Annotated in this window: 53 protein-coding genes (1 of these 53 running past the window's edge); 31 read left to right on the plus strand and 22 right to left on the minus strand. The window is 73.6% G+C overall.

Annotation, left to right across the window (positions count from 1 at the left end; all coding sequences use genetic code 11):
- Window positions 1-89: 89 nt before the first annotated feature.
- Complete coding sequence (locus AC4MBH_RS16240) at window positions 90-1322, plus strand: acetyl-CoA hydrolase/transferase family protein (protein ID WP_491795992.1); 1233 nt, start codon at window positions 90-92, stop codon at window positions 1320-1322.
- Window positions 1323-1324: 2 nt separating this feature from the next.
- Here the strand turns inward: AC4MBH_RS16240 and AC4MBH_RS16245 are convergent, their stop codons facing one another.
- Entirely contained in the window at window positions 1325-2308 is a 984-nt protein-coding gene (locus AC4MBH_RS16245; protein ID WP_491795993.1) for a hypothetical protein, read from the minus strand.
- Window positions 2309-2615: 307 nt separating this feature from the next.
- Window positions 2616-4319: a GAF domain-containing sensor histidine kinase gene (locus AC4MBH_RS16250; RefSeq protein ID WP_491795995.1), complete on the minus strand. Its 1704-nt coding sequence runs from the start codon at window positions 4317-4319 to the stop codon at window positions 2616-2618.
- 171 nt (window positions 4320-4490) lie between these two features.
- On the opposite strand from AC4MBH_RS16250, the gene AC4MBH_RS16255 reads away from it, so the two are divergent.
- Window positions 4491-4880, plus strand: a complete 390-nt coding sequence (locus AC4MBH_RS16255) for a pyridoxamine 5'-phosphate oxidase family protein (RefSeq protein ID WP_491795997.1) — start codon at window positions 4491-4493, stop codon at window positions 4878-4880.
- A 226-nt stretch (window positions 4881-5106) separates the two neighbouring features.
- On the opposite strand, the gene AC4MBH_RS16260 is transcribed toward AC4MBH_RS16255, so the two are convergent.
- Complete coding sequence (locus AC4MBH_RS16260) at window positions 5107-5763, minus strand: response regulator (protein ID WP_491795999.1); 657 nt, start codon at window positions 5761-5763, stop codon at window positions 5107-5109.
- A gap of 126 nt (window positions 5764-5889) precedes the next feature.
- Between AC4MBH_RS16260 and AC4MBH_RS16265 the strand changes: the two genes are divergently transcribed.
- A complete protein-coding gene (locus tag AC4MBH_RS16265) occupies window positions 5890-6762 on the plus strand; it encodes a hypothetical protein (protein ID WP_491796001.1) in 873 nt (290 codons plus the stop codon).
- A 52-nt stretch (window positions 6763-6814) separates the two neighbouring features.
- Entirely contained in the window at window positions 6815-9265 is a 2451-nt protein-coding gene (locus tag AC4MBH_RS16270) for a phosphoketolase family protein (protein WP_491796003.1), read from the plus strand.
- 11 nt (window positions 9266-9276) lie between these two features.
- Here the strand turns inward: AC4MBH_RS16270 and AC4MBH_RS16275 are convergent, their stop codons facing one another.
- Entirely contained in the window at window positions 9277-10401 is a 1125-nt protein-coding gene (locus AC4MBH_RS16275) for an acetate/propionate family kinase (protein WP_491796005.1), read from the minus strand.
- A gap of 80 nt (window positions 10402-10481) precedes the next feature.
- Between AC4MBH_RS16275 and AC4MBH_RS16280 the strand changes: the two genes are divergently transcribed.
- A complete protein-coding gene (locus tag AC4MBH_RS16280) occupies window positions 10482-11138 on the plus strand; it encodes an Atu4866 domain-containing protein (RefSeq protein ID WP_491796007.1) in 657 nt (218 codons plus the stop codon).
- A gap of 34 nt (window positions 11139-11172) precedes the next feature.
- Window positions 11173-12177, plus strand: coding sequence for a glycosyltransferase family 2 protein (locus AC4MBH_RS16285; protein ID WP_491796009.1), 1005 nt, complete (start codon window positions 11173-11175; stop codon window positions 12175-12177).
- Window positions 12178-12235: 58 nt separating this feature from the next.
- Here the strand turns inward: AC4MBH_RS16285 and AC4MBH_RS16290 are convergent, their stop codons facing one another.
- On the minus strand, window positions 12236-13663 hold the full coding sequence (locus AC4MBH_RS16290) for a DHA2 family efflux MFS transporter permease subunit (RefSeq protein ID WP_491796011.1): 1428 nt from the start codon (window positions 13661-13663) through the stop codon (window positions 12236-12238).
- Window positions 13664-13760: 97 nt separating this feature from the next.
- Here AC4MBH_RS16290 and AC4MBH_RS16295 point away from each other — a divergent pair, with 97 nt between their 5' ends.
- From AC4MBH_RS16295 to AC4MBH_RS16340, 10 genes are all read left to right on the plus strand, one after another.
- A complete protein-coding gene (locus AC4MBH_RS16295; protein ID WP_491796012.1) occupies window positions 13761-14447 on the plus strand; it encodes a TetR/AcrR family transcriptional regulator in 687 nt (228 codons plus the stop codon).
- A 339-nt stretch (window positions 14448-14786) separates the two neighbouring features.
- Complete coding sequence (locus AC4MBH_RS16300) at window positions 14787-16088, plus strand: ABC transporter substrate-binding protein (RefSeq protein WP_491796013.1); 1302 nt, start codon at window positions 14787-14789, stop codon at window positions 16086-16088.
- Window positions 16085-17134, plus strand: coding sequence for a carbohydrate ABC transporter permease (locus AC4MBH_RS16305; protein WP_491796015.1), 1050 nt, complete (start codon window positions 16085-16087; stop codon window positions 17132-17134). Before AC4MBH_RS16300 ends, AC4MBH_RS16305 begins: the two co-directional genes overlap by 4 nt.
- Complete coding sequence (locus AC4MBH_RS16310; protein WP_491796017.1) at window positions 17131-17955, plus strand: carbohydrate ABC transporter permease; 825 nt, start codon at window positions 17131-17133, stop codon at window positions 17953-17955. The genes AC4MBH_RS16305 and AC4MBH_RS16310 overlap by 4 nt, the downstream gene beginning before the upstream one ends.
- Window positions 17952-19421, plus strand: coding sequence for a glycoside hydrolase family 1 protein (locus AC4MBH_RS16315; protein WP_491796018.1), 1470 nt, complete (start codon window positions 17952-17954; stop codon window positions 19419-19421). The genes AC4MBH_RS16310 and AC4MBH_RS16315 overlap by 4 nt, the downstream gene beginning before the upstream one ends.
- Window positions 19418-20461 carry a LacI family DNA-binding transcriptional regulator gene (locus tag AC4MBH_RS16320; protein WP_491796020.1) on the plus strand — a complete coding sequence of 348 codons (1044 nt, stop codon included), beginning with the start codon at window positions 19418-19420 and terminating at the stop codon, window positions 20459-20461. The genes AC4MBH_RS16315 and AC4MBH_RS16320 overlap by 4 nt, the downstream gene beginning before the upstream one ends.
- A gap of 59 nt (window positions 20462-20520) precedes the next feature.
- On the plus strand, window positions 20521-21603 hold the full coding sequence (locus AC4MBH_RS16325; protein WP_491796022.1) for an ABC transporter ATP-binding protein: 1083 nt from the start codon (window positions 20521-20523) through the stop codon (window positions 21601-21603).
- The gene (locus AC4MBH_RS16330; RefSeq protein WP_491796024.1) at window positions 21600-22640 is read left to right on the plus strand and encodes a Gfo/Idh/MocA family protein; all 1041 of its coding nucleotides are present in this window, start codon (window positions 21600-21602) and stop codon (window positions 22638-22640) included. The genes AC4MBH_RS16325 and AC4MBH_RS16330 overlap by 4 nt, the downstream gene beginning before the upstream one ends.
- Window positions 22641-22676: 36 nt before the next feature.
- Window positions 22677-23579, plus strand: coding sequence for a GNAT family N-acetyltransferase (locus tag AC4MBH_RS16335; RefSeq protein WP_491796026.1), 903 nt, complete (start codon window positions 22677-22679; stop codon window positions 23577-23579).
- A gap of 103 nt (window positions 23580-23682) precedes the next feature.
- On the plus strand, window positions 23683-25800 hold the full coding sequence (locus tag AC4MBH_RS16340) for a hypothetical protein (protein ID WP_491796028.1): 2118 nt from the start codon (window positions 23683-23685) through the stop codon (window positions 25798-25800).
- Window positions 25801-25856: 56 nt separating this feature from the next.
- Here AC4MBH_RS16340 and AC4MBH_RS16345 read toward each other — a convergent pair whose 3' ends face one another.
- The 8 genes from AC4MBH_RS16345 to AC4MBH_RS16380 all read right to left on the minus strand — a co-directional run bounded on the left by AC4MBH_RS16345 (window position 25857) and on the right by AC4MBH_RS16380 (window position 36012).
- Window positions 25857-28079 carry a xanthine dehydrogenase family protein molybdopterin-binding subunit gene (locus tag AC4MBH_RS16345; protein WP_491796029.1) on the minus strand — a complete coding sequence of 741 codons (2223 nt, stop codon included), beginning with the start codon at window positions 28077-28079 and terminating at the stop codon, window positions 25857-25859.
- A gap of 52 nt (window positions 28080-28131) precedes the next feature.
- On the minus strand, window positions 28132-29115 hold the full coding sequence (locus tag AC4MBH_RS16350; protein WP_491796030.1) for an FAD binding domain-containing protein: 984 nt from the start codon (window positions 29113-29115) through the stop codon (window positions 28132-28134).
- Window positions 29115-29732: a (2Fe-2S)-binding protein gene (locus AC4MBH_RS16355; protein WP_491796032.1), complete on the minus strand. Its 618-nt coding sequence runs from the start codon at window positions 29730-29732 to the stop codon at window positions 29115-29117. Before AC4MBH_RS16355 ends, AC4MBH_RS16350 begins: the two co-directional genes overlap by 1 nt.
- A gap of 217 nt (window positions 29733-29949) precedes the next feature.
- On the minus strand, window positions 29950-31152 hold the full coding sequence (locus AC4MBH_RS16360) for a hypothetical protein (RefSeq protein WP_491796034.1): 1203 nt from the start codon (window positions 31150-31152) through the stop codon (window positions 29950-29952).
- A complete protein-coding gene (locus tag AC4MBH_RS16365; RefSeq protein ID WP_491796035.1) occupies window positions 31149-31820 on the minus strand; it encodes a SanA/YdcF family protein in 672 nt (223 codons plus the stop codon). The genes AC4MBH_RS16360 and AC4MBH_RS16365 overlap by 4 nt, the downstream gene beginning before the upstream one ends.
- Window positions 31821-31833: 13 nt before the next feature.
- Window positions 31834-34017 carry an MMPL family transporter gene (locus tag AC4MBH_RS16370; RefSeq protein ID WP_491796037.1) on the minus strand — a complete coding sequence of 728 codons (2184 nt, stop codon included), beginning with the start codon at window positions 34015-34017 and terminating at the stop codon, window positions 31834-31836.
- Window positions 34018-34154: 137 nt separating this feature from the next.
- Entirely contained in the window at window positions 34155-35003 is an 849-nt protein-coding gene (locus AC4MBH_RS16375) for a helix-turn-helix transcriptional regulator (RefSeq protein ID WP_491796039.1), read from the minus strand.
- A gap of 19 nt (window positions 35004-35022) precedes the next feature.
- Window positions 35023-36012, minus strand: coding sequence for an SDR family oxidoreductase (locus AC4MBH_RS16380; RefSeq protein ID WP_491796041.1), 990 nt, complete (start codon window positions 36010-36012; stop codon window positions 35023-35025).
- A gap of 194 nt (window positions 36013-36206) precedes the next feature.
- Between AC4MBH_RS16380 and AC4MBH_RS16385 the strand changes: the two genes are divergently transcribed.
- The 3 genes from AC4MBH_RS16385 (at window position 36207) to AC4MBH_RS16395 (ending at window position 38284) form a co-directional block, all read left to right on the plus strand.
- A complete protein-coding gene (locus AC4MBH_RS16385) occupies window positions 36207-36926 on the plus strand; it encodes an alpha/beta fold hydrolase (protein WP_491796043.1) in 720 nt (239 codons plus the stop codon).
- A 50-nt stretch (window positions 36927-36976) separates the two neighbouring features.
- Window positions 36977-37459 carry a nucleoside deaminase gene (locus AC4MBH_RS16390; protein ID WP_491796045.1) on the plus strand — a complete coding sequence of 161 codons (483 nt, stop codon included), beginning with the start codon at window positions 36977-36979 and terminating at the stop codon, window positions 37457-37459.
- Window positions 37460-37600: 141 nt separating this feature from the next.
- Window positions 37601-38284 (plus strand): SDR family NAD(P)-dependent oxidoreductase, encoded by a 684-nt coding sequence (locus AC4MBH_RS16395; RefSeq protein WP_491796046.1) that lies wholly within the window; start codon window positions 37601-37603, stop codon window positions 38282-38284.
- Between the two features lie 44 nt (window positions 38285-38328).
- Here AC4MBH_RS16395 and AC4MBH_RS16400 read toward each other — a convergent pair whose 3' ends face one another.
- From AC4MBH_RS16400 to AC4MBH_RS16410, 3 genes are all read right to left on the minus strand, one after another.
- Window positions 38329-38622, minus strand: coding sequence for a hypothetical protein (locus AC4MBH_RS16400; RefSeq protein WP_491796047.1), 294 nt, complete (start codon window positions 38620-38622; stop codon window positions 38329-38331).
- Between the two features lie 73 nt (window positions 38623-38695).
- On the minus strand, window positions 38696-39478 hold the full coding sequence (locus tag AC4MBH_RS16405; RefSeq protein WP_491796048.1) for an oxidoreductase: 783 nt from the start codon (window positions 39476-39478) through the stop codon (window positions 38696-38698).
- A gap of 73 nt (window positions 39479-39551) precedes the next feature.
- Complete coding sequence (locus AC4MBH_RS16410; RefSeq protein WP_491796049.1) at window positions 39552-40109, minus strand: TetR/AcrR family transcriptional regulator; 558 nt, start codon at window positions 40107-40109, stop codon at window positions 39552-39554.
- Between the two features lie 83 nt (window positions 40110-40192).
- Here AC4MBH_RS16410 and AC4MBH_RS16415 point away from each other — a divergent pair, with 83 nt between their 5' ends.
- Entirely contained in the window at window positions 40193-40912 is a 720-nt protein-coding gene (locus AC4MBH_RS16415; protein ID WP_491796050.1) for an SDR family oxidoreductase, read from the plus strand.
- A gap of 32 nt (window positions 40913-40944) precedes the next feature.
- Here the strand turns inward: AC4MBH_RS16415 and AC4MBH_RS16420 are convergent, their stop codons facing one another.
- From AC4MBH_RS16420 to AC4MBH_RS16430, 3 genes are read right to left on the minus strand one after another with little or no spacing between them, the layout of a single operon-like run.
- Window positions 40945-42066, minus strand: coding sequence for a serine hydrolase domain-containing protein (locus AC4MBH_RS16420; RefSeq protein WP_491796052.1), 1122 nt, complete (start codon window positions 42064-42066; stop codon window positions 40945-40947).
- Window positions 42051-42449 carry a hypothetical protein gene (locus AC4MBH_RS16425; protein ID WP_491796054.1) on the minus strand — a complete coding sequence of 133 codons (399 nt, stop codon included), beginning with the start codon at window positions 42447-42449 and terminating at the stop codon, window positions 42051-42053. The genes AC4MBH_RS16420 and AC4MBH_RS16425 overlap by 16 nt, the downstream gene beginning before the upstream one ends.
- A complete protein-coding gene (locus tag AC4MBH_RS16430; protein ID WP_491796056.1) occupies window positions 42446-42769 on the minus strand; it encodes a PadR family transcriptional regulator in 324 nt (107 codons plus the stop codon). Before AC4MBH_RS16430 ends, AC4MBH_RS16425 begins: the two co-directional genes overlap by 4 nt.
- 64 nt (window positions 42770-42833) lie before the next feature.
- On the opposite strand from AC4MBH_RS16430, the gene AC4MBH_RS16435 reads away from it, so the two are divergent.
- Together AC4MBH_RS16435 and AC4MBH_RS16440 are read left to right on the plus strand one after the other, a co-directional pair.
- Window positions 42834-43529, plus strand: coding sequence for a Crp/Fnr family transcriptional regulator (locus AC4MBH_RS16435; protein ID WP_491796058.1), 696 nt, complete (start codon window positions 42834-42836; stop codon window positions 43527-43529).
- A gap of 128 nt (window positions 43530-43657) precedes the next feature.
- Complete coding sequence (locus AC4MBH_RS16440; RefSeq protein WP_491796060.1) at window positions 43658-44014, plus strand: hypothetical protein; 357 nt, start codon at window positions 43658-43660, stop codon at window positions 44012-44014.
- 97 nt (window positions 44015-44111) lie between these two features.
- Here AC4MBH_RS16440 and AC4MBH_RS16445 read toward each other — a convergent pair whose 3' ends face one another.
- Together AC4MBH_RS16445 and AC4MBH_RS16450 are read right to left on the minus strand one after the other, a co-directional pair.
- Window positions 44112-44822, minus strand: a complete 711-nt coding sequence (locus AC4MBH_RS16445) for a response regulator transcription factor (RefSeq protein WP_491796062.1) — start codon at window positions 44820-44822, stop codon at window positions 44112-44114.
- Window positions 44819-46105, minus strand: coding sequence for a sensor histidine kinase (locus AC4MBH_RS16450; protein ID WP_491796064.1), 1287 nt, complete (start codon window positions 46103-46105; stop codon window positions 44819-44821). Before AC4MBH_RS16450 ends, AC4MBH_RS16445 begins: the two co-directional genes overlap by 4 nt.
- Before the next feature lie 134 nt (window positions 46106-46239).
- Between AC4MBH_RS16450 and AC4MBH_RS16455 the strand changes: the two genes are divergently transcribed.
- The 8 genes from AC4MBH_RS16455 (at window position 46240) to AC4MBH_RS16490 (ending at window position 54675) form a co-directional block, all read left to right on the plus strand.
- Window positions 46240-46710, plus strand: a complete 471-nt coding sequence (locus tag AC4MBH_RS16455) for a hypothetical protein (protein WP_491796066.1) — start codon at window positions 46240-46242, stop codon at window positions 46708-46710.
- Window positions 46711-47391: 681 nt separating this feature from the next.
- Window positions 47392-48231, plus strand: coding sequence for an alpha/beta fold hydrolase (locus tag AC4MBH_RS16460; RefSeq protein WP_491796068.1), 840 nt, complete (start codon window positions 47392-47394; stop codon window positions 48229-48231).
- Between the two features lie 186 nt (window positions 48232-48417).
- Window positions 48418-49401: a hypothetical protein gene (locus tag AC4MBH_RS16465; protein WP_491796069.1), complete on the plus strand. Its 984-nt coding sequence runs from the start codon at window positions 48418-48420 to the stop codon at window positions 49399-49401.
- Between the two features lie 20 nt (window positions 49402-49421).
- Window positions 49422-49745, plus strand: a complete 324-nt coding sequence (gene trxA / locus AC4MBH_RS16470) for a thioredoxin (protein ID WP_491796071.1) — start codon at window positions 49422-49424, stop codon at window positions 49743-49745.
- Window positions 49746-49879: 134 nt separating this feature from the next.
- Window positions 49880-51172 carry a TolB-like translocation protein gene (locus AC4MBH_RS16475; protein ID WP_491796073.1) on the plus strand — a complete coding sequence of 431 codons (1293 nt, stop codon included), beginning with the start codon at window positions 49880-49882 and terminating at the stop codon, window positions 51170-51172.
- 70 nt (window positions 51173-51242) lie between these two features.
- Complete coding sequence (locus AC4MBH_RS16480) at window positions 51243-52196, plus strand: glycosyltransferase family 2 protein (protein ID WP_491796075.1); 954 nt, start codon at window positions 51243-51245, stop codon at window positions 52194-52196.
- Window positions 52193-52570: a hypothetical protein gene (locus AC4MBH_RS16485; protein WP_491796077.1), complete on the plus strand. Its 378-nt coding sequence runs from the start codon at window positions 52193-52195 to the stop codon at window positions 52568-52570. Before AC4MBH_RS16480 ends, AC4MBH_RS16485 begins: the two co-directional genes overlap by 4 nt.
- Window positions 52567-54675 (plus strand): glycosyltransferase family protein, encoded by a 2109-nt coding sequence (locus tag AC4MBH_RS16490; RefSeq protein ID WP_491796078.1) that lies wholly within the window; start codon window positions 52567-52569, stop codon window positions 54673-54675. Before AC4MBH_RS16485 ends, AC4MBH_RS16490 begins: the two co-directional genes overlap by 4 nt.
- On the opposite strand, the gene AC4MBH_RS16495 is transcribed toward AC4MBH_RS16490, so the two are convergent.
- A complete protein-coding gene (locus AC4MBH_RS16495) occupies window positions 54668-55234 on the minus strand; it encodes a CGNR zinc finger domain-containing protein (RefSeq protein WP_491796080.1) in 567 nt (188 codons plus the stop codon). The genes AC4MBH_RS16490 and AC4MBH_RS16495 overlap by 8 nt on opposite strands.
- 323 nt (window positions 55235-55557) lie before the next feature.
- Between AC4MBH_RS16495 and AC4MBH_RS16500 the strand changes: the two genes are divergently transcribed.
- Window positions 55558-56780 carry the start of an ATP-binding protein gene (locus AC4MBH_RS16500; protein WP_491796082.1) on the plus strand. The gene runs 2209 nt beyond the window's last position, so 1223 of the gene's 3432 nt are visible here — the first part of the coding sequence; its start codon is at window positions 55558-55560; the stop codon falls past the right edge of the window.

Genomic DNA, 56780 nt, shown 5'->3' on the forward strand with positions numbered 1-56780 from the left:
TCGGGCGGGATGAATTGGACCGATCCAAGGTCCGTGGGCCACGTCACACGGCCGGCCCGGGGCGTCCGAGGGGCACTCGCGGGTCTGCTGTGATGGACGCCGTGGACCTCTCCGACGCCCTGCGGCGCCTCCCTCCCGACCCCCGCCTGGTCGTCAGCGGCAACCACGCCACCCCCTGGCACACGCTCGGGCTGGTCGACGCCGCGCTCGACTCCTACCGGCTGTGGGCGCTCAACGGCCAGCCTGGGCTGCCCGATCGCGAGGGCGTGACGCTGGAGACCTCGTTCGTCGGTCCGGGCATGCGGCGCCGGCCGCGGCTGAGCTACGTCCCGTCGCGGCTCTCGCTGGTGCCGCTGCTGCTGGGCACGGCGCAGGTGCCCGACGCGGTGCTGCTGCACACCACCCGCCCGCGGGGCGGCCGGCTCTCGCTCGGCACCGAGGTCAACGTGCTGCCCGCCGCCGTCGAGGCCGTACGCCGCCGGGGCGGCGTCGTGATCGCCCAGGTCAACGACCGGATGCCGTGGACCTTCGGCGACGCCGAGCTCGACCTCGACCAGGTCGACGTCCTCGTCGAGGCCGACGAGGTCCTGGCGCCGCCCGCGCACGTGCCCGTCGACGACGCCGCCGCGCAGATCGGCGCCTCGGTGGCCGAGCGGGTGCCCGACGGTGCGACGCTGCAGGCCGGCATCGGCGCCGTCCCCGACGCGACCCTGCACGGACTGGTGGGACGCCGCGACCTGCGGGTGTGGACCGAGATGTTCTCCGACTCGGTGCTGGCCCTGGAGCGGGCCGGCGCGCTGGACCCCACGACGCCGATCACGGCGTCGTTCCTCTTCGGCTCCGAGGAGCTCCTGGAGTGGGTCGACGGCAACGAGCGGATCCGGATGGTCCGCACCGAGGTGGCCAACGACCCGGGCCGGATCGCGCGCAACCCGGCGATGGTCAGCGTCAACACCGCCCTGCAGGTCGACCTGTTCGGCCAGGCCAACGCGTCGCGGATCGGCGCCCGCATCCACTCCGGCTTCGGTGGCCAGACCGACTTCATCGTCGGGGCCCTCCACAGCTCGGGCGGGCAGGCGTTCATCGCGCTGCGCTCGTGGCACCCGCGTGCCGACGTGTCGACGATCGTGCCGCTGGTCGAGGAGCCGGTGACGTCGTTCCAGATGAGCACCGTCGTCACCGAGCAGGGCGTCGCCGACATGTTCGGCCGCGACCAGTCGGCCCAGGCCCGCGGCCTGATCGACAACGCGGCCCACCCCGACGTCCGCGACGAGCTGCGCGAGGAGGCCGTCGAGCTCGGCCTCCTGCCGTCACCCGGGTGAGGTCAGGCCGCGGCCAGTGACCGGGTACGCCGCCGCGGGAGGGCCGGGAGCCAGGCGACGTCGGCGGCCGTGCGGGCGTTGGAGCCGTAGACGAGCAGCGCGAGGAACACGCCGTACACCGGCAGGTGACCGACCATCTCGGTCTGGCCGAACAACAGCAGCGTCGCGTTGAACGGCACCATCGCCACCAGCACCGCGACCTGCGGGAACGCCCCGCTGATCACGAGCAGGCCGAACAGCAGCTCGGTCGCACCCGCGATCGCGACGAACGTCTCGGGCGCCAGGTCGATGCCGACGAGACCGAAGACGTCGAGCGCGGGGTAGGCCTCGAGGGTCTCGATGGCCATGGCCGGGTTGGTCAGCTTCTCGGTGAACGCCAGCACGATCAGGGCCGTGCCCACGCCCAGGCGCAGGAGGAGCAGCGCGCGGCGGAGGTCCTGGGCGCTCGCGCGGACGGCGCCGTACGCGTCCTGGCCCGGGGGCAGCACGACGAGGAACGCCGCGACGGCGGCCAGGTTGGCGCACTCGCCCAGGGCCGTCGGGCCGGCGACGAAGGACAGCGCCGGGCCGAGGGCGAGCACCAGCGCGGCGGCGGCACGCAGGCGGTACCCGGTGATCAGCCAGACGCCGAGGGCGGCCTCGACCAGCAGCAGCGCGTTGCCGCCGAAGCCCTCCAGGTGGTCGTTGGACGGGACGAGGAACGCGCCGGTCGCGGCGAGCGCCAGCAGCGCCACGCCGAGGTGGATGCCGAGCAGCCGGGGGATCCAGGGGGCCAGGCGACCCAACGGCGCCAGGACCGGCAGCTCCGGTCGGTTGACCCGGGTCGACGCGAGCCGCCAGACGACGGCCACGACGACCACCGCGGCGGTCAGCACCAGCGGCAGCGGGGAGAAGAAGAAGGACCAGTCCCCGGCGGCGTGGGACTCCACGAACCAGCGCTCGTGGGCGGGCAGGACGGGGGTGATGGCGGGCAGGAGCGTGGTCACGGGTCCATCCTCGGCGCGGGCGCCGCGGCCCGGAGGCAGCAAAAGTCCGGAGTCGAGAGGACCAACGTCCCTGTTTCATTGGTCGTCCGGCGGGCGGATTGCGTCCGGCGTCGGCCGCCAGGGGGTCGGCTTCGCCGGTCGGGGCGGCCGGCGCCGGCCGCAAGAAGTACCGGCCGCTGGACGACGTGCTGTGCTTGTTGGTCGTCCGGCGGGCGGATTGCGTCCGTCGTCGGCCGCCAGGGGGTCGGCTTCGCCGGTCGGGGCGGCCGACGTCGGCCGCAAGAAATACCGCCCGCCGGCCGACTGGTCAGCCGGGGACAGGGACGGGGACGGCCCAGCGCACCTGGGTGCCGGTGTCCGGGCCGGGGCGGATGTCAAAGGTGCCGCCGTGGTTCAGCGCGCGGTCGCGCATGTTGCCCACCCCGCTCTCCCGGGCCCCCTCGGGCAGGCCGCGGCCGTTGTCGGTGACCGTGAGGACCACCTCGCGCGAGGTGGCCTCGAGCACCACGTCGACGGCCGAGGCGGCCGCGTGGCGGGTCGCGTTGGACAGCGCCTCGGCCAGGACGGCGAGCAGGTCCGGCGCCACCCGGTCGCCGACCATGCTGCGTACCGGCCCCTCGAACCGCAGCGAGGGCCGGAACTCCAACGTGCTCTCGGCGCGCTGGACGAGCCGGGTCACCTCGGCCTGGATGTCGGCCGAGGCCTCCAACGCACCCAGGGCGAAGATCGAGCGCCGGATGTCCTTGATCGTGGCGTCCAGGTCGTCCACGGCCTGCTCGAGGCGGTCGGTCACCTGCGGCTGGTCGGACTGGCGCGCCGCGCTCTGCAGGCCCAGGCCCACCGCGAACAGGCGCTGGATGACCAGGTCGTGCAGGTCCCTGCCGATCCGGTCGCGGTCCTGGAAGACCGCCAGCCGTTGCTGGTCGTGCCGCGCCCGCGCCACCTGGATCGCCAGCGCCGCCTGCTCGGCGAAGCTGGCCGGTAGCGCCGGGTCGACGGCGTGGAACGCGGCGGCGTGCTCGCGTGTCCAGGCCAGCGCCAGCGCGCCCTCGACCACGCCGGCGGATCCCAGCGGCACGACCACGACCGGGCCGAGCCGCGGCCAGCCCAGCTCGCGGGGCACGTCGAGGGCGCGGGGGTCCGCGCCCAGGTCCTCGACGGAGAGCGGCTCGCCGGTGCGGACCACGGTGCTCGCCAGCGACCGGGTCAGGTCGAGCGCCCCCATCCGCTCCGGGTCGGTGTCCACCCCCGAGGTGACGTGCAGGGTGAGGTCGTCGCCGCCGGTGCCGGCCACGATCCAGGCGACGTCGGCGGCGGCCACCTCCCGGGCGAGGTCGGCGACGGTCTGCAGCGCGTCGGCTCCCGTGTCGGCGCCCGCGAGCAGGCGGGTGATCTCGGCGGTGGCCGACAGCCACCGCTCGCGCCGGGACGCCTCCTCGTAGAGACGGGCGTTCTCGATGACGACGCCGGCCGCCGCGGCGAGGGCGACCACGACGCGCTCGTCCTGCTCGGTGAAGTCGACGCCGCCGGCCTTCTCGGTGAGGTAGAGGTTGCCGAAGACGCGGTCGCGGATCCGCACCGGCACCCCGAGGAACGAGCTCATCGGCGGGTGGCTCGGTGGGAAGCCGTACGACGCCGGGTGGGCCGCGATGTCGTGCAGCCGCAACGGCTCCGGCCGGTCGATGATCAGGCCCAGGAGGCCGTGGCCGCTCGGCAGGTCGCCGATCTCGGCCAGCTGTCCGGGTTCGAGGCCGTGGTGGATGAAGGTCCGCAGCCGCGCCCCGGGGCCGACGGCCAGGACCCCCAGGGCGGCGTACCGCGCGTCGACCAGCCTGCTGGCGATCGCCACGATCCGGGCGAGCACGCCGTCGAGCGTGAGGTCGGCCGCCATCGTCACGACGGCGTCCAGCAGGAGCCGCAGCCGCTCCTGCTCGTCGAGGACGCCCTCCACGCGGGAGAGGACCTCGCGCAGCAGCTCGTCGAAGTCGGCCTGCGACAGCGGCGTCGTCATGGGCGCGTGCCCGCCCGCCTGGTCTCGCCCATCCCGGCCTCCCAGTCACCGTCCTGCGCTCCGCACGCTAGCAAGCGCGGGGGACCTTGGTCCCGGCACGACGGGACGCAGGCTTCTGCCGTCGTCCCCGCGGGCGGCCCAGGGTGAGTACACCAGACGAGAGGAACGACGATGACGCAACACCTGGACCCTGAGCGGCGACTCATCGAGCTCGACGAGGCCGAGTGCTGGGAGCTGCTGGGTTCGCGCCCGACGGGCCGGCTGGCGTGGCAGGGACGTGACGGACTGACCGTCGTCCCGGTCAACTACGTCGTCGAGTCCGGTCAGGTCGTGCTGCGGACCAAGCCCTACTCGGCGCTGCGCGAGACCGACGACGGCCCGGTGGCCTTCGAGGTCGACGAGACCGACGAGGACACGCGGACCGGTTGGAGCGTGCTGGTGCGCGGCACCGCGCACACCGAGGTCGCCGGCCCCGACGACGTCGACGTCTGGCCGTCCGGCCCCCGCACCCTGCGCCTGCGCGTCGAGCCGTACCAGGTCACGGGCAGACGCTTGGTGTGAGTGCCGGCTCTGGATGGTCGGCCGACGGGCGGATTGCGTCCGGTGCCGACCACCCGTGGGTCGGCTTCGCCGGTGGGGCGGCCGGCACCGGCCGCAAGAAATACCGCCCGCGGCCGTGCTGGATGGTCGGCCGACGGGCGGATTGCGTCCGGTGCCGACCACCCGTGGGTCGGCTTCGCCGGTGGGGCGGCCGGCACCGGCCGCAAGAAATACCGCCCGCGGCCGACTACTGGTGGCGCTTGGTCGCGAAGATCGCGGCCTGGGTGCGGCTGGTGAGGTTGAGCTTGGCGAGCAGGGCGGAGACGTAGTTCTTCACCGTCTTCTCGGCCAGGAACATCTGCTCGGCGATCTGCCGGTTGGTCAGGCCCTTGCCGATCAGCTCGAGGATGCGCTGCTCCTGGCTGGTGAGCTGGGAGAGCTCCTTGTCGACGGCCGGTCCGTTGCGGACGCGCTCGAGGACCTGGGCGGTGACGTGGGGGTCGAGCATCGACTGTCCGTCGGCGACGCGGCGCACGGTGTCGATGAAGTCGGTGCCGCGGACCTGCTTGAGGATGTAGCCCGCTGCGCCGGCCATGATCGCGGCGAACAGCGCGTCGTCGTCGTCGTACGACGTGAGGATCAGCGCCTTGATCCGGGGGTCGCGCGAGCGGACCTCACGACAGACGTCGATGCCGGACCCGTCGGGCAGGCGGCCGTCGAGGATGGCGACGTCGGGGCGCAGCGCCGGGATCCGGCGGGCGGCCTCCTCGGCGAGGCCGGACTCGCCGATCACGACGATGTCGCCCTCGCTCTCGAGCAGGTCCTTGATGCCCCGGCGGACCAGCTCGTGGTCGTCGAGCAGGAAGACTCGGATCGGGGCGGCAGAGGCCGGTACGTCGGGCATGAGCCCCACGGTAGACCGGGGCAGCCGTGCCGACGAGCGACTCGTGGCCCCCGAGGACGGGACCTTGGTCCCTGCTCCGCGACGCCGGCCTCGCGCACCGTGGGAGGACCACCCAGGAGGCCCACCATGCTCGTCGAGGACGTCAGGACCACGGACACGCTCGCCGTGGTCGAGGCCGCCTGTCGCGCGCCGTCGATCCACAACACCCAGCCGTGGTCGTGGCGGGTGGCCGGCCGGACCATCGAGCTGTACGCCGACGACACCCGCCGCCTGGCGCGCGCCGACCCCCAGGGCCGCCACCTGCTCATCAGCTGCGGGACCGCGCTGCACCACGCCCAGGTGGCCGCCCGCGGCCTCGGCCGGCGGCCGCTGGTCGAGCGCTGGCCCGAGGGACCCGGCTCCGACCTGCTCGCCCGGATCTCCCTGGCGCCGGCGCCGGTGACCGACGAGGACGCCGCCCTCCTGCGCGCGCTGCACGAGCGGCGTACCGACCGGCGGCGCTTCACCACCTGGCCGGTCCAGGGCGAGCGCCTCGAGCGACTGGCCGAGGTCGCCGCCACCTGGGGCGCCCCGGCGGTCACGCTCACCGACATCGTCGACCGCCTCCGCGTGGAGCGCCTGGTCGCCCGGGCCTACGCCGCCCAGACCGCCGACGTCGACGAGACGGCGAGCCTGCCCGCCGGCGGCCGCGACCACCACGTCGAGACCACCGACGGTGTGCTCGTGCTGTGCGGGGTCGCCGACGACCGGGCGTCGTGGCTCGCGGCGGGCGAGGCCCTGGGCGCCGTCTGGCTGCACGCCGTCGCCGACGGCCTCGCGATCGTCCCCCTGAGCCAGGTGGTGGAGGTCGACGTCACCCGCGCGTCGCTGCAGCACGAGGTGCTGCTCGACCGCGCCGTCCCCCACCTGCTGCTGCGCGTGGGCTGGCAGGCCCTCAGCAACGAGCAGCTGCCCCGTACCCCCCGCCGACCTCTCTCCGAGGTCGTCCGACAGCCCTGACGCCTGGCTGTCACCTGTTGCCCTTCGAACGATCCACAGCGAGGTTGGACCCATGACGCAGACAGAGGAAGCACCGGGATCGGCGACGGGCACCCCCCTGACCGGGGAGGAGGTCGAGCTCCTCGACGCGTGGTGGCGGGCCGCCAACTACCTCTCGGTGGGTCAGATCTACCTGCTGGACAACCCGCTGCTGCGCAGGCCGCTGGTGCGTGAGGACATCAAGCCGCGGCTCCTCGGGCACTGGGGCACGACGCCGGGCCTCAACCTGCTCTGGACCCATCTCAACCGGCTCATCCGGGAGCGGGACGTCGACGCGATCTTCCTCGCCGGTCCCGGCCACGGGGGTCCCGCCGCCGTCGCGAACGCCTGGCTGGAGGGCACCTACAGCGAGGTCTACCCGCACGTCGGCGACGACGAGAGGGGGATGCAGCACCTCTTCCGCCAGTTCTCCTTCCCCGGCGGCATCCCGAGCCACGTGGCCCCGGAGACGCCGGGCTCGATCCACGAGGGCGGCGAGCTCGGCTACGTGCTCTCCCACGCCTACGGCGCCGCGATGGACAACCCCGACCTGCTGGTCACGGCGGTGATCGGCGACGGCGAGTTCGAGACCGGCCCGCTGGCCGCGTCGTGGCACGCCAACAAGTTCGTCGACCCGGTGGCCGACGGCGCGGTGCTGCCGATCCTGCACCTCAACGGCTGGAAGATCGCCAACCCCACCATCCCCGCCCGCATCCCGCGTGCCGAGCTCGAGAGCCTGCTGCGCGGCTACGGCCACGAGGTGCTCCTCGTCGAGGGCGACGACCCCGCCGACGTGCACCGGCAGCTGGCCGCGACGCTCGACCACGCCCACGACACGATCCGGGAGATCCAGCGCGCGGCCCGCGAGGACGGCGACGTCGTCCGGCGGCCCTGGCCGATGATCGTGCTGGTCACGCCCAAGGGCTGGACGGGCCCACAGGTGGTCGACGGCGTGCAGGTCGAGGGGACGTGGCGCGCGCACCAGGTGCCGTTGGCCAACACCCGCGAGGACGACGACCACCGCGGCCTGCTCGAGGAGTGGATGCGCACCTACCGCCCCGAGGAGCTGTTCGATGACGACGGGCGGCTGGTCGCGCGGCTGCGCGAGCTGTCGCCGTCCGGCAAGAGCCGGATGAGCGCCAACCCGCACGCCAACGGCGGCCTGCTCCGCCGTCCGCTGGTGCTGCGCGACTACGCCGAGCACGCGGTCGAGGTGACGGCGCCGGGGGCTTCGGCCCACGAGGCCACCCGGGTGCTGGGCCACTACCTCACCGACGTGATGCGCGACAACACCGACAACTTCCGCATCTTCGGGCCCGACGAGACCGCCTCCAACCGTCTCGACGGCGTCTACGAGGTGACCGACAAGGTCTTCGCCGGTGAGATCTGGGACGTCGACGAGCACCTCGCCCCGAGCGGCCGGGTCGTGGAGATCCTCTCCGAGCACACCTGCCAGGGCTGGCTCGAGGGCTACCTGCTCACCGGCCGGCACGGCCTGTTCAGCTGCTACGAGGCGTTCATCCACATCGTCGACGCGATGCTCAACCAGCACGCCAAGTGGCTCAAGACGACGCGGGAGATCGAGTGGCGGCCGCCGATCGCCTCCCTCAACTACCTGCTCACCTCCCACGTGTGGCGTCAGGACCACAACGGGTTCTCCCACCAGGACCCGGGGTTCATCGACCACGTCGTGAACAAGAAGGCCGAGGTCGTCCGCGTCTACCTGCCGCCGGACACCAACACGCTGCTCTCGACGATGCGGCACTGCCTGGAGAGCACGCACTACGTCAACGTGGTCGTGGCCGGCAAGCAACCCGTCTTCGACTGGCTCGACCGCGACGCGGCCGACCTGCACTGCGCGCGCGGGCTCGGCATCTGGAACTGGGCCTCCACCGACGGCGACGACCCCGACGTGGTGATCGCCTGCGCCGGCGACGTGCCGACCCTGGAGTCGCTGGCCGCGGTCTCGATCCTGCGCGAGCACCTGCCCGGGCTCGCCGTCCGGTTCGTCAACGTGGTCGACCTGATGCGGCTCCAGGACGACACCGAGCACCCCCACGGCCTGTCGCACCGCGACTTCGACACGGTCTTCACCCAGGACAAGCCGGTCATCTTCGCCTACCACGGCTACCCGTGGCTGATCCACCGCCTGACCTACCGGCGCACCAACCACGGCAACATCCACGTGCGCGGCTACAAGGAGGAGGGCACCACGACCACGCCCTTCGACATGGTGATGATGAACGACCTCGACCGGTTCCACCTGGTCATGGACGTCATCGACCGGGTGCCGAGCCTCGGCTCCCGGGCCGCCGGCCTGCGGCAGCTCATGGTCGACACCCGGATGCGCGCCCGGGCGTGGACGAGGGAGCACGGGGACGACCTGCCCGAGGTGCGGGACTGGTCGTGGAGCGGCTCGGCGCCGCGGCCCGGCGAGTCCCCGTCGACGACGGCGCAGCCGGAGTCGCCGGCCGACCGTGGCTAGGGCGTGTCTCCCTAGGTGCCGAGGAGGGCCTGGACGTGCCGGGCGATCGCGAGCTCCTCGTCGGTCGGCACGACCAGCACCTGCACCGGGGACCCGTCGGGGCTGATCCGGCGGGGCCCGTCGCCCGGTGCGTCGTTGCGCGCCGGGTCGACGCTCACGCCGAGCGCGTCGAGGTCGCGCAGCGCGTCGGCGCGCACCGCGGCCAGGTGCTCGCCGACACCGGCGGTGAGGACGACCGCGTCCGCACCGTTGAGGACGGCGAGGTAGGCGCCGACGTACTTGCGCAGCCGGTGGCAGTAGACCTCGTGCGCCGCCCGGGCCCGCTCGTCGCCGGCCTCGATCGCGGCGAGCAGGTCGCGGTAGTCGTGGACCCCGGCCATGCCCTCCAGGCCCGAGCGGTGGTGCAGCAGGTCCTCGAGGTCGGCGGCGTCGTGGCCGCGACGCAGCAGGTGCAGCAGGACGCCGGGGTCGAGGTCGCCGGAGCGGGTGCCCATGACCAGGCCCTCCAACGGGGTCAGGCCCATCGACGTCTCGACCGGTACGCCGCCGCGCACGGCCGAGGCGGAGGCGCCGTTGCCGAGGTGGAGGACGACCAGCCGCAGGTCGGCCAGTGGGTGGCCGAGGAAGCGGGCGGCCGCGCCCGCCACGTGCTCGTGGCTGATGCCGTGCGCCCCGTAGCGGCGGATCCCCTCGCGCCGCGCCAGGTCGTGGTCCAGCGCGTAGGTCGCCGCCGCGGCGGGGAGGTCGGCGAAGAACGCGGTGTCGAACACCGCGACCTGCGGCAGCCCCGGCCACACCTGCCGCGCGTGGCGGATGCCCGCCGCCGCCGACGGGTTGTGCAGCGGCGCCAGGACCGCGAGCTCCTCGATGCCGGCCACGACGTCGTCGTCGACCAGGACCGGCGTGGTGTACCGGTCACCGCCGTGGACGACGCGGTGACCGACCCCGAGCAGCGAGTCCTCCTCGATCCCCGACCCCTCGACCGCCTCGAGCATCTGGGCGAACGCGTCCTCCCAGCCGGATGCGTCGACCCGCTCGACGGTGCCGCGCACGGACGCCCGGCCGGTCCCGGCGTCGACCACCTGGTACTTCAGCGAGGACGAACCCGTGTTGACGACGAGGACGAGGGACGTCACGGCACCACCGTAGGGGTCGCGCCGTCCCTGGGGGTGCCACGACCTCCCGCACGCCGCCGCGCCGGGGCACCCTCGAGACCATGACCGAGCCGACCGCCGCCGACCGCGACCTCGCCTTCCTCGACGCCGCCATCCACGTCACGCCCGGGCGGGTCGCGCCCGGCGCGCTGTGGACGACCGGCAACCGGCTGCGGTACGTCGGCGCCGCCGACGCCGGGCCCCGCCCGGACCCCGGGACCCGGGTCGTCGATGCCCGCGGCGCCTCGATCGTGCCGCTGCAGGTGGCGAGCGCGGTCCGGGCCCGCCCGGCGGAGCAGCGGACGGCGTACGAACTGCGGGCCGGGAACCCCGCGACGTTCGCGGTGGTGCACGGGTCCGTGGGCGAGGACCGGGTCAGGCACCAGCTGACGGTGCCGCCGCGGGACCTCCTCGCCGTGGTCGTGACCGGGCGCCTCGAGGTGTGGCGCGGCGAGCCGACCCGACCGCCCGGGCCCGGGGCGGTGGCGCCGGAGTGGGTCGGTGCGTGGGCCGACCCGTCGCGCGACATGGTGCAGCACCTCCTGCCGACGGGCCGCTACACCGAGACGCGCAGCGGCCGCGCCGACGCCTGGACCGGGAGCTGGTGGACGCGCGGTGACCGGATCACCTACCTCGACGACTCCGGGTTCTGGGCGTTCGGTGAGCTGGTCGGCGACGTGGTCCACCACGCCGGGTTCGTGCTGCGCCGTCCGACGTGAGTGCCGCACGGCCGTCCCGTGTCAGACTCGCGCGGTGATCGTGACAGTCAGCACGGTGAAGACGAGCGTCGACAACCTGCGGTCGTTCGTCGAGCGCAACCTCTGCAACGGCGTCGACCACATGATCGTCTTCCTCGACGGACCGGCTCCCGAGGGCGAGGCCTTCCTCCGGTCGCACCCCCACGTGACGACCGTCCGGGGCCAGGACTGGTGGAACGGGAACCGGCCGCGCCACCTCAACACGCGGCAGACCGTCAACGCCACCGCCGCCAACGTCGTCCTGGCCCACGGCGCGTGGGCCGAGTGGCTGTTCCACATCGACTCCGACGAGGTCCTCCTGCTCGACCGCCAGGAGCTGACGGGCCTCGGCACGCAGCGGCGGACGGTCCGGCTGGCCCCGCTGGAGGCGGTGAGCCGGCGCAGGCCCCGGAAGCCGGAGCTGTTCAAGCGGCTGCTGACCGAGGAGGAGCTGGCGTTGCTGGCGCTGCTGGACGTGATCCCGCGACCGGACAACAAGGCCTACTTCCGAGGACACCTCATCGGCAAGTCCGGGACGCGCCCGGCCCTCGACCTCCGCGTGGGCATCCACGGCGCGACGACCTCGAACGGCGACAGGCTCGACCCCTTCCTCGCCGAGACGTCCCGGCTCCTGCACCTCGACTGTCCCGACGCCGAGGAGTTCGCCCGCAAGTGGGGCACGCTCGCGGCGCCCCGGCTGCGACCCAAGGTCCGCGGGTCCCGCCTGCGGCTGCTGATGGCCATGACCGCCCTCGAGGGCGCCGGGCTCCCGCCCCGGACGCGCGCCCGGTACGTCCAGCGCCTCTACGCCCGGACCGCCGCCGACGACGTGCGCACCCTGTCCGAGCTCGGCCTGCTCGAGCGCGTCGACCCCGACGCCGGGCGCCAGCGGCCCCGCGCGCTGTCGCCGAGCCAGCGGGCCGGCCTGGCCGAGGGGCTCGGCCGGCTCGCCGCGGTGGACAAGACGGCGCTGCACCTGGGGTCGGTCGGCGACCTGGGCGCCGTCCTCGGCCGGGTGTGACACGGGTCTGGCACGGGTCCGGCAGGGCTCCGGCACCGGCTGACGACTCGCGCCCGGCTCAGGCGGGGACGGCGAGCTCGGCCAGCTCGTCGGCGTCCGGGACCAGCTGGCGCGAGACCGCGGCCAGGACCAGGATCACGGCCGCCAGGGCCGCGGTCACCAGGAGCCCGCGCTCGTACCCGGCCGAGAGCGCGGCCTGCGGTGAGGACCCGTCGGCCAGCGACGACGTGGCCGCCGAGGTGGCGAGCGTGGAGATCACGGCCAGCCCCAGCGCGCCGCCGACCTGGTAGCCGGTGTTGATGATCCCGGAGGCGGCGCCGGCGTCGTCGCGGGCGACCTCGGAGAGCGCGGTGATCTGGGCCGGCACGCCGACACCCATGATGCCGGCGCCGTAGAGGACGAACCCGGGCAGCAGCTCGACGACGTAGGAGCCGTCGGTCGTGGCCTGCGTGAGCAGGAGCAGGCCGGCCACCGCGATCACCGCCGAGACGACCTGGGTGGGCCGCGTGCCGATCCGCGGCAGCAGCTGGGTGGCCGCCATCGCGCCGACGATCGCGGCGACGCCCATCGGCAGGAACTGCAGCCCGGTCTCCAGCGCGCTCAGGCCCTTGGCCTGCTGGAGGAACAGCGCGCTCAGGAAGAACATGGCCAGGAAGGCGCCGCCGTTGAGCGCCAGCACCAGCGTCGACTGGCTCAGCGACCGCGACCGGAACATCCGCAGCGGCACCAGCGGTGCGGCCGAGCGCGACTCGACGAGCACGAAGAGGGCCAGCAGCGCGGCGCCGCCGACGAGGGACCCGATCACCTCGGCGGATCCCCAGCCGAGCGGTTCGGCCCGGATGACGCCGTAGATCACGGCGAGCACCGCACCGGTGCCGAACGCCGCACCGGCCAGGTCGAACGACCGGGGTCCGTCGGTGTGCACCCGGCTGTCGGTGACCGTCGAGCGCGTCAGGGCCAGCAGCGCCACGCCGATCGGGACGTTGACGAAGAAGACCCACTCCCACCCGGCTGCGTCGACGAGCACGCCGCCGGCGACCACGCCGAGCGTGCCGCCGAGCCCGGCCAGCCCGCCCCAGATGCCGAGGGCGATGTTGCGCTCGCGCCCGGCGGCGTAGACCACCGTGAGGATCGACAGCGCGGCCGCCGACATCAGCGCGCCGCCGAAGCCCTGGACGGCGCGGGCGCCGATCAGCAGGCCTTGCGACGTCGCCAGCCCGCCGGCCAGCGAGGCGACGGTGAAGATCGCCAGCCCCGCGACGAACACGCGCCGCCGTCCGAGCAGGTCGCCGAGCCGGCCGCCCAGCAGCAGGAACCCGCCGAAGGCGAGCGTGTAGGCGCTGATCACCCACTGCAGGTCGTCGGGGCTGAACCCCAGCTCGGTCTGCATCTCGGGCAGTGCGACGTTCACGATCGTGACGTCCAGCACCACCATGAACTGGGCCAACGCCAGCACGACCAGCGTCGCCCAGGGACTTCTGCGCATCGTCTCTACCTCTCCTCGTCCATCACCAGTACGCCGTACTTGTACAACGTACATCTACGCCGGAGAGTGCAGCATGTACGGTGTAGAGTTGTCAACCGTGACCCCCAGGACGAACGCCGCGACGCCGACCAAGGAGCGGCTCAGCCGCGAGGCCGTGGCCCGCGCCGCCATCGCGCTCGCCGACGCCGAGGGCCTCGAGGCCCTGACGATCCGGCGCCTCGCCACCGGCCTGGGCGTGACGCCGATGGCGCTCTACTGGCACTTCAAGGACAAGGAGGCGCTGATCGATGGCGTCGTCGAGGCGGTGCTCGCGCAGGTCGACGTGCCCGACGACGACCCCGGCGCCCCCTGGGACGTGCGCCTGCGGGCGATCCTCGACGCGCTGATGACCGGTCTCGCCGACCACCCGGCGGTGGCCGGGCTGGTCAAGGGGCGGATGCTGCTGAGCGACCCGGGCCGCGACGTCACCGAGCGGGTGCTCGCCCTGCTGCGCGCCGGTGGGTTCTCCGACGAGCGCGCCGCCCAGCTGGCGGTCTACGCGATGCTGTTCATGACCAGCCTCGCCACCGGCCGGCCCGGGATGAGCATCGGCGCCACCGAGGAGGAGCGCGAGCAGGAGGTCCGCACCGAGTGGGCTGCGCTGCAGGCGCTCCCGCCGCGGAAGTACCCCTCCATCGTCGCCCTGGCCGACGCCCTCACCGACTGCGGCGCGGCCGAGGAGTGGCTCGAGTTCGGGATGGACACCCTGATGGCCGGCATCCGGGGCCAGGCGCCCGGCGCCTGACCGCCGGACCCGGGCCGTACGGCGCCGGGGTGGGCGAGGTCGCCGTACCGCCGGCCGGGGCGAGTAACTCACCGTCCGCTGGACTTACCCGCCCGAATGCGGGCGGGTAGGTCCAGCGAACGGTGAGTTACTAGCGGCGCGCGCCCGACCAGGGCGAGGACCGAGGTGGAAGCGCTCCCAGACCCCGTGGGGCCGGCAGAGGACGCCTGCCACCGCGGCGCGTCACGAAACTGGACGTGACCGTTGACACACTCGGCGGGGCCGTGTCATCGTTCCCGCACCCGAAGTGGAAGCGCTCCCACTCCGCCCGGGCCCACCCTTCCAGGCAGGAGACCTGACGTGACCAAGAAGACCTCTCGCGGCGTGCGCCGCTCCGGGCTGAGCGTCGGTGCGACGCTCGTGCTCGGGATCACCCTGGCGGCGTGCGGCTCCGGGGGCGACCCGGCGGAGTCGGCCGAGCAGGACACCCTCGGCGAGGGCGAGACCCTCACCATCACCACGTTCGGCGAGTTCGGCTACGACGCCCTGATCGAGGAGTGGAACGCCGAGAACCCCGGCGTCCAGGTCGAGCAGACCAAGGTCTCGCTCTGGGACGACTGGAAGAACGAGCTCAACACCAACCTCCAGGCCAACGCCGGGCTGCCCGACGTCGTCGCGATCGAGGGCGACTTCATGCCGGCGCTGGTGGCTGCGCCCGACCGCTGGGTCGACCTCGCCGACGACGACGTCGAGGGCCGGTGGCTGGAGTTCAAGGAGGCGGCCGCCACGACCTCCGACGGGAAGCTGCTGGGCTACCCGACCGACGCCGGTCCCGAGGCGATCTGCTACCGCGCCGACCTGTTCGAGGAGGCCGGGCTGCCCAGCGACCGGGAGGAGGTCGCCGAGCTGATGACGACCTGGGACGACTACTACGCCCTCGGCGAGCGGTTCACCGCCGAGTCCGACGCCGCGTGGTACGACTCCTCCGGCTCGATCGCCCAGGCGATGCTCAACCAGGTCCCCAACCCGTTCGAGCGCGAGGACGGCACCGTCGACGTCGAGAACGAGGGCCTGCAGGAGGTGTGGGCCACGGTCACCGGCAACGCCGAGACCCTCTCGACCCGCAACAAGCAGTGGAACCCCGACTGGGAGGCGGCCTTCAAGAAGGACGGGTTCGCCACCATCCCCTGCCCCGGCTGGATGCGCAGCAACATCCGCGACAACCAGGGCAAGCTCAAGGACGGCGTCGTCTGGGACATCGCCGACGTGTTCCCCGGCGGCGGCGGCAACTGGGGCGGGTCGTTCCTCGCGGTGCCCAAGACCTCCACCCACCAGGCCGAGGCCCAGGAGTTCCTGGAGTGGCTGACGGCTCCGGAGCAGCAGCTGCGGGTCTTCGCCGAGCTCGGCAACTTCCCCTCGCAGGTCGAGGCCCTCGAGAGCCCGGAGCTGCAGGGCGCCACCGACGCCTACTTCAACGACGCCCCCGTCGGGGAGATCTACATCAACCGGGCCGAGGCCATCGACGTCCAGCCCTTCCAGGGACCGCTGTACTCCGACATCCTCGGCAAGTTCCAGGCCGCGGTCGACCGGGTCGACGAGGGCTCCGCGAACCCCGACGAGTCGTGGAAGACCTTCCTCGCCGACGTCGCGTCCCTGCAGTGACCGCGCCGGCCGGCGCCGGCACCGACGTCCAGCCCGGCCAGCTCCCTCCGCGCCGGCGACCCGCCGGCGCGGAGGGGGAGCACGACCCGGGGGAGGCAGGGCGCAGCGGACGGCGCGGCGAGCGCCGACTGCTGCGCCGCGAGCGCCGGGCGCGGTGGGACGTCAAGATCGCGCCGTACGTCTTCGTCTCGCCGTTCTTCCTGGTCTTCGCGGTGGTCGGGATGTTCCCCCTCGCCTACACCGGCTACCTCTCGCTGTTCGACTGGGACCGCACGCAGTACGCCCGTGGCGGCTTCGTGGGCCTCGACAACTTCCGCTGGGTGCTCGACGACCCGCTGTTCCTGAAGTCGCTGGTCAACACCCTGAGCATCTTCGCGATGTCGTCGATCCCGCAGGTCGTGATCGCGGTGACGGTGGCCGCGCTGCTCGACCAGCGGCTGCGGGGCAGCACGTTCTGGCGGGTCAGCGTGCTGCTGCCGTTCGTGGTCGCGCCGACCGCGGCGGTGCTGATCTTCGGGACCCTCTTCGCCGACCGCTCCGGCGTGGTCAACGAGCTGCTCAGCAGCGTCGGGCTCGAGCCGGTCCGGTGGCACGTCGAGCGCTGGTGGAGCCACGTGGCCATCTCCGGCATGGTCAACTGGCGCTGGACCGGCTACAACGCCCTGATCTTCCTGGCCGCGATGCAGGCCGTGCCGCGCGAGGTCTACGAGTCGGCGGCGCTCGACGGGGCCGGGCGCGTGCGCCAGCTCTTCCACATCACGTTGCCGATGATCCGGCCCACGATGATCTTCGTCATCGTCACCACCACCATCGGCGGGCTGCAGATCTTCACCGAGCCGAGGCTCTTCGACGACACCCCGCAGCGCGAGGGCGGCGCCGACCACCAGTACATGACGATGACGCTCTACGTCTACGTCAAGGGCATCGAGGACCAGTTCTACGGACGCGCCTCCGCGGCCGCCTGGCTCCTGTTCCTGTTCATCATCGCCGTCGTGCTCGCCAACTACGCGGCGACCCGGTGGCTCACCCGACGGAGAGCGCTGTGACCCGACGTCCCGGAGCCCTGGTCTACGGGCTGCTCGCCGCCTTCGTGATCGGCTCGGCCCTGCCCCTCTACTGGTCGTTCATGATCGGCTCCCACACCCGGGAGCGCGCCATCGAGACCCCGCCGCCGCTGCTGCCCGGCGGCCACTTCCTGGCCAACGCGCGCCGGGTGCTCGACAGCATCGACTTCTGGCAGGCGATGCTCAACAGCCTGGTCGTCTCGACGGTGTGCGCGACGTCGGTGGTCTTCTTCTCCACCCTCGCCGGCTACAGCTTCGCCAAGCTGCGGTTCCGTGGCAGCGGTTCGCTGATGGGCTTCGTGGTGATGACGATGGCGGTGCCGACGCAGCTCGCGATCGTGCCCCTGTTCATCCTGATGCGCGACTACCGGCTGCTCGACACCCTCGCCGCGGTCGCCCTGCCGACCCTGGTGACGGCGTTCGGCGTCTTCTTCATGCGGCAGTACCTCCTCGACGCCGTCCCCGACGAGCTCATCGAGGCCGCCCGGATGGACGGCTGCTCGATGATCCGCACGTTCTGGACCGTCGCCGTGCCCGCCGCCCGGCCCGCGATGGCGATCTTGTTCCTGTTCACCTTCATGCAGGTCTGGACCGACTACATGTGGCCGCTCGTGGCCCTGCAGGAGACCGAGACCCTGCAGATCGCCCTCGACCGTCTCGCCCTGACCGGGCAGGGCCAGTCGACCGACTACGCCCTCCTGCTGGCCGGTACGGCGATGGCCACCGTTCCCCTCCTCGTCCTGTTCGTCCTGTCCGGTCGCCAGCTGGTGACCGGCATCATGCAAGGAGCCCTCAAGGGATGACCGAGCTCGACACCCCCACCTCCCTCCTCACGTCCGGCTCCCGGCGCGGTCCGGTCGAGTTCCCGGCCGGCTTCGGGTGGGGCGCCGCCACGGCGGCCTACCAGATCGAGGGCGCCGCGGCCGTGGACGGACGGACGCCGTCCATCTGGGACACCTACGCCCGCGTGCCCGGGGCGATCGTCGGTGGCGACACCGGCGACGTCGCCTGCGACCACTACCACCGCTACCGCGACGACGTCGGCCTGGTGCGCGACCTGGGACTCGGCTCCTACCGGTTCTCGGTGGCCTGGCCGCGGGTGCGCCCCGACGGCGGCGCGGTCAACCAGGCCGGCCTCGACTTCTACCGCCGCCTCGTCGACGAGCTGCTCGACGCCGGCATCACCCCCTGGGCGACGCTGTACCACTGGGACCTCCCGCAGACGCTGGAGGACGCCGGCGGGTGGACCGACCGGGACACCGCCCACCGCTTCGTCGACTACGCGCAGACCGTCCACGAGGCGCTGGGTGACCGGGTGCCGACGATCACGACGATGAACGAGCCGTGGTGCTCGGCGTTCCTCGGCTACACCTCCGGCCGCCACGCCCCCGGTCGCCGGGAGGGTGCCGCCGGGCTCGTGGCCGCCCACCACCTGATGCTCGGCCACGGGCTTGCGGTGCAGGCGCTGCGCGCCGACGGCGCGGGCGCCGACCTCGGCATCACGCTCAACCTCACCGTCGCCGACCCCTACGACGCCGGCGACGAGGTCGACCGCGACGCGGCGCGCCGGGTCGACGGGCTGTTCAACCGGGTCTTCCTCGACCCGCTGCTGCGGGGCCGCTACCCCGACGACGTGCTGGCCGACACCGCGGCGCTGACCTTCGCCGGCCGGCCGTGGCACGAGGCCGTCCACGACGGCGACCTGGCCGCGATCAGCAGCCGGCTCGACGTGCTCGGCGTCAACTACTACAACGGCGGCGCCTACTCCGGGCACCCGCACCCGCTGGCCGACGACGGCGGGGTCCGGCACCCCGACCTGCCCAGCGGGTCGCCGTTCCCCGGCTGCGACGACATCACCGAGCCCGGCCGCGGCCTGCCGCGCACCGGCATCGGCTGGGAGGTGCAGCCGGAGGGCTTCACCCGGCTGCTCGTGCGGCTGCACGACGACTACGACCTGCCGCCGGTGTGGATCACCGAGAACGGCGCCGCCTACCCCGACGACGTCGTCGACGGCCGCGTCGACGACCACGAGCGCCGCGACTACCTCGAGGCCCACCTGCGCGCCCTGCACGCGGCGATCGAGGCGGGGGTCGACGTGCGGGGCTACTTCGCCTGGTCGCTGCTCGACAACTTCGAGTGGTCCTACGGCTACGGCCAGCGCTTCGGCCTGGTACACGTCGACTACGAGACCCAGGAGCGCACCCGCAAGCGCAGCGCCGACTGGTACGCACGCGTCGCGGCGGGCGGCCGCATCGAGGGTCTAGCGTGACCCGCGTGACGGACGAGGACGGCGCACGGTCGGTGCCGCTGCCCACCCTCGACGAGGTGGCCCGGATGGCCGGCGTCTCGCGGGCGACCGCGTCGCGGGCCATCAACGGCGGCGACAAGGTGAGCCTGAAGTCGCGCACCGCCGTCGACGCCGCGGTCGAGGCCCTGGGCTACGCCCCCAACCTCGCGGCCCGCAGCCTGGTCACCCGGCGTACCGACTCGGTCGCGCTGGTCGTGCCCGAGCCCGACGACCGGGTCTTCTCCGACCCGTTCTTCGCCCGCACGCTGCGCGGCGTCAGCCGGGTGCTCGGCGCCCGCGACCTGCAGCTCGTCCTGCTGCTGACCGGGCCCGGCGAGGAGGAGCAGCGGATGCTCCGCTACCTGCGCAACCGGCACATCGACGGCGCCATCGTGGTCTCCCACCACCGCAAGGACCACCTCAGCGACCACCTCGCCGCGATGGGCCTGCCCTGCGTGTTCGTCGGTCGGCCGTGGACCAGCGCCAGCAAGGTCGCCTACGTCGACACCGACAACATCGCCGGCGGCAACGACGCCACCGAGGCGCTCATCCGCCGGGGGTGCCGGCGGATCGGCACCATCGCCGGACCGCTCGACATGACCGCCGGCGTCGACCGGCTCCTGGGTTGGCGGATGGCGATGCGCAAGGCGCACCTGTCCGACGACGCCGTGATCCACGGCGACTTCACCGAGGCCGGGGGAGAGGCGGCGGCGACCCGGCTGCTCGAGGACCACCCCGACCTCGACGGCCTCGCGGTCGCCTCGGACCTGATGGCCGTCGGGGCGCTGCGCGCGCTGGGCCTGGCCGGCCGTCGGGTCCCCGACGACGTCGCCGTGGTCGGCTACGACGACCTCGGGGTCGCCGAGCGGACGTCCCCGCCGCTGACCACGGTGCACGCCCCGGTCGGCGACATGGCCGAGCAGGCAGCCCGACTGCTGCTGGAACAGCTCGACGACGGCAACCGGGCGCGCCCGATGCGCATCGTCTTCCAGCCCTCGCTCGTCAAGCGCGACAGCGCCTGAGCCACTCGCCCACCCATCGCATCGTCCGGCCGCAGCGGCCGGTGGAGGAGCACACGCACATGGCCACAGTGACGTTCGAGAAGGCCCAGCGCTGGTACCCGGGGGCCGACAAGGCCGCCGTACCCGGCATCGACCTCGAGATCGAGGACGGCGAGTTCATGGTCCTCGTCGGCCCGTCGGGGTGCGGCAAGTCGACGACCCTGCGGATGCTGGCCGGCCTCGAGGAGGTCGACGAGGGCCGCATCTACATCGGCGACCGCGACATCACCACGGTGCCGCCCAAGGACCGCGACATCGCGATGGTGTTCCAGAACTACGCGCTCTACCCGCACATGACGGTCGCCGACAACATGGCGTTCGCGCTCAAGATGGCCAAGGTCCCCGAGGCCGAGCGGAAGAAGCGCGTCGCCGAGGCGGCCCGCATCCTCGGGTTGGAGGAGTACCTCGGGCGCAAGCCCAAGGCGCTGTCCGGCGGCCAGCGGCAGCGCGTGGCGATGGGCCGCGCGATCGTGCGCAGCCCGCAGGTCTTCTGCATGGACGAGCCGCTGTCCAACCTCGACGCCAAGATGCGGGTCCAGACCCGCACCGACATCGCCAAGCTGCAGGCCGACCTGGGCGTCACGACCGTCTACGTCACCCACGACCAGGTCGAGGCGATGACGATGGGCGACCGTGTCGCGGTGATGAAGGACGGGCTGCTGCAGCAGGTCGACACCCCGCTGCGCCTCTACGACAAGCCCGTCAACCTGTTCGTGGCCGGTTTCATCGGCTCGCCCCAGATGAACCTGCTCGAGGCGACCGCCGTCGACGGCCAGGCGCAGATCGGCGACCACTGCGTGCCCGTCGACCCGATCGCCGCCAAGACGATGCACGGTCGCATCACCGTCGGGGTGCGGCCCGAGTCGTGGCGGATCGTCTCGGCCGCCGAGGGCGGCCTCCCGGTGCGGGTGACCGTCGTGGAGGAGCTCGGCGCCGACGGCTACGTCTACGGCACCTCCGGGGTCGAGGGCACGCCGGCCAACATCATCGTGCGGATCTCCGGACGCGACCAGGTGCACAAGGGCGACACGATCCACGTCACCACCGACCCCGCCCAGGTGCACGTCTTCGACACCGACACCGGCGCGCGCCTCTCCGCGTGAGCACCACGCCGCTCCTCCTCCCCGCTCCGCGGCTCCTCGACCCCGCCGGCGTCCCGCCCCTGCGGTGGGGCGTCATCGGGACCGGGATCGCCGCGGCGCTGGTGGCGTCGATGCACGCCCACACCCCCCACCGCGTCGTGGCCTGGTCCGCCCGCGACCCGGCGCGCACCGAGGCCACGGCGCGGGCGCACGGCGTCGAGCGGTGGGGCACCGACGTCCGGGCGCTGGTGGAGGACCCCGAGGTCGACGCGGTCTACGTCGCCACGCCCCACCCGCTGCACCGCGACCAGGCGCTGGCCGCCATCGCCGCCGGCAAGCACGTCCTGGTCGAGAAGCCGATGGCGATGACCGCCGCCGACGCCGCGACCGTCACCGCAGCCGCGCGGGCGGCCGGGGTGCTGGCGATGGAGGCGATGTGGACGCGCTACCTGCCCCAGACCGACGTGCTGCGGCAGGTCCTCGCCGACGGGCTCCTCGGTGACGTCCACCTGGTGCGCGCCGACTTCGCGTTCGTCGCGCCGTACGACGCCGCCGGCCGGCTGTGGGCCGCGCTCGGCGGTGGGGCCCTGCTCGACGTCGGTGTCTACCCGGTCAGCCTCGCCTCGATGGTGCTCGGCCCCCCGGCGACCGTCGTCGCCACCGGCACCCTCGCGCCCACCGGCGTCGACGCCACCGCCCAGCTGCTGCTCACCGCGTCCGACGGCGCCGCCGCCGTGCTGACGACGTCGCTGGTCACCTCGCTGCCCGCGACGGCGGTGGTCGGTGGGTCGGCGGGCCACGCCGGGCTGGCCGACCCGTTCTGGGGCCCGTCGGCGCTGACGGTCACCGTCGGTCCGCCCGGCGCGGAGCGCACCGGCACCTGGACCCACCCGCAGCCCGCCGGCACCGGCGACGGCTACGCCTTCCAGACCACGGCGTTCGCCCACTACATCGCCGAGGGCCGCACCGGGTCACCGCTGCACGACCACGACGAGACGGTGTCGGTGCTGGCCACCGTCGACGAGGCGCGCCGGCAGGTGGCGGCCGTCCTCCGCTAGCCGGTCGCGGCCGACCGGCGCCGCTACGCTGCGGCGGTGCCCGAGGCCAGCCTGACCGCCATGCCCGCCGAGGCGGTGGCCGAGTGGCGCACGGCCCGTGCCGCAGCCGGGTCCCCGTTCCCGGAGCCAGCGGCCGGGGATGACGGGCTCGAGGCGCTCGAGGTCGTGCTCGACGGGGTCGCCGTCGGCGGCGTCGTCCTCGAGCACTCCGCGAGCGCCGAGCGCCGTCGTACGACGATCCGGCTGCTCGAGACGAGCCTGCCCGACGACGACCTCCCGCACTGGCGTGCGGTGCTGGCGTCGATCGCGGCGCACGCGCGGGCCGGTAGCTCGGCCACGGTGACGACCGCGGTCCCCGCGACCCTGCTCCCGGCCTTCCGGCAGTCGGGCCACGTCGTCACGATGGTCGGCGTCGGCATCACCGTCGACCCCGGCCAGGCGCGCCTGCTCGTCGACGAGGGACGGGTCCGGCTGCGCGTCATGACCGACGACGAGCGACGGAGGTTCGTCCCCGACGCGCGCGTGCAGCTGCGGGACGGGATGCTGCGCGCCGGGGTCCTCGACGACGCGGAGTCGCCGATGACCGAGGTCGAGCGCCGGCTCGACGGACTGCTCGGGACGCCGCCCGACGACGAGGTGCTGCTGGTGAGCACCGTCGACGGTGTGCCGGTCGGCCGCCTGTGGTGCACGCGTGTGAGCCGGGGCGACGAGGTCGGGCTGGTCGCCAACACGATCGACCTCCTCCCCGAGCACCGTCGCCGGGGCCTGGTGCGCCCCTTCCTGGCGGCGCTCGAGGGCTACGTGCGCGAGCACCGCGTGGTCGACTTCAGCGCGCGCGTCTACGGGCACGAGCGGGCGGCCCTGGCCACCATCGCCGGGCTCGGCCTCGACGTCCGCGACGTCCACCTGCGCAAGGACCTGGTGAACCCACCGGACTAGCCGGCACCCGGCACTTCGTCCGTTCGGCGAACGGGGTCCGCGAGGACCCCTAGCCTTCGAGCGTCGGGACACGGTCGTGCTCCGGGAAGCATCCGGAGGAACCTTGAACACCACCGTCACCCGTGGTCTCGCGGCGAGCGCCGTCGGCGCGCTCGCCCTGACCGGCCTGTCCCTCTCGGTGGCTCCCGGCGCGCACGCCGACGGGCCCGAGGTGACGCTCCTGAGCCAGTACACCGGCCACGCCTCCATCCGGGTCGACAACGACTTCGACGACGGCGGCTGGCGCACCGCCCGCCTCACGGCCCGGGTCACCGGCGCCGCGGCGACGACGATCTTCGAGGTCAACATCGACCCCGAGGCCGGTGACGGCGATGCCGGGTGGAAGCCGCTCGACGTGTCGGTGAGCACCGTCGGCAGCCACGCCACCGCCGACTGGAACGGCTCCGTCGGCGGCCGCAGCCTCGTGGGCGAACGGGTCGCGATCCGAGCCGTCTCGACCGACAGCACGGGCACGTCGTACTCGACGCGACAGGACGTCGAGGTCACCGACGACGGGTCCGCCGACGGCCTGCGGGTCTCGACGTCCCCCGCCAGGTACTTCACCCAGCCCTACGTCGACTCGGGCCGCACCCAGACCCTGGTCCAGGTGTACGGCACCACGTCGGCGACCGACGGCACCGTCGCGCTGTCGTCGTGGCGGGACAGCGCCGGCGGTTTCACGGGGAGGGTCGCGGCCCAGGTCGGGAGCACGAGCTTCAAGCTCCCCAACGACAACAGCCCCTCCTACCCGGGCGGCTCCTTCTCCGGCGTCCTCGACATGACCGGGTCGGACCTGGCCAGCGGCCACGTCCTGGTCGCGGCCGAGCGCGGGTCCGACGACGTCGCGGTGGTGCCGGTGGTCCCGCACACGATCGACGAGGTGTTCGCCTCCAGCACCGGCGACGTCCGGCCCGGTGAGGACGGCACGGTCCAGGTCCAGGTCCAGAGCGCCCAGGGCCCGTCGATCCTCGGCGCCGAGGTGCGCCGGCTCTCCGACGGGGCCGTGGTCGGCTACATCGACCGCGGCGCGGCGGTGCGGGTGCGCCAGGCCCCCGGGGTCACGGAGCAGTACTACGCGAACGCGACCGACGAGGACGGCTTCGACGAGGCCGACGGCGACCGGATCTCGCCCGAGGTCACGGTGGGCACCTACGAGCCGGTCCCGAGCTGGGTCCAGAACGTCGTGGCCGACGGCGAGGCGTTCGACGTCGACGAGTACGCCGACGGCGACATCGTCGTGGACGTCCGGGACGAGCAGAGTCGCCCCGTCGGGGCCGGCACGAGCGTCTCCTACAAGCTCTACCCGACCGGGTCGGACGCCCCCGCGGCCTACCGCACCGCGCTGACCGGCACCGACGGCCGGGCCGTCATCCCGTTCGACACCGCCGGGGCGACGGGCGGCTACACGCTCGAGTCGGTCCTGACCGCGCAGGTCGACGAATCCGGCTCCGAGCCCGCCGTCTCGACCTTCACGACGGGCCAGGCCACGCTCGTCCTCAACCCGCGGGCCGACCCGGCCCAGGCCGCGGCCGGGGGTCAGCTCGACTACGTCGGACGTCTGACCATCGACGGCACGCCGCTGCGGGGGCGCCGCCTCGAGCTGGGCTACCAGCGGGGCGTCGAGGTCGTCCCCGGCAACCAGGCCGACGCCGGGATCGTCACTCCCGACGGGCTCGCGCTGCGCAGCACGACCACCACCAACGGCAACGGCAGCTTCCGCGTCACCGTCGACGACCTGGCGGAGCGCCCGCAGGCGACCGAGTCCGGAGGCGTCCTGTCCGTCGCGACGGGCGACACCGTCGCGGTCGCGCCCGCCAACGACGATCCGGGCTCCACCGTCGCCGGCAACGCCCGTGCCCGGATCGACTCCACCACCCGCTTCGGCACCGCCGGCCCGGGTCGCGCGCGGATCACCATGGGCGCCGTGGGCAACGGGGCCCGGGCCGACGTGCTCCGTGTGGCCGGGCCGACCACGCTCGCCGGCGAGACCGTCAAGGTCTTCCGGGTCGTGGCCTCTGGACGCCGGGTCCTCGTCTCGACCCGGACCCTCAACAGCACCGGTGACCGCCCGGCCATCCGCGTCGCCGATCGCAACGGGACCGCCCTCACGACGTACGTCGTGCGGCTGGTCGCGAGCGCACGCGCCGCGGCCGCGGGCTCGAACGCAAAGTCGGTGCGCTGACGGGCCTCGCCCCGCGCCGGAGGAGCCGCGGGCGGGAGTAGCGGGTCAGGCCGCGGTCACCACGACTCGATGATCTTGTCGAGCGTGATCGGCAGGTCGCGCACCCGGACCCCCGTGGCGTGGAAGACCGCGTTGCCCACGGCGGCGGCGGCACCGACCGTGCCGATCTCCCCGGCGCCGCGCGCCCCGGTCTCGTGCAGCACCGGGTCGGGGATGTCGAGCCAGTGGACGTCGAGGTCGGGGATGTCGGCGTTGACCGGGACCAGGTAGTCCGCGAGGTTGCTCGCCGCGAGCCGACCGGTCGCGGCCTCGACCGGGTTGTGCTCCAGCAGGGCGTGGCCGATGCCGAAGATGACGCCGCCGGTGATCTGGCTGCGCAGGGCGCGGGCGTTCACGGCGCGCCCGACGTCCAGCACCGAGGTGAAGCGCACGATCCGCGGCTCGCCGGTGAAGCGGTTGACCCGCACCTCGCAGAAGTGGGCGCCGAAGGCGTAGAAGGAGTACTGCTGCGCCTCCGGCCCCCGCGGGGCCGCCGCGGTCATCGCGACGCTGGGGACGCCCATGCTGCGCAGCAGACGGCCGAAGGTGCGCGACCTGCCGTCGGGTCCGACGACCCGCCCCGCGTCGTAGGCCAGGTCCTCGACCCGCTCGCCGTGGTACGGCGACCGCGGCGCCGACACGGCGCGACGCAGCAGCTCGGCCACCGCCTGTGCGGCGGCCGCCCGCACCGCCGGGATCGAGCTCGCGGTGGCGGCCGAGCGAGCCGCCGCGGCGCCCGGCGGCAGCATCGAGTCGCCGAGCTGGGGCGTCACCTGGCGCACGGGGATGCCGAGCGCGTCGGCGCCGCTGATGGCGAGCATCGTCCAGGCCCCGGTGCCGAGGTCGGACGTCGCGGTCGAGACCACGGCGGTGTCGTCGCTGCGCAGCGTCACCCGTACCTGCGCCGGGTCGCGGTGCGCGGGGTAGGCCGCGCTGGCCATGCCGACGCCGTGCAGCCACTCACCGTGCACCTGGCTGCCGGGGCGGGGCCGGCGCGCCGGCCAGCCGAAGCGCTCGGCGCCGACCCGGTAGCACTCGAGCAGGTGCTTGCTGGAGAACGGACGGCCCCCCGGCGGCGCGTCGGCGTGGTTGCGTCGGCGCAGCTCCACGGGGTCGAGGTCCAGGGCGACGGCGAGCTCGTCCATCGCGGTCTCCAGCGCGAACGAGCCCGGCGACTCGTGAGGGCCTCGCATGGCCGCCACCGGCGGCATGTCCATCGGGACCCAGCTGCCGGCGTAGTGCAGGTTGGGCGTCGCGTACATCATCGCGGAGGTCTCCGCGGCCGGCATCATGGGGAATCCGCCGACCTGTGGTCGCTCGACCCACGTGAGGTGGCGCAGCGCGTTCAGGGTGCCGTCGCGGCGGGCGCCGAGGCGGACCGTCTGCCTGACCTCCGCGCGGTGCGGGCTGACGGTGAAGGCCTGCTCGCGGGTGAGGGCGAGCCTGACCGGTCGGCCGACCTCCCGGGCGGCGGCCGCCGCGAGCGCGCCGTCGTTCCAGACCATGACGCGGCCGCCGAAACCGCCACCGACGTGCTCGGAGATCACGCGCACCGTCTCCGGGGGCACGTCGAGCCGCAGGGCGAGGGAGGCCGCGCTCCGGATCGGGTTCTGGGTGCCGGTGTAGACGAACAGCTGGCCGTCGCGCCACACGGCCAGGGTGGAGTGCGGCTCCATCGCGACGTGGTGCTGGGCGTACTGGTGGAACTCCGCCTCGACGACCACGTCGCTCGCGGCGAACGCGGCGTCCATCGAGGCCACGCCAGGAGCCAGGACCTCGCGCGTGGGCGGGAGGGAGAAGCCGGGGATCGGGGGTGGCAGGAAGCCGGGCATGCCGTCGGCGAGCGAGGCCCGGTGGGGCGCGGCGTCGTACGTCGCGCGCACCGAGAGCGCCGCGTCGCGGGCCACCTCGGAGGACTCCGCCACGACCAGGGCGATGACCTGCCCGTGGAAGTGGACCTGGGCGTCCTGCAGCGGGACGTAGCTCTCGGCGAGGCCGCCCTCGACGACCATCGGGTCCCGGAAGCGGTTCAGGTGCGAGAAGACGCCGAGGACGCCGGGCATGGCCTGTGCCTCGGCGGTGTCCAGCGCCCGAACGGTCCCACGAGCGATCGTGCTCGTCACGACGTGGGCGAACACGGTGCCGTTCGCCTGGCGGTCGGCGGAGTATTCCGCCGCGCCGGTGACCTTCAGGCGTCCTTCGACGCGGGGGACCTCGCGGCCCAGGGGCGATGTGGTCATGGGTGCTCCTCAGGCGTGCGGGCGGTGGGTCCGGCGTACGAGCAGGTGGGGCTCATCGCTGAGTCAGCGTCGTCAGGGCGCGGACGAGGGTGCGTCGCAGCAGCGCCGGCTTGAACTTGTTGTGCTCCTGGACGCGCGCACCCCGGTCCGCGTGGAGAACGGCCGCCTCGAAGGTCTCGCTGCTCGCCCGGCGCCCTTCCAGGGCCTGCTCCACCGAGCGCAGCCGCCAGGGCCGCGTGCCGACGCCACCGGCTGCGACGCGAGCGGTGCGGATGGTCGAGCCCCGCACCTCCAGCGCGACGGCGGCGGAGGCCAGGGCGAACTCGTAGGACTGCCGGTCGCGCACCTTGAGGTACAGCGAGTTGTGGGCCGCGGCCGACCGGGGGACGGTGACGCCGGTGATGAGCTCGCCGGGGCGCAGCACGTTCTCCACGTGCGGGGTCGACCCGGGCAGGGTGTAGAAGTCCTCCAGGGCGACGGCGCGGCTGCCGCGTGCCGAGGTCAGGTGCACCTGGGCGGACAGCGCCACCAGGGCGACCGCGAGGTCGCTGGGGTGGGTGGCGATGCAGGCGTCGCTGGTCCCCAGGACCGCGTGCGTGCGGTTGATGCCCTCCAGTGCGGCGCACCCCGAGCCCGGCTCCCGCTTGTTGCACGGTGTGGACAGGTCGCGGAAGTAGCCGCACCGCGTCCGCTGCAGCAGGTTGCCGCCGATGCTCGCCATGTTGCGCAGCTGGCCCGAGGCACTGAGGTCGAGGGCCTGGGCCACCGCCGGAGCCTCGCGCTGCACGAGCGGTGCGTGGGCGACGTCGCTCATCCGCTCGAGCGCTCCGAGGTGCAGGTCGCGGCGGTCGACCCGGATCCCGCGCAGCGGGAGGGCGTTGATGTCGACCACCCGGGACGGCGTCATCACCTCGAGCTTCATCAGGTCGACGAGCGTGGTGCCGCCGGCCAGGTAGGCCGTCGTCCCGCCCGGGGTGTCGGTGCCGTCGAGCGCGTCGCGCACCGAGCGGGACCGCGTGTAGGTGTAGGGCCGCATCAGTGCATCGCCTTCCGGGCCTGCTGGACCGCGGCGACGATGCCCGGGTAGGCACTGCAGCGGCAGATGTTGCCCGACATCGCCTCCCGGACCTCGTCGTCGGTCTCGGCCCGGCCCTCCTCGAGCACCCCAACGGCCGACATGATCTGGCCCGAGGTGCAGAAGCCGCACTGGAAGCCGTCCTGGTCGATGAACGCCTGCTGCACCGGGTGCAGGCGGAAGGCTCCGGCCAGGCCCTCGACGGTGGTCACGTCACTGCCGTCGGCGGCCGCCACGAGCGTCAGGCACGACAGGACGCGCCGCTCGTCCACGAGCACCGTGCAGGCGCCGCACTGTCCCCGGTCGCACCCCTTCTTGGTCCCGGTCAGACCGATGCGCTCGCGCAGCGCGTCGAGCAGGGTGACCCGCGGATCGGCTCGCAGCGAGATGCGCTCGCCGTTGACCCTGATCCTGACCGGGATCGGCGCACCCGGCGCCGCCTGCGGTGCCGCCGCCGGTGCGGCGGTGGCAGCGCCCGAGATCACCGGCGCCACCGCAGCTGCTGCGCCGGTGGTGCCGAGGACAGCGCGGCGGGTCACTCCGGACCCGGGTCGGCGCGGGTCGGTAGGGGTGTTCATGGGCATCTCTCCCGGAGTCGTCGAGGCGCTCGGCACGGGGTGGCGGCCCGTTCGGTGGGCGGCCGGGCCGGCGGTGACGAGCCTGGCAACAACGGCCGCAGGTAAGCAGGGCCCACCGATCCCAGGACCGGCGTCCCGGGCAGCCGGCCGCTCGTCATCCATGGACCGGTGGGGACTGGGTCGTGGTCGTGGTCGTGGTCGTGGTCGTGGCGCAGCATCAGCGGGCCATCTGCAGGATGCCCGCGCACATCTCGTCGGTGGTGCCCTCGCCCCACAGCACGTAGCGCTCCGGCTGGCCCTGGAGTGCGGGGAGGTGGTCACGCAGCTCCTGGGAGTGCTCGCAGGTCACCCTGAGCTCGTCGCCGGGACGGACCTCGACGGGTTCGATCGGCAGTGCGCCCTGGTCGTCGAAGTTCCAGGTCGGGATGTCGAGGACGGTGCGGGCGCCGGGCGTGCCGGGGTTCAGCTCGACGCGGATCGACCGGCCCAGGAGGTGCATGTGTCCCGCGACGCCGATGATCGTGCCCGGCTGGGTGAGCGTCCTGGTGCAGGACTGCTCAGTGCCGGGGACCGAGCCCGGGCACAGTCCGCGGAGCCAGTCAGCGGTGGATCCGACGTCGTCGCCGAAGCGGTACCGGACGTCCGCGAGTGCCGCCTCGCGGTCGCACAGCGGCGCGTCGTCGTGCTCGGGACGGCACGGCAGCTCGACGGGTGCCGGCAGCCCCATCGTCGTCACCGGCGTGAGGTCGGCTGCCGCCTCGGCGACACGCAGCTCGGCGGCGGTGACATCGGGCCGATCGCCGGCGAGGAGGCTGTAGTGCACCTGCATGACCAGCCGCGACCCGGCCGGGAGGGGGACGCCGTACCCCTCGTGGAGCACCGACTCGCCGCTCCCAGGTGTCCAGGCGCCGAGCCAAGGCGCTGTCTGCGATCCCCCGCCGCCGTCGAGCCCGCTGCCGCCGAAACAGGTCCACCCCTGGCCGGGCGTGGCGCGGTCCACCGACTGGGCGGTCGCCACCTCCGTGGGAGGCACCTGGAACAGGATCACGTGGTGGACGAGCGAGGGATCACCGGGCTGCACGTGGGTGCCGGTCACGAAGCCGTCCTGCTCGAGCCGCGGATCGACGAGGAAGCAGCGGTAGTCGTCGGTCCCGGCATCGGTGGGCGCGGTCGGGCGGTAGGGCTCGGGCATGGCCACGGTCACGCGGCGCTCCCCGTCGCGCAGCGGGACGTCCGTGGCCGGCGCGGGGCGCGCCGGGGCGCCGTGCCCGGCGCCCGCGTGCGCGGGCTCTGACGCGGTGCTCGCCGGCACCTCCTGCTCGCCTGTTCCACCCGTCGGTCCCGCGGAGCAGGCGGCGAGCAGCACGGCGAGGGCTCCGGCCGACGCCGCCCGGCCGAGGCGGTGGCGGGACGTGGTCATCGAGCATCCCCGGACGCGTCGGGGTCGGCCCACGACGCGCGGCCGTCGCCAGTGATCGGGATGGCCGGGCCGTCGGTCACCCCGGGTCGCCAGGTGGCCTCGCCGATGCCGCGGACCCGGGCGAGGACCTCGCGCGCACCGCGGCCCGCGTCGCCGGCGACGTAGCCCTGGACGTCGATGCCGGCGGCCTCGGCGAGGTCGACGGCGCGGGGGGCGTAGGTGTCCTGGGTGACCACCACCGCGGTGTCGACGCCGAAGACGTCGTGGGCACGCCGCATGGTGTGCCAGGTGCTGAACCCGGCGTAGTCGGTGAAGACGTCCTGGGCCGGCACACCCGCGGCGAGGGCGGCGTCGCGCATCGCGTCGGGCTCGTTGTAGCTGCTGGCGCCGTTGTCACCGGAGAGGAGCAGCTTGTCGACGGTGCCGGACTCGTAGAGCTCGACGGCGGCCCCGAGGCGCTCGGCGACGACCGGGCCGAGCGAGCCGTCGCTGCGCACGAGCGAGCCCGGCACGATCGCGGCCTGGGCGGGCTCGAGGTCGGCGGCATCGGTGGTCACCTCGTCGCTGGTGCGGGCCACGACCACGGCGTTGGCGGTGGCGACGAGTCCAGTGCCGAGCAGGGCGCCGGCGACGCCCAGGCGCACCGAGCGGCGGACGAGGCGGGTCATCAGGCGATCCACGTCAGCCCCGGGTGTCGACGCGCGGATCGGCGCGTGCTGCGTCAAGGACGTCGGCACCGGCCTGGTTCCAGCCACGGTCGTCGGTCTCGGCCTCGATGGCCGGCAGCAGGCGGTCGAGCCAGCCCGGCAGCCACCAGTTGCGGTGACCGAGCATGGTCATGGTGGCGGGCACGAGCACCATCCGGACGATGGTCGCGTCGAGCAGGATGGCCACGGCCATGCCGACACCGAGCTGCTGGACCACGAGGTCGGTCTCGGTCGCGAAGCCCAGGAAGACGGCGACCATGACGGCCGCGGCGGTCGAGATCACCCGTCCGGTGCCGGCGAGCCCGCGGACGACGCTGCCTCGGGCATCACCGGTCTCCAGCCAGTCCTCGCGGATCCGGGACAGCAGGAACACCTCGTAGTCCATCGAGAGGCCGAAGAGGATCGCGAACATCAGGATCGGCAGGAAGCTGGACACCGGCACCGACTGGTCGAACCCCAGCAGCCCTGCGCCCCAGCCCCACTGGAAGACCGCGGTCACGACCCCGTAGGCGGCCCCGATGGAGAGCAGGTTGAGCAGGGCTGCCTTCACCGGCACCACCACCGACCGGAACATGGCAGCGAGCAGGAGGACCGACAGCAGGATGACGAACCCGACGACGAGCCAGATCCGCTCCGACAGCAGGACGGAGATGTCGGAGAACATGGCGGTGCTGCCGGTGACCTCGACCGCGTCGAGGTCGCCCCGCAGCTGCTCGACCAGGTCGGGGGTGCGTTCGTCGGAGGGGCCGAAGGCCGGCTCCGCCTGGATCACGGCGACCTGGCCGTCGGGTGAGACCAGCGGCTCGCCCACGACAGCGATCCCGTCGGTCTCGACGAGCTGTGCTGCTGCGGCGGCGACGCCGTCGTCGCCGACGGCGGCTCGGTCGACCACGATGGTCAACGGTCCGTTCGCGCCCGCGCCGAACTCGTCGGCGATGATGTCGTAGGCCTGGCGGGTCGTGGACTCGGCCGGGTTGTTGGCGATGTCGCGTGGCCAGGTCCGCATCGCGATGGTCGGCGCAGCGATGGTGAGCAGGAGCAGCGTGCCGGCCAGCGTCCAGACCATCGGCCGGCGTCCGACCGCGGTCGCCCACCGGGCGGACAGGGGCTCGCGCTGAGGACGCGGACGGCGCGGGGGCAGCCCGTTGCGCTCGCGCCGGGGCAGCAGGCGTCGGCCGAAGAGCCCGCACAGTGCGGGGACGAGGGTCAGGGCGGTCGCAGCGACGGCGATGACCGCGACGCCGGTGGCGAACCCGAGCGAGGAGTAGATCGGCAGTCCGGCCAGCGGCAGACCCATGAGCGAGACGAGCACGATCGCCGAGGCGAACACCACCGAGCGGCCGGCCGTCGCGGTGGCTCGTCCGGCCGCCTCGGGGACCGACGTGCCGTCGATGCGCAGGTACTCCAGGAAGCGGGTGACCAGCAGCAGGGCGTAGTCGATGCCCACCCCGAGCCCGACCATGAGCGCCACGGTGGGCGCGGACGTGCTGACGCTCGTCACCCCGGCGAGCAGGGTCACCCCCGCCACGGACACGGCGAGCCCGACCAGGGCGACCAGGAGCGGCAGGCCGGCGGCCACGACGGTGCCGAGGACGAGGGTCATCAGGATCAGGGCGACGACGATCCCGACGATCTCGCCCGTGCCCTCGATCTCGCCCGGTCCCGAGTTCGGCAGCTCGCCACCGAGCTCGACCCGCAGGTCATCCCCGACCACCTCGGCTGCGGCGTCCTCCATGGCCTCGGCGCCGGCGCCGCCGGTCAGGTCGGGATGGGTGACGGGGACGCCGAACACCACGGTCAGGACGGCGGTGTCCCGGTCCGGCGACCACCGAGGTGGGGACACCGAGGTCGCGTGGTCGAGGTCGGCGAGGCGGGCGGTGAGGTCGGTGAGGACCGTCTCGTCCACCGCGTCGCCCGTGTCGTCGTGGACGACGACCTGGGCGGAGCTGCCCGCGACGGCGGACTCGGGAAAGTGCTCGCGCAGCTGTTCCACGCCGGCCTGGGCTGGTGCTCGGTCGATGTTGAAGTCGTCCTGAGGGGTGCCGCCGAACGCACCCGCCGCCAGGAAGGCGGCGACGGCGACGCCCAGCCAGACGGCCAGGGTGCGCCACGGGTGGCCGGCGGTTCGCAGACCGAGTCGGTAGAGCAAGCGGGTCATGGTCGTTCCTTCGGGGTCGACGTTGCCGCGCGGCGCGATGCGGCCAGCGACGGCGTGGGGGCAGGGCAGGGCAGGGCAGGGCGCAGCCGGGCGCGGGCAGGGCCCGTGCCGGCTGGATCGGTCAGGTCAGGAGCGGGTCAGGACGAGGACAGGCTCTGGGTGCCGATGACGGTGAGCATCTGCAGCTTCTCGTAGCTCTCGGTGCCGGGGTCCGCGGTGTAGACCAGAAGTCGGTGCGACTGGTGGGGGTCGAGCAGGACCTGGCAGTTGAGGTCGAGCCGGCCGACCTCGGGGTGCTGGAAGCGCTTGACCTCGTCGGGCTCGAGGCCGATCTCGTGGTCGGCCCACAGGGTGCGGAACTCCTCGCTCTGCTCGAGCAGCAGGTCGGCCAGCTCGGTCGCTCGCGAACCGGGTCCGCGCATGCCGGCGATGAGTCGCAGCCCGGCGGCGTACATGCGGGAGAGGAACTCGTGGTCCTCGGGCACGTAGATGTCGCGGCTGGCGAGGTCGGTGAACCAGCGGTAGCCGTTGCTGCGCGCGGGACCGCTGTAGCGGGTCCAGTCACCGACGAGGGCCACCCTGGGCGGGGTCTGGCGCAGGGTCTCGCCGAGCTCGGTGACGATCTCGGCCGGCGTGTCGGTGAGACGGTCGAAGATCCGCAGCATGCCGGGGCTGACGTGCTCGCTGCTGGGGCCGCGGGCCGGCGGCTGGTGCCCGGCGAGCCGGAAGAGGTGGTCGCGCTCGGCGACGGTCAGGTGCAGTCCCTGGGCGATCGCCGCGATCATCTGCTCCGAGGGCTGGGGGCCGCGCTCCTGCTCGAGGCGTGAGTAGTAGTCCACCGACATGTGGCACAGGACGGCGACCTCCTCGCGGCGCAGTCCGCGCGCACGGCGCCGCTGTCCGCGGGGCATGCCGACGTCCTCGGGCTGGAGCGCTTCGCGCCGGCGGCGCAGGAACTCCGCCATCTGGGTCCGGTCGATCATCATCTGCCTCTTCCTCCGGTGCTCATGCCGAGTCGCTCAGGCGATTCTGGCCCCGGTCGGCGGCGTCGTGGTCGGTGGGGAAGGTGACGCCGGCGAGCCTCTCGGAGGCCAGCCAGACTCGCTCGGCCTCCTCCGGGTCGCGGAGCGGCTTGTAGAGCTGCTGCTCCGCGGGTGCCCCGCTCAGGTGCTGGAACCCCCGCGGGCCGTAGAGCAGACCGCCCCCGGACTCGGGCGAGGTCGCGGCGAGCAGCGCGGGCAGCGCGGCGCTCCGGGCGGTGCCCGCGAGGACGCCGCGCTTGGACAGAGCACGGATCAGCCGCACCCCGGTGGTGTCGCGGTCACGGCCGAGCTCGGGTCGGGCGGAGAGCAGGCTGGTCGGCGCGACGCCGGGGTGGGAGAGGTTGCTGGTGATGCCCCAGCCGAGTGCCTTGCTGCGGCGGTCGAGCTCGAGGCCGAACAGCCCGAACGCGATCTTCGACTGCCGGTAGGCCTTCCCGCCGTCGTAGGAGCGCTCCCAGTCCAGGTCGTCCCAGTTGATCCGGCCGCTGGCGGCGGCGACGCTGACCTGGGAGGTCACGCGGGCCCGGCCGGCTCGCAGCAGCGGCATCAGGTGGGCCACCAGGGCGACGTGGCCGAGGTGGTTGGTGCCCATCTGGAGCTCGTGGCCGTCGGCGGTGGTCTGCCGTGCCGGCGGGGTCATCACCCCGGCGTTGTTGATCAGGACGTGGATGGGCGCGCCCTCGGTCCGCAGCGCCTCGCCGAGGGCGGCGACCGACTCCAGCGAGGACAGGTCGAGGGCGTGGAGGATGACGGTGGCGCCGGGTGCGGCGGCACGGATCTCGGAGGCCGCGGCCTGGCCCTTGCCGTGGTTGCGCACCGGCAGGACCAGCTCGGCGCCGGCTGCGGCCAGGCGCTTGGCGATCTCCAGGCCGATGCCGTCACTGCCGCCGGTCAGGACGGCGCGCTTGCCGGAGAGGTCGGGGATGTCGATGTCGATGTTGGTGCGAGGCATGGTGTCACTCCTGTGGGTCCGTGGTGTGGTCCCACCGTCGCTCAGTTCCGCAGCGCTATTCAGGGTCTACCGATCCCACCTTCGCCATTCACCTGGGCGCTCTAGCCTGTGCTCCGTCGAGGCCCGCTCGCCGTCCCGCAGCGGCCCTCGCGCCCAGACCGCCCACGAGCAAGCACCCCCACCGAGGAGTCCCCATGTCTGATGCCATCACCGTCGTCCTGGTGCACGGAGCGTTCGCCGAGTCGGCGAGCTGGTCCGGTGTCGTGTCCCGGCTGATCGAGAACGGCGTCGCCGTCGTGGCCACGCCCAACCCGCTGCGCAGCGTCGCCACCGATGCGGAGAACGTCCGACGAGCCACCGAGGGCATCGGCGGTCCCGTCCTCCTGGTCGGGCACTCCTACGGCGGCGCGGTGATCACCGAGGCGGCGGTCGACAACGACGCCGTGGTCGGCCTCGTCTACGTCGCGGCCTTCGCGCCGGACCACGGGGAGAACGCGCTCGAGCTCACCGGCAAGTTCCCCGGCAGCACCCTGGGGGAGACGATCCGCCCGTACCCGCTGGGCGACGGGACCTCCGACCTCGTCGTCGACCGCGAGCTCTTCCCGCAGCAGTTCGCCGCCGACGTCCCCGCGGCCGAGGCTGCCGTGCAGGCCGTGACCCAGCGGCCCATCAGGGACTTCGCCCTCAACGAGTCGCAGCCCGCGGCCACGCCGGCGTGGAAGTCGCTTCCCTCGTGGTTCGTCTTCGGCGATGCTGACAAGAACATCCCGGTCGAGGGACTCCGGTTCATGGCCGAGCGCGCTGGTGCCGTCTCGATCACCGAGGTCCCGGGCGCCTCGCACTCGGTGATGGTGTCCGAGCCGGACCAGGTGACCGGCGTGATCCAGCAGGCCCTCGACCACCTGGCGCGGTAGCCCGGGGGACGACGCAGCAGCACCACACCGAGAGGCGGGAGACGGACCACGTGGGACGACCGAGCACCGAGGACCTCGTGCACCTGCGTCGCTGTGTCGCGCTCGCCCGCGAGGCGCTCGAGGACGGCGACGAGCCGTTCGGCTCGCTGCTGGTCGGCCCCGACGGTGTCGTGCTGCGCGAGGATCGCAACCGCACCGCCGGCGGCGACCAGACCCGTCACCCCGAGCTGGAGCTGGCGCGCTGGGCGGCGGCGAACGTGGCGGCCGACGTCCGCCCGGCGTGCACGGTCTACACCTCCGGCGAGCACTGCCCCATGTGCGCAGCCGGCCACGCCTGGGTGGGCCTCGGCAAGATCGTGTACGCCGGGTCGGTCGCCCAGCTCACCGAGTGGCGCAGCGGCTGGGGGCTCCCCGCCTCCCCGGTGGCCCCCCTCCCGATCGGCGCCGTCGCCCCGGGCCTCGCGGTCGCGGGCCCGGCGCCCGAGCTGGCCGACGAGCTGCGCGAGCTGCACCGACGGCAGGCCGAGCGGTAGGTGCGTCGGGTGCACCCGGAAGACGTGGGTGCGTGACGGGGTCCTGGCGGACCCCCGGTTGGACAGGGCTCCCGTAGACCGTCCGGGACCTGCCTAGCGTGGCGAGTGCCCGCAACCGGGCACCCACACGAGAGGAACGACATGACCGTCGCGTTGATCACCGGGGCCAACAAGGGCATCGGCTTCGAGACCGCCAAGCAGCTCGCCGAGCTCGGCCACCGGGTCTACGTCGGCGCCCGCGACCCCGAGCGGGGTGCGAAGGCGGCCGCCGACATCGGTGCGGAGCTCGTGCAGCTCGACGTCACCGACGACTCTTCGGTGGCGGCCGCGCTGTCGACGATCGAGTCGAACGAGGGACGGCTCGACATCCTCGTCAACAACGCAGGCATGCTCACCATGGACCTGGACGGCCCCACGGCGCTCCGGGTCTTCGACACCAACGCCGTCGGCGTCGTCCGGGTGACCGAGGCGGCTCTCCCACTGCTGCGCAGGTCCGAGCACGCCGTGGTCGTGACGGTGTCGAGCAGCATGGGCTCGTTCTGGGCCGTCACCAACCCGGAGCGTGTCGAGTACTCCGTGCCTGCTGCGCTCTACGCGGCGTCGAAGTCCGCCGCGACCATGCTGACGCTCCAGTACGCCAAGGCCGAGCCCACGATCAAGTTCAACGCCCTCGAGCCCGGGTTCACCGACACCGACATGACCGCCGCCATGGAGGGTGGACGACCGGTGGCGCAGAGCGCGCGGACCGTCGTCGAGCTGGCGACCATCGGCGCCGACGGACCGACCGGGACGTTGCGTGACGAGTCCGGCGAGCTGCCCTGGTAGGTGGCTGCGCCCGGGGCCGGGAACACCGCGAGGCTCGGGTCCGGTCAGTACCGAGGCGGTGGCGGCGGCTGTTGCGGCGGCTGTTGCGGCGGCTGTTGCGGCTGCTGCCAGGGCTGGGGCTGGGGTGTCGTGGAGCGCCCGGCGCCGGGCGTCGTCGCGCCCGAGTCGGCGACGAGTGCGGCGGCCACCAGGATGGCTCCCGCCACCAGGATGACCGTCGACGGCACGATGAAGCGGGCGCCGTCGTTCTGCGGGTCGGTGAAGAACCCGCTCAGGATGAACAGCACACCCCCCACGACCACCAGCACCCAACCGACCACCTTGACCACGACCCGCACGTCCGTCTCCCCTTCGCCTGACCTTGGTGCGGTGTGCCTACCCCGTTGACGCCGACCTCACCCCTCACCCGGGTCAGACGGTGGCGACCGTCCCGCCGTCGACGGTGATGTCGGCGCCGATGACCGACGCGGCGGCGTCGGAGGCGAGGAAGCCGATGACCTCGGCGATCTCCGAGGCGGGCGCGAGGCGACCGTCGGGGATGCCGCCGAGCGCGTCCATCAGCGCCTGCATGCCGTCCTCGTCGTCGGTGCCGCGGGCGGTCGCGATGCGGTGCGCCAGGTCTCGCGCCCCGGGGCTGTCGATGCCTCCGGGGGAGACGGTGTTGACGCGGATCCCCAGCGGGGCCAGCTCGTTGGCCAGGCCCTTGCTGTAGGTGCGGAGCGCGGCCTTCGCCGCGGCGTAGCCGAGGGTCGCGTCGTGCAACGGCATGCGCCCCTGGATCGACCCGACGTGCACGATCACGCCGCGGCCCCGCCTCGACATCACCGGGGTCAGCGCCCGGTCGATCCGGACCGCCGAGAGGAGGTTGAGGCCGAGCTCGGCGTCCCAGTCGGCGTCGGAGAGCGCCTGGTGGCCGCCGCCGGACGCACTCGACCCCCCGGCGACGTGCACGAGGACGTCCAGGCCGCCGTCTGCCTCGACGGCGGCGGCGAGGGAGGCGGCCGTCTCGGGCTGGGTGGTGTCGGCCAGGACGACGCGGGCGGCGACGCTCGCCTCGGGAGCCCGACGGCCGACGGCGGTGACCCGGGCGCCGGCGTCGTCCAGACGGCGGACGACGGCGTCCCCGAGTCCGCTGGTGCCACCGACGACGAGTGCGTGGCGGCCGGCCAGGGACAGGGCGGGGGGATAGGACACGGCGTACCTCCTGGTGGTGCGGGCGCCCGGGGCGCGGTCAGGTGCCACGCTCCGGCCTCCCCCGGGGAGAGGGTCAAGCGCCGTTCGACGACACCGCGGCCAGGGCGGTGTCGGCGATCGCCCGGACGTCCTCGGCCGAGCCGCCGTCCCGGGCGCACCCGGACATGCCGCGCATGACCGCCACGAGGAACGTGGCCAGTCGACCCGTCGGTGTGTCGGGCGGGAGGTCGCCGTCGGCGACACCGCGATCGAGACGGTCCCTGATCCGCCGGGTCAGCGCCTCGCGCTGGGCGGCGAGCCGCGGCTCGGTGAGCAGGAGGCACCCGGGCGGGGTCCCGGGACGGGTGTGCGCCCGGGCGGTGTCGTCGAGCATCGTGGCGACGGCCTCGCGGGCCGTCCCCCGCTCGGCAGCGCTGTCCACCGCCGCCATCGTGCGCCGGAAGTAGGCGGCTGCGGCTTCCTCGAACAGCTGGGACTTGTCGCCGAACGCGGCGTAGAGGCTGGGCGGGGTCACGCCCATGGCCTCGGTCAGCATCACGATCGTCGTCCCCTCGAAACCCGTGCGCCAGAACTGCTCGACCGCGGCCGCCAGGGCGGCGTCGCGGTCGAAGCTGCGTGGTCTCCCGGGCATGACCCCACCATAACGTAGCGACCGCTATGGAATGTGCTACGGTCATCAGCAATACGTAGCGATCACTATGGAAAGAGGACGTCATGTTGCTCGAGAACGCCGTCGTGCTGGTCACCGGAGCCAACCGGGGCATCGGTGCCGAGTTCGTCGCCCAGCTGAAGGAGCGTGGCGCCGCGAAGATCTACGCCGCCGCGCGCGACGCGAGCACCGTCGACATCGACGGCGTCGTGCCGCTCGAGCTGGACATCACCGAGCCCGAGCAGGTGCGGGCCGCGGCGGCCGCGGCCGGCGACGTCCAGGTCCTCATCAACAACGCGGGGATCTCCACGGGCACGCCCCTGGTCGCCGGTGACCTCGCCGAGGTCCGGCGGGAGATGGACACCAACTTCTACGGTCCGCTGCTGACCACCCGGGCCTTCGCCCCGGTCCTCGCAGCCAACGGGGGTGGGGCGATCCTCAACGTCGTCTCGGCCCTGTCCTGGTTCACCGTCCCGGGCGCCGCGGCGTACGCCGCCTCCAAGGCCGCCGCCTGGAGCCTGACCGACAGCACGCGCCTGGAGCTCGCGGCGCAGGGGACCCACGTCGTCGGCGTCTACATGGGCCTGGTCGACACCGACATGAGCCGGGGCGTCGACGCGCCCAAGATCACCCCGGCCGCCCTCGTCGCCGCCGGGCTCGACGCCGTCGAGACGGGCCGCGGCGAGGTGCTGGCCGACGACTGGGCCGGCTTCGTCAAGAGCGGGCTCGCCGCGGACCCGGCCGAGCGCTACGAGCGGATCTTCTCGGCCCTCGGCCAGGGTTGACCAGTGCCGGGGTTGACCAGTGCCGGGGCTGATCAGTCCGCGTCGACGAGCCGTCCCGCCACGACCTCGGTGAGGGACGGGCGGAGGGTGTCGAGGTTCCACCCGCCCGCCTTGCTGCGGTAGTGGTTGGAGACCCAGAAGAAGCCGGCGTCGCTCTCGGGCAGCCGGCCGAGCTCGGCGTAGGCCCAGCCGTTGCCACCGTTGTGCCAGTGCACCTTCCCGAACGGCGTGTCCGCGACGACCCAGCCGTAGGAGTAGCGGGTCTCCCCGCCCGGCTCCTCCAGCACCCGCGGCCGGAACAGCTCCCGCTTCGTCTCCTCGTCCAGCAGCCGGTCGCCCTCGAGGGCCAGGAGCCACCGGCCCATGTCGTGGGCGGTCGAGAGCAACCCGCCGTTGCCGCGGAGGTTCCAGTGGGGCCCGTCGGCCGCCCAGGGGTGGTCGTGGGGCCGGCCCTGCGGACGGTCCCGGGCGTCGTACTCGACGGCGACGTCGCCGGGGTCCCAGTCCGGCAGCACGTAGCCGGTCTGCGTCATCCCGGCGGGTGCGAAGAGCTCCTGGGCCAGGTACTCCTCGTACCCCAGGCCGGAGGACCTCTCGATGACGGCGGCCAGCAGGCTGTAGCCGAGGTTCGAGTAGTGGTAGCGCGCGCCGGGGCGGGTCCTGAGCCTCGAGGAGAGCGCCCCGTCGATCATCCCCTCCCGTGACAGCCGGTCGTAGTCGTCGCCGAGTGCGTCCACCAGCCCCGCGGTGTGGGTCAGCAGGTGCCGGACGGTGATGCCGCGCTTGTCCGGCGGGACGCCGTCGAGGAAGCGGGTGATCGGGTCGGTCACCCGCAGCCGTCCCTGCACCTGGAGCCTCAGGACGGCGGTCGCCGTGATCGTCTTGGTCACCGAACCGATGTCGTAGACAGTGTCGCAGCCGGCTGCGGCGCCGGTCTCGTGGTCGGCCTCACCCCAGCCCCGACAGGTCACCACCTCGCCGTCGGCGGTGGCGACCAGGCTCCCGCTCGACCCGTCCGGCACGTCGGAGGCGCGGAGCACCTCCGCCCGCTCCGGCTCCGGCTCCTTCTCCGGTGCCGGCTCCTCGGACCCGCACGACGACAGCAGGAGGGAGGCGGCGACGACCCCCGCCGCAGCGCTCAGTCGCGGACGCATCGCCACTGCACTCCTGTCGACGCCCGCCCCTCGGTGCAGGTCCAGCCCTCCCGCACCCGCGACGCCGCCTCCGCCTCGGCCTGCGCACAACGGTCCTCGCACACGAACAGCTCTTCCTCGGCCGTTCCGCCGTACGCCGCCGCGGACCAGGTCAGGGCCGTCAGCGCCAGGAGGGCGGCCGCGCCCACCGCGGCCACGACCGACCGGCGACGCGGCTCCCGACGGCGCTCGGCCAGGCCTCCCCGCACCAGGCCCACCGCCTCGCGCAGGGCGCCGTTGTCGCGCGCCAGGTCCGTGGCCAGGTCGTGGAGGTGAGCACGATCGCGCTCGCGGACGGCGGCCGGGTAGGCCAGGAGGCAGAGGTCGATCAGCCGGGGACTCATGCGAACCCCGGAGCCGGGCGGGGCGAGAGGCGGCTGCGGAGCGCCGTGGCCGTCGACGAGAGCCGCTCGACCTCGGCGTGGAGCACGCTGTGCCCGGCGGGCGTCAGCCGGTAGTAGCGGCGCCGGCGGCCCTGCACCTCCTGCTCGCCCGAGGGGGCCACCAGCCCGTCGTCGGTGAGCCTGGTGAGGGCGCCGTAGATCGTGCCGGCGGTGAGTCGGATCCGGCCGCCGGTCAGCTCCTCGACGTCGCGGGCGATGCCGTAACCGTGGCGGTCGGCCTGCGCCAGGCTGGCGAGGATGAACATGGAGTGCTCGGTCATACGGGTGACGATACATCGCGAGACGATGCATGGTCGAGGGCCCGGGATGCCGCATGATGTCTTCATGATTGGAACGATCCAAGCCACGCCGACGTCTGGTGGTCCCGCCTCCCCGGTCCTCGACGACGGGCACCCCGCCCTGGCTCGCGCCCTGTCCCTGATGGAGCCGCGCACCCTCGCGCCCAAGGACCGGCTGTTCGAGGAGGGCGAGCCCGCGTCGAGCCTCTACCTGCTCCGGTCCGGATCGCTCAAGCTCACGCGCACGACGTCAGGTGGTCGCCCGAGCGTCCTGGCCCTGCTCGGGCCGGGCGAGCTCGTCGGTGAGCTGTCGCTGCTCGACGGTCGCCACCGCGGGGCCACGGCGACGGCTGTCTCCCCGGCGGACGTGCTGGAGCTGTCCCAGGAGGCGTTCGACCGGTGGCTCACCGAGGAGCCAGGCGCAGCCGGGCTGCTGATGCGCCTGCTCGCCCGCCGCATGCGCCGGTCCAACGACGCCGTGTCCGACCTGGCGTTCTCCGACGTCGCCACGCGGGTGGCTCGCACCCTCGTCGACCTCGCCGACAGGTTCGGGGCCACGGACGGCGAGGGCCGGCTGGCCGTCCCCCACGAGCTCACCCAGGAGGAGCTGGCACAGCTCGTCGGGGCGGCACGCGAGTCGGTGAACAAGGCCCTGGCCAAGTACGCCGCCCGCGGCTGGATCGAGCTCCGGCAGAAGGGGTTCGTCGTCCTGGACGCCGCGCAGCTGCGCGGCGTCGGGTGATCGCGAGCAGGGATTCCGCGATTCCGTTGGGTACCGCGGAGCTCTGCGATCGGCGAGCCTGGGGCGGCGTCGAGCCCGACCTCGGGGCTCCGACCGACCATCCGTCCGCTCCACCTCCAGGAGAACCCGTGTCCCTGCGTCGCGCGGCTGCCGCCGCTGTCCTGTCCACCGCTCTCGCCTCCACGGCCGCCCTCGCCCCGGCCGGCACGGCCACGGCCGCCGCGCCGTCCGAGCGGGCCGCCGCCAAGGGCTGTGTCACCAAGGCGGAGTACCGCAAGATCAAGAACGGCATGACCGTCGCCAAGGTCAAGCGCGTCACGGGGACCAACGGCACGCAGGTCAGCAAGACCCCGCTCCCCGGCGGCAAGTTCGTCATCGGTCGGGCGTACAAGGTCTGCACCTCCAAGCGCGGCGGCGTCGGCATCGCCTTCACCAACCAGACCGGCGCCTACAAGGTCGCCTCCAAGTCCGCCGCCTGGGGCTGAGCGCGACGCATCCCCGACACACCAGGACCCGGCGCCTCGCGAGGCGCCGGGTCCTGGCGTTTCCCGGGCCGGCTGCGCTGCGGGCCGGTCGACGGCGTCAGCGCAGGCGCCACCAGTCCCGCGAGGCGGCGGCGTCGCTCGGCTCCGGCGTGGTGCCGGGCCAGAACTCGAGCAGGTCCCCCGGGCCGAGGCCGAGCGCACTCTCGATGTCCGACGGCGTGGTGGCCTGCAGGTAGCGCGAGACCCCGAGCGTCAGCTCGCGCCAGTAGCCGCGCAGCGTGGACTCGGAGAGGAACAGCGAGCGACTCAGCTCGGCGTAGGTGAGCCCGCGCGCCCGTCCGGCCAGCACCTGTCGCTGTCGCTCCCCGAGGATCGTGATGCAGTTGCGGCGCACGAGCAGCTCCATCAGGCTGATGATCGCCTGCGGTACGACGATCTGGCCGGCCATCGCGTCCAGGAACATGCTCTGCGCCGACTCGACCGGCTCGGACTTCGACACGATGCCGGTGGCGCCGGCCGCCAGGCAGGCCGCGAGGACGAACCGTCGCTCCTCCTGGCTGTAGACGCACGCGCGGTAACCGGCCGCGACGACGGCGCGCACCGCGGCCACCCCCTGCCGGGCCGACGGCTGCGTCGAGTTCACGAGGTGGAGGTCGAGGATGACGAGGTCGGCGTGCGGTCGTTCCGCGATCAGCGTCTCGACGCGCGAGTAGGAGCCGACGATGTCGAAGGCCGGCATGAGCGCCGGCATCGACTGCCGGATCACCGTCGCGTCGTCGACCACCACGGCGGTCGGTCGCTCGGTCATCGGACCGCCTCCCGGGCTCCGGCACCGGGGAAGCCGGCGACACCTCCGGCCACGGTCACCGTCGTCCCGCCGCCGGGCGTGGAGTCGAGGTGGACGTCGAGACCGTGCCGCCCGAGCTCCCCGAGGACCACCTCGCGGAGCCCGACCCCCAGCGCGACGTCGGCCGGGTCGAAGCCGTGGCCGTCGTCGTGGACCGTCAGCACCCATCCCGTCGGCGGGAACTCGTCGCCGGCGTCGAGGTGGACGACGACGAGCCGGGCGCCGGCGTGCCTCCGGACGTTGAGCAGGAGGCTCGTCAGCGCGTTCTCGACGGCCTCCGCGACGGTCGGCTCGACCAGGACGCCCTGGCCCAGGTCGAGGGCGACCTCGATGGTCAGGTCGTCGAACTCCCGGCACTTGCGGCTGACCACGTCGGCGAGGGGCTGCGGGCCCGCGACGTCGACGGTGACGTCGAGGTCGGACCGCGGCACCCCGCGCAGGTAGGCGCGCATCCGCGTCGCCTCGTACTGCGCCTGCTCGAGCAGCCGGTCGCGGGTGACGTCGTCGAGGGAGGGGTCCCCCAACAGGTGCATCACCGCGGCACCGTTGTGGATGGCGACCTGAGCGCGTTGCTCCTCCTGGACCCGCGCCAGCTCCGAAGCGCGGGCCCGGGCGTCGTCGGCGTCCTCCGCCACCCGCCGCAGGTACTGCACGCTGCCCCGCCCCACGATGGCCAGGACGATCACGGTGGACAGGTTGCCCAGGATCGTCGTGGGGCTCGCGGTGTCGAAGGCCGAGGCCAGGTAGCAGACCTCCGCCGCGACGATGGCGCCGAGACCGGCCAGCCACACGCCGCCGTGGTGCATCACGGCCATCGACATCACGACCGACAGCGCGTAGCCCGGCTGGAAGCCCTCCCAGGACCCGATCCGGTCGTCGGCCGAGACCGTCCACGGGCCCAGCAGCACGATCACCACGGCGATCGCGATGTCGGCGGCGTGCGCCCGGTCCGACAGCGCACGGCCCCGGCGGTACGACGCCAGGCTCACCGTGACGGCGGTGGCCGCTGCGGCGGCCCAGGAGGCGACGTACCAGCCGGGCGCGGGCGAGCTGGACACGCCACCGGGCAGCGAGGGCAGACCCTGGACCAGGGTCCCGAGCCGTACCCCGATCACGAGCAGCACCACGGCGCTCTCCGCGCCCGCGACCGTCGTGGGCGGCCCGCCGCCCCTGACCCAGGACCAGGTCCGGGGCCCCGGCAGGACGCCCTCGGCGGCCCCGTGCGGGGCGGATCCTCGACTCACGAGGCCACATCCTGCCGGAGCGTCGACCCGCCCGGCAGCACGGATTCCGCGGTTTCGTTGGTTCCGTGGGGGCACGGGGCCGCGGGAGGTTGGGGCGTCGCCGGCCATCGGGGCCGCGCATCCGAAGGAGGACCATGAAGATCCGACTGTCCGCAGCCGTGGCGCTCACCGTGCTGAGCCTGGGAGTCCTCTCCGCCTGCGGGGGCGACGACGAGCCCGACGGCGGTGGCACCGGCTCGTCCAGCGAGGCCGCGAGCCCGAGCGAGTCGGCTCCCGAGACCGAGTCCGAGCCCGAGACCGGGTCCGAGTCGGCGCCCGAGACCGAGCCCGAGCCCGAGACCGGCGAGGGCGGCGGGGAGGACGGCAAGCCGGCGCGCGAGGACGTCATCGCGGGCTACGAGGCCGTCATCAAGGGTCAGTCCCCGGTCGAGCTGCCGGCGGACATCGTCGAGGAGACCGCCACGTGCTTCGTCGACGAGCTCTACGACGGCGCCTCGGCCCAGACCCTCGAGGCGATCGCCGAGGAGCGCCCCGAGGGGATCGACCCGGCCGACGCCAGCCTGTTCGCCGAGGCCGGCACCGCCTGCACCCCCGCCGCCGGCTGAGCCCGGGCAGCAGGGACGAGGTCCGGCCCGCGTGTGAGCTGACTGCGTGCTGCCGCCCCTGCTCTTCGGGCTGGGGCCGGCGTCGTGACGGATCGGTTGGACCGCCGCGCGATCATCGTCGTGGTCGACCGCGGAGGTCTTCGCCGACAGCACCAGCGGCACCCTCGTCCCGATGCTGGTCCACCGCGGCGACCTCGCGGTCGCCAACCCCGGGATCCAGACCGGGTTCATCACGGTCAACCAGACGGCCGGCCCGCCACTGGGCGCACTCCTCTTCGCTGCGGGGGCGGCATGTCGCTGCGTGGGGCACGCCGTGCTGGTCGCCGGGTGGATCACGCGGCGAGTCAGCCTCCCGGCTGCGAGGACGCGTCGGGAGCGTCGACCTGATCGCGGTGTACGGCGGGCTCGTCGCCGGGGGGCGGCGGTCGGTGGGGTCGTCGCCCAGCGTGGGGGTGTCGTCGCGCCGATCTGGGTGGCCTTCGCCGGGTCGGCCCTCTTCGTCGCCCTGGTGTGGCGACAGCTGGTCCACCTCATCCACGACGACGCGCCGGGCCCCGCCGACCCTCCTGCCCGTAGCCGTCGGCGCCGCAGCCGGACCGCAGTCCCGGCCCAGTCGGGTCGCGATGCTGGGTGCTCAGACCGACCGCATCGCGCGGCGTCCCGCCCACCGGAGGATGCGACATGACCACCCTGCCCACCGACGAGCGGACCACCGCCGTCCCCACTCGCCTCGGCGCCCTGCACGTCCGCACCGTCGGCGCCGGGTACCCGACCGTCCTGTGGCCCTCGATGTTCGTCGACAGCCACACGTGGGACCGCCTCCTGCCCCACCTCGCCCGCGACCGGCACTACGTGCTGGTCGACGGTCCCGGACTGGGTCGCAGCGAGCCCCTGCGACGCGAGAGCGACATCGCCGAGGCCGCCGACGCGGCGACCGACCTGCTCGGAGGGCTGTCCATCACCGAGCCCGTCGACTGGGTGGGCAACGCCTTCGGCGGCCACGTCGGCTTCAAGCTCGCGGCCCGTCCGGGGGTGCTGCGCAGCCTGGTGGCCATCAGCGCTCCGAGCCAGCCGATCAGCCCCGCGCTGCGCGGCCGGATCCGGCTGCTGCGACCGTTGCTGCGCGTGCTCGGCCCGGTCGGCCCGGTCCGTGCCGCCATCCTCGACGCGATGCTGACCGAGCGCTCGCAGGCCGACGCCGCCGTGCGCCGTACCGTCCTGGACAGCCTGGGGCGGCCGGGACGCGCCAGCATGTCCGCCGCGCTCGGTTCCTTCGTCCTCAACCGTGTCGACGTCGCCGACGAGCTCACCGACATCGTCGTTCCCAGCCTGTTCGTCGCCTCGGACGACCGCGGCGACTGGAGCCCCGAGGACGCCGCAGCCGCCGCACGGCGCACCCCCGGCGCCCGCGTCGAGGTGGTGGCGGGCGCCCGCACCCTCGCCCCCCTCGAGCAACCGGAAGCCGTGGCGGCCCTCCTCCGGACCTTCTGGGACGGGTTGCCCGCACGCGAGCGCGGCTAGGGCGGTCTCCCTGTCCCCTGGCATCCACCCTGGATAGGGAGACACGCCCCAGGTCGGGCGCGCTGCGGGCCGTCCGGACCTGCTGGGCGTGGCCCACCCGCGCGGCGGCGCAGCGGCGCCGCAGCGCATCCGCAGGACCGGTCTCCATCGTGTGCCCGACCCGTTCCCCGACCCTGAGAGCCCACCATGCGAAGCGTCCATCGGCTCACCCTCGTCGTCCTCCTCGTCGTGCCCGTGCTGCTGGGAGGGAGCGTCGTCGCGGTCGCGGACCCGGCTGCCCCGGCTGCCCCGGCCGAGCCCAGGAGGCAGCCCGTCCACACGCGCTACGCCGCCTCGTTCACCGCCACGCTCGGGCTCGACCAGAGCGCGGAGCACGAGAGCGGGAACTACTCCCGCTCGTTCGCACGGGTGAAGGTCTCCGGGACCGTGCCGAACGTGCGCTTCGCCGACACCACGCTGCTCGGCGGCTACGGCCGTGGCCGGCTGACGACGTCCGGCTGGGCCTCCCGGGACTCGGCCAGGGACGACGGCGGGATCGTCACGACGTGCGAGGGGGAGTCGGTGTCGCCGGCGGGACCGGTGCCGCCGACCCTGGTCCCGGTGAACGGTCGTCCGACCCTCTTCGCCTTCCACACCCTTCGCGCCCCCATCGTCTGCGTCAGCACCGACGACCCCACCCCTCGCACCGAGGTGCTGGGGCTGCCGGCCGTCCCGGTCCCGGTCACCGTCCCGCGCTCCCAGGTCGGGGCCCCCCGGATCCGGGTGCCGTTGAAGCACCGGCTGCCCGTCGAGGACTGCCCTGGGTACGCGGGGAACGACGACCAGTACTGCTTCTACGACCTGGTCGGCACGCTCACGCTTCGTCTGGTCCCGGACATCGACGTGTTCCAGGCGCCGACCAAGGCCCGCCTGGCCAGGGCGGCCGCCCGCGCGAGCGTCGTCGCGGGTTGCGGCACGGACTGCACGGCGACCCTGGCCGTGCGGCCACTGGCGGGCGCAGGTTCGGTGACGACGCGGGAGTCGATGCGACCCCGGCGCCCCGAGACGCTCGCGGTGGCCCTCGGCCACACGCTCCGTGCGTCCGTCGCCCGCAGCGGGGGCGCACGCTTCGAGGTCACCTACCGCACCGGGAGGGTCACGAGGACCTTCCGCCAGACGATCCGCCTCTGACGAGGACGGAGGAGACCGAGATGACCGAGATCACCGCCGTCACCGACGCCGAGTTCGAGCGCGTCGTGCTGCAGTCCGACCGCCCCGTGCTCGTCGACTTCACCGCCCAGTGGTGCGGGCCGTGCCGCCAGGTCGCGCCCGTCCTCGAACAGCTGGCGCGCGAGCACGGGGACGCGCTCACCGTCGTGACCGTGGACGTCGACGAGAACCCGGCCACCGCTGCTGCCTACCGCGTACGCGGCTTGCCGACGCTCAACCTGTACCACTCGGGCGAGCTGGTGCGCTCCATCGTCGGTGCGCGTCCGAAGGCCCGGCTGGTCCAGGACCTCGCCTACTTCCTCTGACCCGGCCGTCACCGCCCACGGCCGTGACACCGGTGCCGCTGCCGGCCCCAGCGATGCCGCAGTGCGGACGCAGCGGGCCGGGCGAGGGTGGCACTTCCGACCACGAACCACCCCACGGAAACTGGAGGCAATTCATGCTCAGCACCTCGGCCGCACCGGCCCACGCGACGGCGGAGCGCCGGCTCCGAGCGATGCTGGTGGCTGCGGCCGCCACCTCGGTCGTCCTGACGGCTGGCGTGCCTGACGCGGGCGCCCATGAGGGATCGGGCGCCGGGGCACGAGGCGTCCATCGTGCCGCCGCCTCGATCGGCACGCTGGTCTTCATCAAGGACCACGACGTCTGGATCTCCCGCGGGGACGGGTCGGGCGCGCGGCCGTTGACCACCGACGGCACGTTCGCGTTCCCCTACGGCGCGCCGAGCCAGTCCGACGGCGGCACCGTGGTCGCGGCGCACAACAACCGGATCGTGCGCATGGACCAGAGCGGGCGGGTGCTCGGCACGATCGACCCACGGCCGTTGCACACCGGGTCCGGCGACGACATCGACGGGACGCCGGTCGACCTGGCGATCTCGCCCGACGGCGCGCGGATCGCCTACACGTTCTCGCAGGAGTGCACCGGAGGGGACCCGTGCTCGGCCACCGGGTTCACCCGGGCGACGCACTTCGCGCCGGCGGGCGACCCGACGTACTTCTGGGACCCGTCGTGGGTCACCAACACCAGGACCCTGGAGACGGGCGGGTGGGACTCGCAGGTGCAGCTGCACGACCTCGGGTCGGAGCCGAAGTACTGGTTCGACGACCGCTTGATGCACTCGCCGGCCACCGACCTGAGCGACACCGAGCTCTCGCCCGACGGGCGGCACCTCGTCGCGATCCGTGGCTACGACGAGGACACCGCGATGGTCTGGTACGACGTCAACGGGTCGGCCAAGCAGGGCCCGGCCCCCGGCCTGCCCGACCTGTTCTGCGGGATCCCCGAGCCGGGGATCATCAGCCCCACCTGGGCGCCGGACAGCGACTCCCTCGCCTGGCAGGAGGACGACGGCATCTGGGTGAAGGCCGGCGTCGACGACTGCACCGCCACCCAGCGGCTGCTGATCCGCGGCGGTTCCGAGCCCGAGTGGTCCCGTGCCGGCCTCAGCGCCCCGGCCCCGCGCGCGCTGCGCAACGAGTCGCGCCCCGTCATCGCCGGGGTCGCCAAGGTGGGCCGGAGGCTGAGCGCGACGGTCGGCCGCTGGTCGCCGACCCCCTCGTCGTTCGCGTTCCAGTGGTTCCGCAACGGCAAGGCCATCAAGGGCGGGGCCACCCGGTCCCACCAGGTGGTCCGGGCCGACCGGGGGAGGCGCCTCACGGTCCGCGTCACGGCCCGCAAGCCGGGTCACCGGACCGCGAGCGCGACGGCGGCCCCGCGTGCGGTCAGGTGACGGCGTTCCTGACCGATCCCGGGGCAGGCGGCGCGGTGCGAGCACGAGCACGACGAGAGGAGGCGTCGCCATGAGCGCGGCGACCGGGGTGGTCATCCTGAGCTTCGGCGCACCCGACGACGCGCTGGGCTGCCTGGCCTCGCTCGAGCGTTCGCACGACCTCGACCTCGACGTCGTCGTCGTGGACAACGGTCGGGACGACCGACGTCATGGCGTGCTCCGGCACGCGGTCGGCGGCCGTGCCGAGACGGTGGCGACCGGCGACAACCTGGGCTACGCGGCGGGCAACAACGTGGGCATCGCCCGGGTCCTCGAACGGGGGTGCGACCTGGTCTGGATCCTCAACGCCGACACCGTCGTCGAGCCCAGCACCCTTCCCAGGTTGCGCGAGGCGCTCGACGCCACGCCCGACTGCGGCGTCGTCGGTCCGCGCATCCTGTACGCCGCGGGCCGCCCGCGCGTCTGGTTCGACGGGGGCGTGGTCGACGCCGACGACGCGACGACCCGCCACCTCCACCTCGGCGCGTCTCCGCGGGGCCTGCCGGTCGACACCGTCGACGTCGACTACGTGACCGGCGCGTCCATGCTGGTGAGGCGGGCGGTCCTCGAGGACGTCGGCCTCCTCCCCACGCGCTACTTCCTCTACCACGAGGAGGTCGACTGGTGCCTGCGCGCGCGTCGCTCCGGGTGGCGCACCCAGACGCACCGTGCGGCGCGGATGACGCACCACAAGCGCTCGAGCGGTGCTCTGCCGCAGCCGTACTACCTCTACTACATGACGCGCAACCGCTACCTGTTCGCCCAGGACTGCCTGGGCATCGACGGTGAGCGTGCTCTCGTCGCGCTCGACCGGTCCTTCCTCGAGCCGGGGCGCGAACGGGTCGGCCGGATCGCGCCCTCGTGGGTCGACACCTTTGACTCGCTCGTGGCCCGGGCCAAGGCCGACGCCCGTGCCGGCGTCGACGGTCGCTGCGACGACCACGAGCAGGTACCGGCACCGCTCCTCGTGAGGGACGCGTCGTGAGCACCTCGACCCCGACGGACCCGACGGACCCGCCAGGCCCCGACGACCGGGTGGAGGAGAACGCCGAGCTCCGGCGGCTCCGGGCCGAGGTCGAGCGCCTGCGCGGGCTGATCGAGACCGAGCGACGGGCCAACGCCGCCGACATGGCCGCCGGCGCGGTGGAGCTCACCGACCGCGACGAGCGGCTGGGACGCCAACGCGCGCTCAACGCCGAGCTTCGGGAGAGGGTGCAGCGGTTGCGCCGACGAGCGGTCGAGTCGGAGAGCCGGGCGGCCGCCCTGCAGGCCGAGGTCGACCGGTTCCGATCGCTGCCCGCCGTCCGGGCGTCCGCAGCCGTGCGGGAGCGGCTGCGTCCGGCACGGGACCCGCGGTGAGGCGCCGCCGCCCCGGGCCGGTGGCCCTGCCGGACCCCCCGGGCCAGGACCTCGGCGCCCGCGCTCGCTACGAGGCGCTGATCGCGGGCGAGCACGCCGCCGGCGCGGCCGGAACGGTCGTCTTCGCCGTCTACACCCTCGACCTCGACGAGGGGCGCGGTGACGTGTACGTGGCGGCCGGCCTGGGCCTCGCGCTGGTGGAGCTGGGGTTCGGCGTCCGGCTCGTCGACCGCGACCAGTGGCACCTCGTCGACGACGCCGACGTCTTCGTCGCGATGCTCCCGCACGTCGACCCCTCCTACATCCCGCACGGCGCCTGGCGCGTGGCCTGGGTGCGCAACGAGGTCGACCGGTGGGCCGGGCAGTCGCAGACGTCCGCCTACGACCAGGTGCTCGCCTCCTCCGTCCACGCCGCCCGCCGACTGGCCCGGGTGACGGGTCGTGCCGGCGACGTCCTGCCGATCGGTGTCGACACCGACCTGTTCCACCCGCCCGGCGACCCGGGGCCGCGGACGGCCACCGCCGTCACGACGGCTCACTGCTGGGGCACCTACCGCGACGTGCACCTCGGTCTCGGCGAGCTCCCGGACGACGCCGACGTCGCCTGGTACGGCGAGGCCCGCGGTGCCGGCCGCGACGTGCTGCGCTGGCACCGGCCAGCCGTGCCCTACTTCGCCCTGCCCGCGCTGTACCGCAGCGCCGCGGTCGTCATCGACGACATGAACGCCACCACGGTGGGCTACGGCGCGCTGAACAGCCGGTTCTTCGAGAGCGCGGCGTGCGGCAGCCTGCCGGTCGTCAACGGCCTCCTCGGGGTGCGGGCGCTCGGCCTCCCCGACGTCCCCCGCTACGACGGGCCGGCCGGCCTCTCCCGGGTCCTCGGCGCGTTGCGCGACGACCCCGCCGGGGTGCGGCGGCGGGCCGACGTCCTGGGCGAGGAGGTCCGCGCGCGCCACGACTGGCGGACCCGCGCGCGCACCTTCGTCGAGCTGCTCGGCCGGGCCCGGGCCGTGCAGGCTCCGGCTCCCGCCCGGGCGCTGCACTACTTCCCGGACTACCACGGCAACCCCTACCAGGAGCTGCTCGTCGCGCGGCTCGACCAGGTCGACGGCTACGCCGTGCCCGTGACGGACCTGCCGCAGCACCTCAGACGTCAGATCGAGCGACCTGGCAGGCCCGGCACCCTGCACGTGCACTGGACCGCGCCGATCCTGCAGTGGGCGGACGGGCCGTTCCGGGCGGCCCAAGCCCTCGACGCGTTCGACCGCGAGCTGCGGCTGTTCCGGCGGCGGGGCGGTCGCCTCGTGTGGAGCATCCACAACGTGCTCCCCCACGACGCGCGGCACGGCTGGGCGGAGGTGCAGATCGGCAGGCTGCTGGCGCAGGAGGCCGACGTCATCCACGTCATGTCGACGGCGACCGCTGAGGCCGCCCGGGACTACTACGACCTCGACCCGGTGCGCACGGTCGTGATCCCGCACTCGAGCTACGTCGGCGCGTACCCCGACTGGATCGGCGTGGACGCCGCCCGCGACCGGCTCGGCCTCGCGCCCCAGGAGAAGGTGCTCGTGACGCTGGGAGGGATCCGGCCGTACAAGGGCCTGCCCGAGCTCCTCGACGTCTTCGACGGCCTGGCGACCGACGACCCCACCCTGCGCCTGCTCGTGGCGGGCCGCCCCTCGGCCGAGCCCGGGGTGCAGGAGGTCGTCGAACGGTGTCGTGCCGCACGCCGAGTGGTCGGTCGCTTCGAGCACGTCCCGGCTGACGAGGTGCAGGTGTGGTTGCGTGCCGCCGACCTCGCAGTGCTCCCGTACCACCGGGTCCTGAACTCGGGGGCGTTCCGCCTCGCCGAGACCTTCGGGCTGCCCGTCGTCGCGCCCGAGGTGGGCACGGTGGCGGAGGAACGCGACGAACCGCACGTGCGCCTGTTCGTGCCTGGGTCCGACGCCCCGCTGCGAGACACCGTGCGCGGGGCCCTGCGGGACCTCGTCGAGGACCCGGACGGCGCCGTCGCCGCCCGCCGCTCCGCGCTGGCGGCTGCGCGTCGTCGGGCGCCGGACCTGATGGCCTCCGCCTACGCCAAGTCGGTGGGCCCGCTCATCTAGGAGCCGGATGCACCGACGACTCGCGGTGCTTGCGGGACCGGTAGGCGCGCGTCTTCATCACGTTGCCGCAGGGATCGCTGGAGCACCACCGGGCCGAACCGGCCGGGGTGGCGTCGTAGTAGATCCAGGCGCAGTCGAACCGCCGGCACGCCCGCAGGCGGTCCCAGCGACCGTCGAGCTGGGCCTCGAGGACGGCGCTGACGACGTCGGCGCACAAGCGCTCGAGATCGGTCGACGTGCGCCTCGGGTCCGGCACGAGCGACGCCCGGCCGTGCTCGTCGAACCGGACGACGTAGGAGCAGTCGGTCTGCAGCCGGTCGAGGAGGAGCGCGGCGCGGGGGGACGGGTCGAGGAGGATCGCGCGCACGGCGTCCCGCAAGCCACGGAAGGCAGCCACCTCGTGGGCGTCGTCCAGACGACAGGGCGCGTCGCCCGCCGCCAGGTAGCGCGACAGCGTGTCCACGTCGAGGGCGTGGTCGACGCGGTGGAAGCGGTCGTCGGAGTTGAGGACGTGGCGGACCAGCTCGAGCCTGCCGGGTGCCGGCCTGTCGGGATCCATCCCACCTCCGTGCTGGCCACGACGACGCCGATCGTGGTGACCAGCAGTCGGGTCCTGATGGTAACGGAGCCCGTCGCGGATCAGCTCGGGTGTGCGGGTCCGCCCCGGCCACGGACGAGACCGGGACGGACCCCCTGGCGGCTGGAGGGGGGATCCGACCGCCGGCTAGCACCGTCCCAGGACGCGCTGTGGTTCCGCTCGGGCCGCACCGCGTCGGCACTGCGGGGGAGGCCCGGTGGAGGTTCCGGAGGCTCCCGGCTCGCCCTTCGGTTACGCTGCATGCCGTGGTCAGGTAACTGGCACGGATGATGTGGAGAGTGCGGATGGCGGAGGTCCAGCTGGGGGTGCTCGGGCCCAGCCTCGCGCTCGTCGATCGGTCCCCGGTGGCGCTCAGCGCCCGACGGTTGCGCAGCCTGCTGGCCGTCCTCGCGCTGTGGCGCGGCCAGACGGTGCCGGCCGAGCGGATCATCGACGTCATCTGGCGCGGGGCGCCGTCGCCCGGCGCGAGCAGCACCCTGCAGGGCTACGTCGCCCTCACCAGGAGGGCGCTGGAGCCGGACCGAAGGCCGCGCGCGGCGTGCCAGGTGCTGGTCCACGGACCCGGGGGCTACCGCCTCGACCTCCGTCCCGAGCAGATCGACGCGAACCGGTTCGAGTCGGTCGTCCTTCGCGGGCAGGCATTCCAGCGGACGTTCGCGGACCCGATGCGTCCCGCCCTGATCCGTGACGACGTCCAGGGGTCCGAGGCGGAGGCACTGCAGGAAGACCTCGACGCCGCGCTGGGCATGTGGCGCGGCGACGCCTACCCCGACCTTGACGACGTCACGGCGGCCACGGCCGAGCGTCGACGGCTCGACTCGCTACGCATCGACGCGCGCGCCGCCCGAGCCGTCGTCGACCTCGCCCTCGGTCGTGCCGCGGGGGCGGCAGCGGCGTTGGAGGAGCTCGTGGACGCCCACCCCCTGCGGGAGCAGCTGTGGGGGCTGTGGGCCGTGTCGCTCGTGCGGAGCGACCGACAGGCGCACGCGCTCGAGGTGCTCGGCCGGCTGCGCACCACGCTCGGTGAGGAGCTGGGCATCGATCCCACTCCCGCCATCGCGAAGCTGCAGGAGGACGTGCTCCGGCAGGACCCTTCCGTCCTCGGCACCGTGGATCTACGTCCCGGGCGCGCCCGCCCGTCGGCGGGGCGCCACCCGGAGGTGTCGCCCGACGGTCGTCCGGTGCCCCGGCCGCTCCCGACGCGCGAGCCGACCGCGCCCGGCACGCACCCGGTGCCGCTGGTCGGACGCGCGCAGGAGCTCGCGGTGCTCGAGGACGCGATGCGCTCGGCCGCCGCCGGCCACACCCGGCTCTGCGTCGTGGTGGGCGAGGCGGGGATCGGCAAGTCACGGCTGACGGCAGAGCTCGTCCGGTGGGTGCGGGACGAGGGCCTCGGCGAGGTCGCGACCGTCCGCGGTGTGGACGACGACGGAGCACCTCCGTTGTGGGCCCTGACGAAGACCTTCTCCGACCTGTCAGCGCGGACCTCCGTCGCGGTCCCGACGAT

Source organism: Nocardioides sp. WJ219, assembly GCF_058559815.1.

What these genes read in the sequence shown, in the direction of transcription:
- AC4MBH_RS16315 (WP_491796018.1), top strand. Translation starts at nt 17,952, where the DNA reads ATGACCGAGCTCGACACCCCCACCTCCCTCCTCACGTCCGGCTCCCGG.
- AC4MBH_RS16415 (WP_491796050.1), top strand. Translation starts at nt 40,193, where the DNA reads ATGTTGCTCGAGAACGCCGTCGTGCTGGTCACCGGAGCCAACCGGGGC.
- AC4MBH_RS16455 (WP_491796066.1), top strand. Translation starts at nt 46,240, where the DNA reads ATGAAGATCCGACTGTCCGCAGCCGTGGCGCTCACCGTGCTGAGCCTG.
- AC4MBH_RS16270 (WP_491796003.1), top strand. Translation starts at nt 6,815, where the DNA reads ATGACGCAGACAGAGGAAGCACCGGGATCGGCGACGGGCACCCCCCTG.
- AC4MBH_RS16475 (WP_491796073.1), top strand. Translation starts at nt 49,880, where the DNA reads ATGCTCAGCACCTCGGCCGCACCGGCCCACGCGACGGCGGAGCGCCGG.
- AC4MBH_RS16445 (WP_491796062.1), bottom strand. Translation starts at nt 44,822, where the DNA reads ATGACCGAGCGACCGACCGCCGTGGTGGTCGACGACGCGACGGTGATC.
- AC4MBH_RS16370 (WP_491796037.1), bottom strand. Translation starts at nt 34,017, where the DNA reads ATGACCCGCTTGCTCTACCGACTCGGTCTGCGAACCGCCGGCCACCCG.
- AC4MBH_RS16250 (WP_491795995.1), bottom strand. Translation starts at nt 4,319, where the DNA reads ATGACGACGCCGCTGTCGCAGGCCGACTTCGACGAGCTGCTGCGCGAG.
- AC4MBH_RS16385 (WP_491796043.1), top strand. Translation starts at nt 36,207, where the DNA reads ATGTCTGATGCCATCACCGTCGTCCTGGTGCACGGAGCGTTCGCCGAG.
- AC4MBH_RS16425 (WP_491796054.1), bottom strand. Translation starts at nt 42,449, where the DNA reads ATGAGTCCCCGGCTGATCGACCTCTGCCTCCTGGCCTACCCGGCCGCC.
- AC4MBH_RS16460 (WP_491796068.1), top strand. Translation starts at nt 47,392, where the DNA reads ATGACCACCCTGCCCACCGACGAGCGGACCACCGCCGTCCCCACTCGC.
- AC4MBH_RS16435 (WP_491796058.1), top strand. Translation starts at nt 42,834, where the DNA reads ATGATTGGAACGATCCAAGCCACGCCGACGTCTGGTGGTCCCGCCTCC.
- AC4MBH_RS16350 (WP_491796030.1), bottom strand. Translation starts at nt 29,115, where the DNA reads ATGCGGCCCTACACCTACACGCGGTCCCGCTCGGTGCGCGACGCGCTC.
- AC4MBH_RS16395 (WP_491796046.1), top strand. Translation starts at nt 37,601, where the DNA reads ATGACCGTCGCGTTGATCACCGGGGCCAACAAGGGCATCGGCTTCGAG.
- trxA (WP_491796071.1), top strand. Translation starts at nt 49,422, where the DNA reads ATGACCGAGATCACCGCCGTCACCGACGCCGAGTTCGAGCGCGTCGTG.
- AC4MBH_RS16480 (WP_491796075.1), top strand. Translation starts at nt 51,243, where the DNA reads ATGAGCGCGGCGACCGGGGTGGTCATCCTGAGCTTCGGCGCACCCGAC.
- AC4MBH_RS16365 (WP_491796035.1), bottom strand. Translation starts at nt 31,820, where the DNA reads ATGACCCGCCTCGTCCGCCGCTCGGTGCGCCTGGGCGTCGCCGGCGCC.
- AC4MBH_RS16260 (WP_491795999.1), bottom strand. Translation starts at nt 5,763, where the DNA reads ATGCCCGACGTACCGGCCTCTGCCGCCCCGATCCGAGTCTTCCTGCTC.
- AC4MBH_RS16280 (WP_491796007.1), top strand. Translation starts at nt 10,482, where the DNA reads ATGACCGAGCCGACCGCCGCCGACCGCGACCTCGCCTTCCTCGACGCC.
- AC4MBH_RS16360 (WP_491796034.1), bottom strand. Translation starts at nt 31,152, where the DNA reads ATGACCACGTCCCGCCACCGCCTCGGCCGGGCGGCGTCGGCCGGAGCC.
- AC4MBH_RS16430 (WP_491796056.1), bottom strand. Translation starts at nt 42,769, where the DNA reads ATGACCGAGCACTCCATGTTCATCCTCGCCAGCCTGGCGCAGGCCGAC.
- AC4MBH_RS16380 (WP_491796041.1), bottom strand. Translation starts at nt 36,012, where the DNA reads ATGCCTCGCACCAACATCGACATCGACATCCCCGACCTCTCCGGCAAG.
- AC4MBH_RS16325 (WP_491796022.1), top strand. Translation starts at nt 20,521, where the DNA reads ATGGCCACAGTGACGTTCGAGAAGGCCCAGCGCTGGTACCCGGGGGCC.
- AC4MBH_RS16290 (WP_491796011.1), bottom strand. Translation starts at nt 13,663, where the DNA reads ATGCGCAGAAGTCCCTGGGCGACGCTGGTCGTGCTGGCGTTGGCCCAG.
- AC4MBH_RS16345 (WP_491796029.1), bottom strand. Translation starts at nt 28,079, where the DNA reads ATGACCACATCGCCCCTGGGCCGCGAGGTCCCCCGCGTCGAAGGACGC.
- AC4MBH_RS16265 (WP_491796001.1), top strand. Translation starts at nt 5,890, where the DNA reads ATGCTCGTCGAGGACGTCAGGACCACGGACACGCTCGCCGTGGTCGAG.
- AC4MBH_RS16375 (WP_491796039.1), bottom strand. Translation starts at nt 35,003, where the DNA reads ATGATGATCGACCGGACCCAGATGGCGGAGTTCCTGCGCCGCCGGCGC.
- AC4MBH_RS16465 (WP_491796069.1), top strand. Translation starts at nt 48,418, where the DNA reads ATGCGAAGCGTCCATCGGCTCACCCTCGTCGTCCTCCTCGTCGTGCCC.
- AC4MBH_RS16255 (WP_491795997.1), top strand. Translation starts at nt 4,491, where the DNA reads ATGACGCAACACCTGGACCCTGAGCGGCGACTCATCGAGCTCGACGAG.
- AC4MBH_RS16355 (WP_491796032.1), bottom strand. Translation starts at nt 29,732, where the DNA reads ATGAACACCCCTACCGACCCGCGCCGACCCGGGTCCGGAGTGACCCGC.
- AC4MBH_RS16410 (WP_491796049.1), bottom strand. Translation starts at nt 40,109, where the DNA reads ATGCCCGGGAGACCACGCAGCTTCGACCGCGACGCCGCCCTGGCGGCC.
- AC4MBH_RS16495 (WP_491796080.1), bottom strand. Translation starts at nt 55,234, where the DNA reads ATGGATCCCGACAGGCCGGCACCCGGCAGGCTCGAGCTGGTCCGCCAC.
- AC4MBH_RS16420 (WP_491796052.1), bottom strand. Translation starts at nt 42,066, where the DNA reads ATGCGTCCGCGACTGAGCGCTGCGGCGGGGGTCGTCGCCGCCTCCCTC.